This is a genomic window from Deinococcus sedimenti (genome assembly GCF_014648135.1).
Taxonomy (GTDB): domain Bacteria; phylum Deinococcota; class Deinococci; order Deinococcales; family Deinococcaceae; genus Deinococcus; species Deinococcus sedimenti.
In genome coordinates, this window is the sequence record NZ_BMQN01000002.1 from 218,775 (window position 1) to 274,334 (window position 55,560).

The window sequence follows — 55,560 nt, forward strand, 5'->3', positions numbered from 1 at the left end:
ACCACCGCCGCCAGCAGCACCCTGTCCGGCACGGCGGGGGCGAACGTCAGCCTGGGCCTGCTGCCCTGGTCCAGTTCACAGAGCAGCCTGCGGGCGTCCGAACGCAGCCTCGCGCTGGCCCAGGCGACCCTGCGCGACGCGAACCTGAGTACGCAGCTGAACGTCGCGCAGGCGTACTTCTCGGCGGTGCTCGCCACGCAGGACATCACCCTGGCCTCGCGCACGCTGGAGCTGCGGCAGCGGCAGCTGAGCGTCGCGCAGACCCAGCAGGCCGCCGGGAACGCCACCGCCGAGACGGTCCTGAACGCCCAGAGCACCGTGCAGACCGCGACCAGCAGCCTGACGCAGGCGCAGGCCAGCCTGGACAGCGCCCGCCGCACCCTGGACGCCACGCTGGGCACCACCCTGGGCGGCGTGACCTTCAGCACCCGGCCGGACGACACCCTGACCCTCCCGGACCTGAGCGCCCTGGTCGCCCGCGCCCGCACGGTCAGCAGCGACGTGATCAGCGCGCAGAACGCCCTGGCGAGTGCGCAGGAGGCCCTGGAGGACGATCAGCGTGACGCCCGCCTGCCCGACCTGACCGCCAGCGTCGGCTACGGCGGCGGCGCGGCCGGAACGGTCAGCGCCACGCTGAACGTCAAGCAGGGCACCCTGGGCGGCAGTTACAGCCTCCCGCTGGGCGACCGCGCGAGCAGCGGCGGCAACCGCCTGACCGCCAGCGTCAGCGGGTCGTACGTCGTGTACTCACCCGCCCAGCAGGCCGCGCTGAGCGCCGCGCAGGCCAGCGTCACCCAGGCGGGGCTGTCCCTGACCGTCGCGCAGCAGAACGCCGAACTGGACGTCCGCAGCCGGTACGTGACCGTGCAGACCAACCTGAACGCCGCTCAGACCCGCGCCGCGCAGCTCCAGGTGGCAGGCCTGGCCGTGCAGACCGCCCAGGCCCGCCTGGACGCCGGGACCGGCACCGCCGACGACCTCGCCGCCGCCACGCTCAGCCTCGCGCAGGCCGAGCGGGACCTGCTGTCCGCCCGCATCACCGCCCAGCTGAGCCTGACCCAGCTTCTCAACGCCGCCGGAGGCCCCCAATGACCCATACCCGCCGACTGTTCACCCTCAGCCTGGGCCTCGCCCTCGCCGCGCCCGCCGCACACGCCCAGAGCACCCTGAGTGCCGGGAGCGCCGTCAGCGCCGCGCTGACCACCAGCAGCGACGTCAAGACCTCCCAGGCGAACCTCGACAAGGCCCAGGCCGCCAGCCGCGCCGCGCAGGCCGACCCCAGCACCCTGGTTGCCGCGAAACTGAATGCCGCGAACGCCGATAAGCTCGCGCAGGCGCAGGTCCGCGCCGCGAAACTCGGCGCGCTGCAGAGCACCGTCGGCGCGTACACGGCGCTGCTCGAAGCGCAGGAGAACGTCGAACTCCAGACCCTGCAGGTGCAGGTGGACACCAAGGGCGTGCAGGTCACGCAGGTGAAACTCGGCATCGGGAACGCCACCACCCTGGACGTCACGAACGCGCAGAACACCCTGGCCGCCAGCACCCAGACCCTCGCCGACGCCCGCGCGCAGCTGAACCTCGCCGCCGCGAAACTCGGCACCCTGACCGGCCTGGGGGGCAGCGTCCGCGCCGGGAGTGCCATCACCGCGCCCAAACTGAGCGTCACGCTCGCCAGCCTCCAGGGCGGACTGGACCGGCTGACCAGCCTGGTCGGCGCCGCGAACGACGTTGCCAGCGCCGCGCTGAACGTGAAACTCGCCGACAACGACTTCACGCCCGCCCGGACCCTCCAGGACGCGAAAACGGCCCTGGCGAACGCGCAACGCAGCCAGGACAGCGCCGAGAAGACGGCCGGGCAGACCCTCGCCAGCGCGTACCAGGCGGCGCAGAACGCCTACGAACTCCAGCAGGTCGCCATGAACCGCGAGGCCGCCGCGCAGAAGACCTACACGCAGGACAGCGCCCGCCTGAAGAGTGGCACGATCAGCGCCGTCGAACTCCAGAGCACCCAGCTGACCCTGAAGAAAGCCCAGTACAGCCGCCTGCAGGCGCAGAACAACGTCACCGAGGCCCTCGCGGCCCTGTCGGTCGCCGCCGGGCAGAACCTCACCGGCATCGGAGGCGCGCTGTGACCACCACTTCCATTCCCCGGCCCGCCGCGCCGCGCCGCCGCTGGCCGTGGGTGCTGGGCGCCCTCCTGCTGGTCGGCGCCGCCACCGGAGGCGTCCTGTACACCCGCAGCCACAGCGCGCAGACCGCGACCGTCACCGCCACGACCAGCACCAGCCGCGCGCAGCAGGGCGTCGTCCGGGTGTCCGTCAGCGGCCCCGGCACGCTGGAAGCCGCGCAGACCCGCACGGTCGGCGCGGACCTGACCGCCACCGTCGGCGCGGTGCCCGCCGTCGGCGAACGCGTCACCAGGGGGCAGCTGATCACCACCCTGAGCAGCGACACCGTCGAGCAGAACGTCCAGTCGGCGCAGCTGAACCTCGACAAGGCCCGCGCCAGCCTGGACGCGGCGCGCGCCAGTCAGGCCAGCAGCGCCGCGCAGCGCGCCAGCAGCGTCGTCAGCGCGCGGGGCAGCGTGACGCAGGCCGAGCAGACCCTCGCCGACGCGCAGCGCACCCTCAGCGGGCAGCGGCAGCTCGCGGGCATCGGGGCACTCAGCGCCTCCGCGCTGGCCGACGCGCAGTCCGCCGTCACCAAGGCCCAGCAGAGCGTGGACAGCGCCCGCGCTGGCCTGAGCAGCGCCCTGACCCAGCAGCAGACCGGCGCGAGCACCGACGCGCAGAACCTCCGCAGCCAGGCGCTCGCCGTGCAGCAGGCGCAGGACGCCCTGGACGCCGCCGCGCAGGACCGCGCCGACCTGAAGGTGTACGCCCCGATGAGCGGCGTGGTCAGCACCGTCACCGCCACCGAGGGCACCGTCGTGAACAGCGGCGCCAGCATCCTGACCCTGATCGACGACACCACCCTGAACCTCCCCGTGCAGATCGACGAGACCGAGATCGCCGGCGTGAAGGTCGGGCAGCGCGCCGACGTGACCCTCGACGCCTTCGACGGGCAGACCTTCAGCGGGAAGGTCGTGCGCGTCTCGCCCGGCGCGACCCAGAGCAGCGGCATCAGCGTGTTCACCGCCACCGTCCAGCTGAGCAACCCGGACGGGCAGCTGCGCGCCGGGATGACCGCCGAGGCGGAGATCATCCAGAGCGAGGACCGGGGCCTGCTGGTCCCCAGCAAGGCCGTGCAGACCGTACGGAGCCGCAGCTACGTGCAGACGCCCGGTGCGGCGGGCGCCGAGACCGAACGGGTCCGCGTGGAGACCGGCGCGACCGACGGCACGAACACCATCGTCGAAGGGGGCCTGACCCCCGGCCAGGAAGTCGTCGTGCCCGGCGCGCCCCGCAGCACCGGCACGGGCACGCAGGGCAGCGGTCAGACCAACCGCCAGAACAACAGCGGCTTCGGCGGCCCCCCCGGCGGCGGCTTCCCCGGCGGTGCCCCGTGACCGCCGCGCAGGTCACGCCCATCCCGGCCCCCACCCCCACCGCGGCGGTCGTGGACCTGCGCGGCGTGCGCAAGGTGTACGCGCAGGGCGACGTGATCTTCGAGGCCCTGCGGGGCGTGGACGTGCAGATCGCCCCGGGCGAGATGGTCGCCCTGATGGGCCCGTCGGGCAGCGGCAAGACCACCCTGATGCAGATCATCGGCCTGCTCGACCGGCCCAGCGAGGGCGGCTACCGGCTGGGCGGCCGCGACGTCACCACCCTCAGCGAGAACGAACGCGCCGCGGCCCGCAACACCGAGATCGGCTTCGTGTTCCAGGCGTTCCACCTGCTGCCCCGCCTGAACCTCGTCGAGAACGTCGAGGTGCCCCTCACGTACGCCGGAGTGCCCCCCCGCGAGCGGCGCGACCGGGCCATGCAGGTCCTGCACCGCGTCGGGCTGGCCGACAAGGCCCGCAACCTCCCCAGCCAGATCAGCGGCGGGCAGAAGCAGCGCGTCGCCATCGCCCGCGCGCTGGCCGGACGCCCCCGCCTGCTGCTCGCCGACGAACCCACCGGGAACCTCGACACCCGCACCAGCGAGGAAGTCATGGGCCTGTTCAGCGACCTGCACGCCGAGGGCACCACCGTCGTCCTGGTCACGCACGAGGACGACATCGGCGCGTACGCCGGGCGGGTCATCCGCGTCCGCGACGGCCTGATCGAGAGTGACCGCCGCCAGACGCCCCGGCGCGGCCTGGGGGGCCACCCGTGACCACCCGGCCCCTCCCGCAGACCGGCCCGGTCACGCCCGCCCCCACCACCACCCGGCGCGGCGGGATCGGCCTGGGCGGCGCGTTCACCATCGCGTGGCGCGCCATCGTCGGCACGCCCCTGCGCTCGGTCCTGACCGCGCTGGGCGTCATCATCGGCGTGGCCGCCGTCGTCGCGCTGACCGCCATCGGGCAGGGCAGCACCGCCGGCGTCACTAAGAACCTCGAGAGCCTCGGTACGAACCTCCTGACCGTGCAGAGCGCGCGCGGTGGGGGCGGCGGGAGCCTCGTGCGCGCCGGACCCCGCCAGACCATCACCGTCGAGGACGCCGAGGCGCTGGCGGGCGCGTTCCCGGACCGCGTGGCGGGCGTCGCGCCCAGCGTGAACAGCAACCTGCAGGCCAAGGTCGGCACGAACAACGCCCAGGTCAGCGTCGTCGGCACCTGGCCCGCCTACGAGACGGTGCGCAACAGCCCCGTCGAGACCGGCGCGTACTTCACGGGCGCGGACGTCAGCGGGAAGAAACGCGTCGCCGTGATCGGCTACCAGACACTGCTCGACCTGTTCGGCGACGGCACCGAGGGCAGCGCCACCCCGGAGCAGGCCACCGGGCAGAAGATCCGGCTGGGCAGCGTCACCTTCACGGTCACGGGCGTCCTGCCCGACAAGGGCAACAGCGGCTTCGGGAACGCCAACAGCCAGGTCCTCATTCCCCTCAGCACGTACCTGCAACGCTTCGCCCGCACGAACAGCGCCGGAGGGCAACCCACCGTCAGCACCGTCTACCTACAGGCCACCGACGCCAAAGACCTCACGGGGCTCCAGAGCGACGTGACCGACCTGCTCATGACCCGCCACGACCTCACCGACCCGGACAACCTGGACTTCCAGGTGCAGAACCAGGCGGACAGCCTCGCCAGCCTGAACTCCATCACGAACACCCTCACCCTGTTCGTCGGCGCCATCGCGGGCATCAGCCTGCTCGTCGGCGGCATCGGGATCATGAACATCATGCTCGTCTCGGTCACCGAACGCACCCGCGAGATCGGGGTGCGCAAGGCCCTCGGCGCGCGGCCCCGCGACATCCTCACGCAGTTCCTCGTGGAAGCCAGCCTGCTGTCCATCGGCGGCGGCGTGATCGGCATGCTGCTCGGCGTCGCCCTCGCCTCCTTAGGAAAGGCCCTGAACATCACGCCCGTCTTCAGCCTGCCGCCCATGCTGATCGCCTTCGCGTTCAGCGCCCTCGTCGGCGTGTTCTTCGGGTACTACCCCGCCGCCCGCGCCGCCAAGCTCGACCCCGTCGATTCCCTCAGATACGAGTAAAAGGAGCGCCCCCATGACCAAGACCACCCGCACCACCCTGATCCTCACCGCTCTCGCCCTCACCGCTCCCGCCCTCGGCGCCGCCAGCGCCCAGACCGGCACGACCGGCCAGCGCCAGATGACGCCCGAGATGCAGGCCCGCATGAAAGCCATGCAGCCCGTCAACGACCTCGCGCAGACCGTCCGCCTCCTGCCCGACCTGGAACAGAACAAGGCGACCGCCCTGACCAAGGCGCAGGCCAAACTGCTGCTGCCGATCCTGACCACCATCCAGAAAGCCGGCAGCGTGCAGCCCAACGACGCCAGGAAGTACCTCACGCAGATCGAAGACAAGATCCTGACCGCCAAGCAACTCACGGCCCTCGACAGCCTGATGCTGAAAGCCGAACAGGACCGCGAAGCCCGCCGCACCCAGGCGCAGCGCAGCGGCCAGACCCAGGGCCAGCGCGTGCCCGGCCTGCCCGGCGGGCTCGGCACCGTGATGGGCGGCCAGGGTGGGCGCACCGCCGGGCAGACCGGGCAGGGGCAGGGTGCGCAGGGGCAGGGTGGACAGCCCGGCCAGTTCAATCCCTTCAAGCAGGGCCGCATGGCCGACCAGCTGGGCGCGTACATCAAGGTCCTGCAGAAGAAGTAACGGACAGGGGAGGGGCGCGCCGGGGTTCATTCACCCGGCGCGCCCCTGCCGGATCAGGCGTCCAGCAGGCCGTCCCCGCGCAGCACGTCCAGGAATGCGTCCACGACTGCCGGGTCGAACTGCCGTCCCGCCTGCTCCCGCAGCGAGTCGGCGGCCGCCTGCGCCGACCACGCCAGCTTGTACGGCCGCGCGCTGATCAGCGCGTCGAACACGTCCGCGACGCTGAAGATCCGTGCCAGCAGCGGAATGTCCATCCCCGCGAGCCGGTCGGGGTACCCGGAGCCGTCCCACCGTTCATGGTGGTGCCGGACGATCTCACGCACCTCGCGCGGGACGAACACCTCCTCGCGCAGCAGCTGATCACCGACCTCCACGTGCCACTGCATCGCCTCACGCTCGACGGGACTGAGCGGCCCGGCCTTGCGCAGCAGCCGGTCGTCCACGGCGACCTTCCCGATGTCATGCAGGTACGCCCCCCAGCGCAGGTGCTGCAGCGCCTCCTCGCTCAGCCCCAGCCGCTCGCCCAGCCGCCCGGCGAGGGTCGTCACGCGGTCCGTGTGCCCGAACGTGTCCCCGTCCCGGCTCTCGAGCATGCGGCCCAGCGTGCGCAGCGCGGCCTCCCGCGTGGCGTGCAGGTGCTCGACGCTGGAGGCGCGTTCCATGGCCTGACAGATCCGCTGCGCGACCGTGTCCAGCAGCGTCACCAGCGACCCGGGAACGGGCACGCGCCGCTGCAGGTGCAGCAGCATGACCACGCCCACGACCCGCCCGTCCACCCGCAGGGGCGCTGCCAGTCCCGTGAAGATGTTCGGGCTGTCGGTCCGCCGCTGCGCCCACGACTGGTAGTCCGGGGCGACCTGGGTGCGCCCGGTGCGCGCCACCTCCCCGATCAGACCTGTAGAATGGGCCGGACTGGCGCGCAGCACCTCGCGCGTGGCAGCCTGACCGTCCGGGTGCCCGGCCAGGACGGACAGCTGAACCTGTCCCCGGTCGTCCAGCATGACCACTGCTCCCACCGTGAAGCCCGACAGGGACACCAGGGTGTGCAGGGCGCGTTCGCCGATCTCCTCAGGACTGGTCAGGTCCGCCAGTTCACCGGAAAGCTGCGCGAGCTGCTCGAACTGCCGCGCGGCCTGCTGCGCGTCCTCCAGCGCCCGCGTGCGCGCGTAGGCGACGCTGGCCGCCTGCCCCAGCAGCGTCAGCGCCTGCGCCTCGCCGCTGCCGAACTGGGTGCCCTGCGCCAGCCGGTTGACGGACAGCACGCCCAGCAGTTCGCCGTCCGGGCCCAGCAGCGGCACGCCCAGGTACGTGTGGGGCATGGGACGACCGGACACGTACACCGTCTGCGGATTCTGATCCGTGCGCGGAATCAGGGTGGCCTCGCCGGAGTGCACGACCTGCCACGCCAGCCCCTCGCCGCGCTTCAGGTGGCGGCCCAGCGCGTCCAGTCGGTGCTCTCCGGCGGCGGCCACGATCTCCAGGTCGTCGGTGTCCGGACGGTACAGCAGCGTCAGGGCGGTGCTGGCCGCCGTGATGTCCAGGGCCAGCTGCGCGCAGCGCGTGAACATGTCCCCGCTGGACTGCGCCAGCAGCACCAGCGCCTGCGCCTCCAGAGCGGGCCGCAGCGTTTCCGGCAGACCGGACCGGAGCGGGTCGCGGGTCACGCGGCCCGCCGCCTGCGGCAGGGTGCCCGCCGGTCTGCACGCCGGCGACACAGGAAGGGCATGCCCCACGCTAGCGCGCCTGACCTGCCGTGTACCACTCCCCCCGTCAGACGTACCCCCGGCGCGGGGGCCGGGGGCAGAGGGGGGTGTTCAGCGCAGCAGGGTCATTCCCACTCGATGGTGGCCGGCGGCTTGCCCGTGATGTCGTACACCACGCGGTTGATCTCGTGCACCTGGTTCACGATGCGGTTGCTCATGGTCGCCAGGAACTCGTACGGGAGGCGGGCCCACTCGGCGGTCATGAAGTCGTCGGTGGTCACGGCCCGCAGCGCCGCCGTGTACGAGTACGTGCGCTCGTCGCCCATCACGCCGACCGACTGGATGGGCGTGAGGATCGCCAGCGCCTGCGAGCAGCCGTCGTACAGCCCGAACTCGCGCAGGCCGCTGATGAAGATGTCGTCCACGCGGCGCAGGATGTCCAGCTTCTCCTCGCTGATCGCGCCCAGGCAGCGGATCGCCAGGCCCGGGCCGGGGAAGGGGTGACGCATGCGGATGTGGTCCGGCAGGCCCAGCAGGCGCGCGATTTCACGGACCTCGTCCTTGAACAGCGTGCGGAACGGCTCGACCAGCTTGAACGCGAGGTCGTCCGGCAGGCCGCCCACGTTGTGGTGACTCTTGATGTTCGCGGCGCCCTCGCCCCCGGCGGACTCGATCACGTCCGGGTAGAGGGTGCCCTGCGCCAGGAAGTCGAAGGGGCCGTACGCGCGGGCCTCGCGCTCGAAGGCGCGGATGAACTCCCGGCCGATGATCTTGCGCTTCTGCTCGGGGTCGGAGACGCCGTCCAGCGCCGCCATGAATTCCGCGCGGGCGTCCACCGTCACGAGGTTCACGCCCAGCGGTTTCAGGGCCGCCTCGACCTGCTCACGTTCACCGAGGCGCAGCAGGCCGTGGTCGATGAACACCGCCGTCAGCTTCTCGCCGACCGCCTTGGCGAGCAGCAGGCCCAGGGTGCTGGAGTCCACGCCGCCGCTGATCGCCAGCAGCACCCGCCCGTCCCCGACCTGCGCCTGCACATCCGCGATCAGCTCGTCGATGATGTGCTCGGCGGTCCAGTCGCGCGTCACGCCGCAGATGCCCAGGAAGTTCGCCAGCAGCTGCCCACCCTTGGGCGTGTGCACGACCTCCGGGTGGAACTGCACGCCGTAGCGGCGCGTCTCGCGGTTCTCGATCGCGGTGACCGGGGTGTCCTCGGTCTGCGCGACGACCTCGTAGCCCTCGGGCAGCTGCGTGACGGAATCGCTGTGGCTCATCCAGGCGACGAACTCACCCTGGATGCCCTCGAACAGCTGCCCGCCGTACTGCGTCAGGTCCGCCTTGCCGTACTCGCGTTTCCCGGCGCGTTTCACGTCCCCGCCCGCCTGCTGCGCGAGGTACTGCATGCCGTAACACACGCCCAGCACCGGGATGTCCAGGTCCAGCACGCCCGGCGCGGGCTTCGGGGCGGCCTCGTCGTAGACGCTGCTGGGGCCGCCCGACAGCACGATCCCCTGCGGGTTCTCCCGCAGGATGCGGTCCAGGGGCGCGCTGCCGGGCAGGATCACGCTGTACGCCCCGAGTTCACGGAAGCGGCGCGCGATCAGGCGCGTGAACTGACTGCCGAAATCCAGAATGACGACGCTCATCACCGCCGATTGTCTCACGCACCCCACCCGCAGGCGTCCCGCCGGGGCAGACGAGCCGGGCAGACGAGCACCCGGCCTGACCAGGGATCAGCGGTCCAGGTCGATGGTGACCGGCTGCGCGCGCGGCACCGTGACCGTCATGCTGCCCGGCGCGAACCCGTCCACGACCACCCGCAGCCGGTACGTGCCCGGCGCGGGGAACGTCACGCGGCCCGGCGCGGTGCCCAGCGACGCGCCCGGCGCGAGGTTCGCGGCCTTCGGCGCCTGCTCGACCGACAGGCGCGCCGTGGCGCCCGCCACGCCCCGCACCGTGAACGGCACCGTCTGCGGCTGCGGCGCAGCCACCGGCCCGCCCGAACTCTGACGGGCCGGGACCGACGGGTTCACGGTCGCCTGGGGGCTGGCGGCGCGGGCCTGCCGGTCCCGGACCAGCCCGCCCAGCAGGGTCACGACCACCACGAACCCGGCGGCCAGCGCGCCCCAGAACAGCACGCGCCACAGCAGGGGCCGGCGGGGCCGGACGGCGGCGGCCGGGGCCTCGCGGACCACCCGCCAGGAATCGTCCTCGTCCCAGCCGATCCGGATGGGTTCGCCCGTCCGCCGCCGCGCCGGGATCGTCCCGACCGGCTCGGCCTCACGGACGGCGCGGTCGTCAGCGGGCGCGCGGCGCAGCGAGGGGGGCAGGCGCTCCACCTCACGCAGGTTCAGTGCGGGTCGCGGCGCGTCTGCCCCGTCACTGTCGGCCTCCCACGCCGGCAGATCATCGAACCCGATCTGCAGTGGCGGGGGCGGGGTGTGCGGCGCGGCTGGCGCGGCCGTCTGCTGGCGGCGTTCCGCGGCGGCCTGCGCGTCCCGCTCGGTCTGCTCGCGGCGCGCCTCGTGCTCCCGGCGCCGGCGTTCCTGCGGGGAAATCCGGCCCGGGCGGGCGGGCCGCTCCTCAGCTGGCCCGCCCGGAGCCACGGCGGCGGGCCTGGACGGGGCGGGTTCCGACGGGGTGGGCGGCGCCTCGCTCTGCGCTGGCGTGGCGGGGTCCGGTTCGCCCAGCACGATCGGCGTTCCGTCGTGTGCGGGTGGAGGCTCGGTCGGTTCTGGGGCGGCGGGGGCGTCCTGCGGCGCGGGCGTGAGGTCCGGTGTATTCGGGACTGGGGCCGTCTGGTCCGGCGCGGCGCTTCCGGGAGTGACCGTCCCGCCGCCAGACGGGGGCGCTGTGTCCGGGGTGTCGGTGGTGGCCGGCGGGGGACTGGCAGCCCCTGCGGAACTGGCAGCCCCTGCGGAACTGGCAGCCCCTGCAGAACTGGCGGCGGCGTCCCGGCCCGGTTGGCGGGAGCGGCGGCCCCTCTCCCGGCGGCCCCGCGCTCCGGCCTCCGTCTTTTCTCCCGACGCCGGGGCGGAGGGAGCGGGGGGCCGTTCGTTCCGGTCCCGTGGAGCCGGGCCGGGCACTGGGTCGCCCGCTGCGGGGTGGGAGGGGGGCACGGGGACCGGGGTCACCGGCGTGGCTGCCAGCTCGGAAGCGGGCTGCGGGAGAGGGGCGGGTGCCGGGGTGTTGTGGACGCGCAGCGCCGCCAGGGCCGCGCGGGCGTCCAGGCGGCCCGGTTCGTCCAGCAGCGGGCGCAGCGCGCGGGGCACGCCGCCCATCTCATGCAGGATCACGGCCAGCGCGTACAGGTCGTCCTGCGGGCGCGGCTCGCCTCCCCAGGGCAGGCCCGCCCCGGCCAGTCGGACCTCGCCGTCCACGCTCCACAGCTGCGAGGCGCTCAGGCCGCCGTGCACCACGCCGCGCGCGTGCAGGGCTGCCAGGGCCGCCAGGGCGCCCTGCGCGGTCAGGTCCGGGTCCTGCGCAGGCCGCGCCTGCAGGGGCAGCTCGGTCACCATGAACGCCTCTGTGGCGATCTGTACGCAGTCCACCGGCATCAGCACGTTCGGATGCTCGGGCAGGTCGGGGATCGCCAGCGGCGACGGCAGGGCGTGCAGCAGCACCGGCATGCCGGTCAGGCGGTCCGTGGCACGCAGGGTCCGCACCGGACTGGTCATCCGGCCGGGCAGGTCACGCGCGGCCACATAGGGGCCAAGGGGCTTCACGGCCCGCAGTATAGGGCGCCGCCTGTCGTGTGCGGCGCGCACGCGGGCGCCGCAGTGTGAGCGCGTGGCTTGCCGCGCCCCGCGCTTTGCGCTACTAATTGCGGGATATGCGTGACGCCCTGATGAGCGCCCTGAGCACCGTGAACGACCCGGAACTTCACCGGGACCTCGTCTCCCTGGGCATGATCGAGCACGCCAGCGTGGAGGCCGGCGTGGCGCACGTGAAGGTGAACCTGACCACCCCCGCCTGCCCCCTCAAAGGCCAGATCGAGCACGACGTCCGCGCCGCCGCGCTGACTGTCCCCGGCGTGCAGGACGCCGTGATCACGTTCGGCGCGATGGTCCGCGCCGCCGCGCAGCCGGCCCTGCCGGGCGTGAAGCACGTCCTGCTGGTCGGCAGCGGCAAGGGCGGCGTGGGCAAGAGCAGCGTCGCCGTGAACCTCGCCGCGAGCCTCGCGCTGGACGGCGCCCGCGTCGGACTGCTCGACGCGGACGTGTACGGCCCCAGCGTGGCGCACATGCTCGGCCAGAGCGGCGCGAAGGTCACCGCGAACGAGGACCGCAAGATGCGTCCCCTGGACGCGCACGGTGTGCGGTTCATCTCCATGGCGAACCTGTCCCCGGCCGGGCAGGCGCTGGTGTGGCGCGGACCGATGCTGCACTCCGCCATCCAGCAGTTCCTCAAGGACGCCGCGTGGGGCGACCTGGACTACCTGATCGTGGACCTGCCCCCGGGCACCGGCGACGTGCAGCTGTCCCTGACGCAGACCGTGCAGGTCACGGGCGCCGTGATCGTCACCACCCCGCAGGACGTCGCGCTGATCGACGCGACCCGCGCGCTGGACATGTTCCGCAAGGCCAGCGTGCCCGTGCTGGGCGTCATCGAGAACATGAGCTACTTCGTGGCGCCCGACACCGGCATCACGTACGACATCTTCGGGCGGGGCGGCAGCCGCAAACTGGGCGACCACACCCTGCTGGGCGAGATCCCGCTTGAGATCAGTGTCCGTCAGGACGCCGACGCGGGCACGCCCGCCGTGCTGGCCCACCCGGACAGCCCGGCCGCCCTGGCGCTGCGGCAGGCGGCCCGCGCGCTGGCCGGGCAGGTCAGCGTCCGCACCCTCGCGCACCTGCCGGACCAGCTGACCGTCGTATGAGGGGCCGGTCCGCCCGACCACGCCGCCCCGGGGGCCGCCCGTGAGTGCGGCTGTCCTCGCCCCCGCCGGGACGGAACGCACCAAGACCCGGCTGCTGGAACTCGTCAAACGGCACGGCCCGCAGACCGCGCAGGACCTCGCGCAGCGCCTGGACGTCAGCGTGCCTGCCGCGCGGCGTCACCTGTGCGACCTGCAGGAGCAGGGCCTGCTGGAGGCCCGCACCGAACGGCCCGGCGGGCGCGGGCGGCCCCAGCACGTGTTCGCGCTGACCGACCGGGGCGAGGCGGCCTTCCCGAAGACGTACTCCAGCCTGTGCGTGGACGTGCTGCGGCACATCGAGGGCCTGTTCGGGGCGGGCGCGGTGCTGCAGGTCCTGGAGGCCCGCAACGCCGAGATCGCCGCGCGCCTGCGGGACGACCTGCCGGCCGCGCTGCCGCTGGGCGAGCGGGTTCAGGTGCTCGTGCAGCGCCTGAACGAACACGGGTTCGACGCGACCGCCGAGCAGGACGCGCAGGGCCGCTGGATGTTCACGCAGCGCAACTGCCCGAACCTGACGGTCGCGCGGCAGTACGCGCAGCTGTGCAGCGCCGAGGTCACGCTGTACACCGACCTGCTGGGCGTCCCCGTCGCCCGCGATACCCGCATCGCCTGCGGGCAGGCCTGCTGCCACTACCGGGTCGGGTAGGTTCCGTGACCCAGTACCTGACCGCGCTGGACGAGGCGCCCAGCCCGCTGTACTCCATCGTCGCGTGGCCGCCGGAGGCGCTCGACAGCTGGCTGCGCAGGCAGCAGGACCGCCTGAACGTACGCGGCTTCGGACTGCCGCACCTGAACATCCGCGCGCCGTTCCAGACCAGCCTGCGCAGCGCCGAACTGGTCGCCACCTGCCGCGACGTGCTGCGCGGCCAGCCGGCCTTCGATGTGCAGGTGCGCGGATGGAAGCAGCTGCCCGGCGTGATCTTCCTGGAGTGCGAACTCAGCCCGGCCCTGGGCGCGCTGCACCGCCGCACCCTGGCCATCGGGCCGTCCAGTCAGGCGCGCCACGACGGCCCGGACTACCGCCCGCACCTGACGCTGGCGCTGGGCGTCCTGCGGTGGGCCGAACCGATCCTCTGGGAGGAGATCCGCGACCTGAAGCCCCCCCTGACGCACTTCCGGGTGGAGGCGCTGAGCCTCACGAAAGAGCACCGGGGCGAGGTGCAGGAATTGCACACGTACCCGCTGCTGACCCCGGACGACGCGCCCCTGGCCGGCCCCCGCGACGCCGAGGCGGCCCCCAGCTGAACCCCTGACAGTTCCAGTTCCACCCTGGGGCCAACAGCACGCCCTTCATTTCCACTGCCAACCGCTGTCCTCCTCAGGTGCTCGCTTCGCTCGATTCAGAGGGATCGAGGGAGACCCTCAAGACCTGTGAACTCTGCGGTGAGAGCAGCGGCGGCCCCCGGGGATGAACCGGGGGCCGCCGCCATGGGGTGGATCAGACGCCGACGGGCTGGCGCAGCAGGCCACTCAGGGAATCACTGAACTTGTCGTACCCGGCGAAGTCCAGCTGCTGCTCGTTGTCGCTCAGGGCGGTGGCGGGGCTGGGGTGCACCTCCACGTGAATGCCGTCCGCACCGACTGCCAGCGCCGCCTTGGCGAGCGGGATCAGCAGGTCGCGGCGCCCGGCGGCGTGCGTGACGTCCACGATGACCGGCAGGTGCGTCTCCTGCTTGGCGATCGCCACGGCCGACAGGTCCAGGGTGTTGCGGGTCCACTTCTCGTACGTGCGGATGCCGCGCTCGCACAGGATCACCTCGCTGTTCCCCTCCGAGAGGATGTACTCGGCGGCGTACAGCCACTCCTCGATGGTGGCGCTCAGGCCGCGCTTGAGCAGCACCGGGCGGCGCGAGCGGCCCACCTCGCGCAGCAGCGCGAAGTTGTGCATGTTGCGCGCCCCGACCTGCAGGATGTCGGCGTGCTCCGCGACGATCTCCACGTCCCGCGTGTCCATGACTTCCGTCACGAACAGCATGCCGTGCTCCTTCGCCACGCGGCTGCCCAGGATCAGGCCGTCCACGCCCATACCCTGGAAGCCGTACGGGCTGGTGCGGGGCTTGTAAGCGCCGCCCCGCAGGATCTTCACGCCCTTGGCCGCCAGGAACGCGGCCGTCTGCTCCATCTGATCCTCGCTCTCGATCGAGCAGGGCCCGGCCACGATGATGGGCGGCGCGTCCCCACCGATGCGCACCCCGTCGATGTCCAGCACGGTGTCCTCACTTTTGACCTTGCGGGACACCAGCAGCTGCTTCTTGTCGTTGCTCTCCTCGAGGTCCAGGCTGGCCTTGAAGATCTCCTTGAAGATCGCCTTCACGGCCGCGCTGGTGAACGGCCCCGGGTTCAGGGACTCGATCTCCTTGAGCTGCTTGTCCTCGCGGGCCGGGTCGTAGTGGTTCGGGCGGCCCTCCTGGGTCTTGGCGTGCCCGATCTGCGCGACGACCTCGCCGCGTTTGGAGAGCAGGGTCAGCAGGTCACGGTTGATCTGGTCGACCTCGGCGCGGAGGTCCTCGATGCTGCGCTGGTGGGTCATGCTGCGCAGTGTAGGAAAGCCCCGCAACCCCCGCCCCCACCCTGCTAGTCAATTGCCAGGAGTTGTCCAACCCGAGCCCAGCTCACAGTGGAGACCCCGAACCGGATGCCGGATCCGAGTTCACCATGTGCACCGCCACGCGCGACAGGGCCTCGTACAGTTCCCGCGCCTCGTCCGCCCCGATCTGCGGCGTGTCGCGCAGCGCGCCCTGCATGCACGCCAGCCACGCCCGCGCCCGCTCCGGCGTGATCTCGAACGGCAGGTGCCGCGCCCGCAGACGCGGATGCCCGAATCGCTCGTGGTACAGCGGCGGCCCGCCCAGGAAACCGGTCAGGAACGCCAACTGCTTCTCGGCCGTCAGGGTCAGGTCCGCCGGAAAGATCGGGGCGAGCAGCGGGTCCTGCGCCACGCGCCCGTAGAAGCGCGTGACGAGGGCCGACAGCGCGTCCGGACCGATCCGGTCATACAGGCTGCCGCCCGCATTCAGGGAGAGGGGAGCCGTCATGCGCGCAGGCTAGCTCATACAGCGGGTTTCAGGGAGGCGGTTTCCTCAGTCTCCCTGAAACGAGCAGCGCGAGTACCCGCCCAGCGGTTGGCAGTGGAGCCCAGTGGCCTGCCCTTGGCCCCAGGAAGGAACTGAAAACCGCTGTATGCGCCCGAACGAAGGTCCGCCGTCCGGCAGGGGATGGCCGGGCGGCGGACCGGGCAGAGTGGACCCCGGCGTTATTTCTTCAGTGCCGTTCCTGCGGGCAGGATGTAGATGGTCTCCAGCCCCCACGGCTGCGGCTTCGCGGGGAACTGGGCGGCGCGCCACACGACGTAGTGGCCGATCTCCGGCGCGGTCAGGACGGACGTCCTGTACGGTGCGTCCGGCCACTGCACGCCATCCGGCGCGTCGGCGTCCGCCACGGCGATCAGGCCGCCGCGCCCCAGCAGGTCCGAGAGTTTCGCCATGGGCGCGTAGCCGTCGCGGCACCAGAACATCACCTGCGCGCCCTGCGCGGCCAGCGCCTCGATGTCCGGGATGCGGGCCTTCAGGAACGCGTCCAGGTCGTAGGCGCGCACGCGCAGGTCCCGTTTGTACAGGTAATCGGCCGGAATCGTGACCGTCTCGGCGGCCACGCCCGAGGCGAGCAGCGTGGCGGGCGTGACGGTCGCACTGGCCAGCGCGGCGACCTTGAACACCGCCAGCTGCTGCGCTTTGGGCTGCGCGGGCGCGGCGAGTGCGGGAGGAGTGACGGCCATCAGGGCCAGGCTGAGGAGCAGAACAGGGTGACGCATAAGACCTCCTTGGGCCCGCTGGGGGGGCGCGGCGCACTGTAGCGCAGCGTGCATGGTCGCGCAGACAGAATTGACAGCGGTGGCCAGTTCGGTTCAGGAGCCAACAGCGCGCCCCTCAATTCCACTTCCAACCGCAGGTGTGTCAGGTGCTCGCTCCGCTTGATTCCGCGGTGACCACCGCGGGCACGGGCAGAGGGGGCCCGGTGTGAACCGTGACCCCCTCCCCGGCGTGCGCCTTGTGTTACACGTCGCGGCGGTCGAACGCGAAGATGCTCAGCAGCCCGAAGCCCGCGGTGTAGATCAGCAGCAGGATCAGGGACTGCAGGATGTCGCCCTGCTGCACGTACAGGTTCAGGTGACTGGTCAGCAGGATGCTCTGGATGGTGTCGGGCAGCACCACCAGGAGCCGCATGACGATCAGGGTGGCGAAGGTCGCCAGGGCCGCCGCCGCCGTGTTCAGGTACATCACGCCGAACAGCAGGGACAGCGCCGCGACCGGCATCAGGACCACGCCGGCCAGCAGCCCGCCGCGCAGCACCTCCGCGAAGGCCGCGCTGGACGTCAGGGTGCCCACCCCCACGAACAGCCCCGGACCCATGCCGGTCCCGCCGGAGAACGTCCCGAAGCCCATCGGGATGCCCGCGATCAGGGAGCCCAGGATGGTCGTGAAGATCAGGATGAACGGGTAGGTCAGGGACACGATCAGCTTGCTGGCGATGACCTTCACGCGGTTCACGGGGCGGAGCAGCAGCGGCGCCAGCGTGCCCTGCGAGACCTCCGCGCCGATCATCTCGCCGACCGTCACCGCGATGAACAGCGGCAGCAGGTACCCGATGGTCACGCCGATACTCACGGCGGGCAGCTGCCAGCCGCTGACCAGCGAGACCTGAATCAGCTGGCTCAGGCGCGGCGCGAACGCCCACAGCAGCGGCAGCAGCAGCGTGACGAGCAGCGCCAGGTGAACGCTGCGCGCCCCGAACAGTTTGCGGAATTCCAGGGTCAGCAGGGTCAGCATGCGCGGCCCCCGTCGGTCAGGATGATGGTCATCAGGCTTGCTCCACGCGTTCGCGGTAGTACTCGTACAGGTCGAAGTGGTCCGGGCTGGCCTCGAACACGCGGATGCCCTCGCTGTGCAGGTGCGACAGGGCGTCCGGCACACGCGACTCGCCGCCCAGGTGCGCGATCGCGTACGGCGTGCGGGTGCTGACGCGCCGCACGAACGGCAGGCGCTCCAGCACCGCCGCCGCGCCGACCGGGTCGTCCACACGGAAACGGTACGCGGCCTGCCGGGCGCGCAGGTCCACGGTGTCCACCAGTCGCCCGCCGGTCAGGATGCCGACCGTGTGCGCGTACGTGGCGATCTCGCGCAGGTGGTGCGTGCTGAGCACGACCGCGCAGCCGCTCGTGGCGAGACTCGTCACGATCCGGTGGATCAGCCCGATGCCCAGCGGGTCCAGGCCACTGGTGGGTTCGTCGAGGATCAGGACCTTCGGTTCGGCCAGCATGGCGCTCGCCACGCCCAACCGCTGCCGCTGCCCCAGCGAGTACTCGCCGACCCGGCGGTCAGCCATGCGCGTCAATTCCAGCAGCGCCAGCACCTCGCGGATGCGGTCACGGCTGATCTTGCGGCCGCCCGGCGCCATCGCAGACAGGTTCGCGTGAATCTGGAGGTTCTGCGTGCCCGTGAACTGCGGGTAGAACTTCGCGGGGGCCTCCACGACCGCGCCCAGGTACGCGCGGGCGCGCTCACCGTCGGTGTGCACGTCGCGGCCCAGCAGGCGGATCTCGCCCTGACTGGGGAACGCCAGGCCGGTCATGGTGCGGATCAGGGTGGTCTTCCCGGCGCCGTTCGGGCCGGTCAGGGCGTACACCTCTCCGGGTTTCACGGTCAGATGAACGTCCTCCAGGACGGCATTCGAACCGTACGTTTTGTACAGCCCCCTCACCTCGATGGCGGGAACGGCTGGCGCACCTTGCTTCGTCACCCGTACAGCCTACCCCACGAATGAACGCCCGGTCCTTAAAATCCTCACCTCCATCCGCAGTCGGGCTCGTTGGACGCCCACGGCATCACAGTGCGGAGCTTCATGTCCGGTTTAACCTGCCCGGGCTGGCGACCCGTTCAGAGAGTCACGAACAGCGGGAGGTCCGACGGCCGCGTCGCGCCCACCTCCACCGCGCGGCGGTGCAGTTCCCGCACGGCCCGCTCACCTTCGTCGCCCACATCCAGACTGAAGGGATTCACGTACAGGTCGATGTGCGCCTGCATGACCTCGTCGGACATCTCCAGCGCGTGCTCGCGGATGTACGCGCGCGCCGCGTCCGGGTGCGCGTACGCGTACTCCAGGCTGGCCCGCACCGCCGCGTTCAGGCCACGCTGCATTTCCAGCGGCAGGTCGCGGCGTACCAGGATCGCGCCCAGCGGCAGCGGCAGGCCCGTGTCCTGCTCCCACCACGCGCCCAGGTCCAGCAGGCGGGTTAACCCGTACTCGTGGAAGGTGAAGCGCGACTCGTGAATGATCAGCCCAGCGTCGATGGGCTGCCCCGCGCACTCGCCGCTCTGCACGGCAGGCATGACCTCGTCGTAACGCATCCGCACGACGTTCACCTCCGGGAACACCAGCCGCAGCAGCAACTCCGCCGTGGTCAGCGCACCCGGCGACGCCACCGTCCGCCCGTTCAGGTCCTGCACGTCCCCGCGCGTCACGACCAGCGGCCCCACGCCCCGCCCCAGCGCCCCGCCCGCGCGCAGCGCCACGTACCGGTCCATCACCTCGAAGTACGCGCGGTAACTGATCTTCGTCATCGGCAACCGCCCCGACAGCGCCCACTCGTTCAGGGTCTGCACGTCCTCCAGCACCTCGCGCACCGGCAGCGGCCCCTGCACCAGCCCCGCGTGCAGCGCGTGAAAGATGAACGTGTCGTTCGGGCAGAACGAGTACCCCAGGTCCAGCACCGCGGGCAGCTCGGCGGAGGACTCGGGGGACGAAACAGGGGAGAGGGCGTCCGTGCTCATGCCGCCCAGGGTACGCCCCACCCGCCGGGCGCACCGCAACCCTCACCACCCCCACCTCTCAGCCGCCCGTCAGCTTCGGCCCGTACGCTGCCCCCATGACCCTCACCGTCCGCCGCACCGTTCCGCGCCTCCTCCTGACCGGCCTGCTGACCGCCGTGACCGGCGCGGCCCTCGCGGGGGGCGGCAGCGGCTCCCAGACCGGCGCGCCCACCACCGCCCCCTTCGGCTGCCGCGCCGGGTACGTCCGCCCCGACTTCAAGGCCCTGAACGCCCAGCTGACCCAGGCCCGCGCCCTGTGGGCCAGCCAGCGCCCCGCGAACTACACCTACGACGTGAACCAGATCGCCGCGCCCGTCCTGTTCCCCGGCACCCGCGTCACCGTGAGCGGCGGCCGCGTGACCCGCACCGCCCTGGCCCCCGGACAGGACGGCACCGTGAACCCCGCCCTGTCCGCCCGCACCATGGACGCCCGCTTCGACGAGATCGCCGCCACCCTGAAAGCCCAGGTGAAAGCCCCCTGCCCCATCGTCCGGCAGACCTTCGACCCCACCTACGGGTACCCCACCCGCTTCGCGTCCGGCCTCGGCGACGAGGGCATCATGGACGGCTTCGGCGAATGGAACATCAGCAACTTCACCGTGAACTGAGGAAGCCCCCGGGCGGCTGAACCCCTCAGTCGGCTGCGCCGACAGCTCCCCTTAAGGGGAGCCTGACTCGGCGCAGGAGGTGATTACCGGACGTCTTTCAGGGCGTCGCGCGCCGCCTGTGCGTCGCGGGCGATCTGGGCCTTCAGTTCGTCCAGTCCGCTGAATTTCTGCTCGCCGCGCAGGTGCGTGAAGAACTTGATCTGCAATTCCTGGCCGTACAGGTCGCCGCTGTAGTCGAACAGGTGCACCTCGAAGCGGCGGTCGGTGCCGTTCACGGTGGGGCGGAAGCCGACGTTCGCCATGCCGTGCCAGCGCCCGTGATCCCCCACGGCCACCACGGCGAATACGCCCAGCGGCAGGGCCTTGCCGTCCGGCACGCGGATGTTTGCGGTGGGCCAGCCGATCGTGCGGCCCAACTGGTCGCCCTGCACGACCACGCCCTGCGCGTCGTAATGGCGGCCCAGCAGGCGCCGCGCGCCGTCCACGTCCCCGCTCTTGAGGTACTCGCGCACGCGGGTACTCTTGATGTCCTCGCCGCTCAGGCCGTGGATGGGCACCACGACGACCTCCGGCGCGACCTCGCGCAGGTCCGCGGCGCTCCCGGCGCGGCCCCGCCCGAAGTGGAAGTCCTCGCCGACCACGATCGCGCGGGGGCGCAGGAGGCGCAGGTCATCCAGGAACGCCTCCTTCGGGCGGGACGCGAACTCCGGCGTGAACGACGCCGCGATGGTCTCGTCCACGCCGTAGCGGGCCAGCAGGTCCAGTTTCTCCGGGAGGGTGGACAGGAACTCCACGCCCTGCGTCAGCACCCGCGTGGGCGGATCGAAGGTGTACACCACGCTGGGCACCCGGTGCTCGCGCGCCTTGGCCTTCAATTGCGCGATCAGGGCCTGATGCCCCAGGTGCACCCCGTCGAACGACCCGACCGCGACCACCGTGGCGGTGTCCGGGCGCTGTCCGGGCGACACGTACGTCTTCACGCGCCACCCTGGCGGCCCGCGAGCAGGATCACGGCGTGCATGGCGGCCGCCACTGTGGACGCGCTGCCGATCAGCGTCCCGTCCCGCAGCCCCGCCAGGACCTGCGCGGGCGGCAGCCACAGCACCTCGATGCCCTCCTCGTCCTCGTCGTGCGGCAGCTTGCTCTCCCGGAGGTTCGTCGCCTCAAACACGTACAGGAACTCGTCGCAGAACCCAGGGCTGGCGTAGAAGCGCGTGAACAGCGTCACGTCGCCGTCCAGGCCCGCCTCCTCCTGCAACTCGCGCCGCGCCGCCTGCTCGGGCGTCTCGCCCGGATCGATCAGCCCGGCCGGGGCCTCCACCGTGAACGCCCCCACCGCGCGCCTCTCCTGGCGGACCAGCAGCATCTCCCCGCGCGTGTTCAGGGCCAGGATCGCCACCGCGTCCGCGTGCCGCACCACCTCCCACTTGCCGTCCAGGAGTTCCAGGCGCACGATCCGCCCGTCATACACCACCCTCGTCCCACCCGTCGTCTCGCCGGTCATCTTCCGGCAACTGTAATGCACCCGCCCCCGCACCCCCACGCGGTCATAGACTGCGCGCATGTTCACCCGCCCCGACCTGGAAGCGCGCGAGGCCGCCACGCTGGCCCCCACCGCCACCCTCAGCCGCGACCACGGCGGACGCGAACACGCAGAAGGCGAAAGCGAGACCCGCACCGCCTTCCAGAAGGACCGCGACCGGGTGCTGCACACCACCGCCTTCCGCCGCCTGGAAGCCAAGACGCAGGTGTTCCTCTCGGCCGCCGGGGACCACTACCGCACCCGCCTGACCCACACCCTGGAAGTGCAGCAGGTCGCCCGCAGCGTCGCCCTGAGCCTCGGCCTGAACGAGACGCTCGCCGAGACCATCGCCCTCGCCCACGACCTTGGCCACCCCCCGTTCGGGCACGCCGGGGAACGCGTCCTGAACCAGCTCCTGGCCGACGAGGGCGGCTTCAACCACAACCTCCAGGCGCGGCGGATCGTCACGCTGCTCGAACACCCCAAGAGCGAGTACCCCGGCCTGAACCTCACCCGCGACACCCTGGACGGCCTGAACAAACATCACCGCGCGGGCCTGGGTCAGCCCAGCCTGGAAGCGCAGGTCGTGGACGCCGCCGACGCCCTCGCCTACACCGCGCACGACCTCGACGACGGCCTGCGCAGCGGCCTCATCACCCCCCACCAACTGAACGAACTGCCCCTGTGGACCGAACTCACCCGCCGCGCCGGACTGCACGGACACGACCTGAGCGAACAGGGCCGCCGCACCCTGCACCGCCAGCTGCTCGGCTGGCTGATCCGCGACCTCACCCACGCCAGCCACGCCAGCATCACGGCCAGCGGCGTCACCACCCCCGCCCAGGTCCGCGCCTGGCCCACCCGCCTCATCACGTACAGCCCCGACATGCGCGACCTCCTGCGCGACACGGGCACCTTCCTGCGCGAGAACCTCTACCGCCACTGGCGGGTCGAGATGCAGGTCGAACAGGCCACCCAGGTCCTCCACGGCCTGTACCACGCCCTGATGAACCGCCCCAGCATGCTCCCACCCACCTACCGCGCCCTGGCCGCCAGCGAAGGCCAGCCACGCGCCACCTGCGACTACCTCAGCGGCATGACCGACCGCTACGCCCTCGACACCCACGCCACCATCACCCCCGGCGGCACCCCCGCCCTCTGGCCCCGCTGACCCGCCCCACAGGTGTTGACAGTCCGCAGACCCCCTGATACATTTATGCCCGCCTGCCCGAGAGGACAGCGCGAACAACAATAGGTGCGCGGGTGTAGCTCAGCTGGTTAGAGCGCACGCCTGATAAGCGTGAGGTCCCCAGTTCAAGTCTGGGCATCCGCACCAAGAAAGAGAAACCCCGTCACTGACGGGGTTCTTTCGTTTTATCCGAGGTGGGTCTACGCGGTCACGCTGCCGGCGCTCACGCTGTCGCCCAGCACCGTGCGGATCACGTCGCTGATCGTCACGACGCCCAGCAGGTCCCCGTCCTGGGTGATGACCGGCAGGCCGTGCACGTCCAGGTCCAGCATGCGGGTCAGCGCGTCCCGCATGGGGACACTCTCGGTCAGGTACCCGGTGGGGGGACGCATCAGGTCGGCGGCGCTCAGTCCGGTCAGGAAGAACTGGTCGGCCATCACGGTCGGTCCGTGCGTCGCCGCGGCGCGGTCCACGGCGTCCGACAGGTCACTGGCGTGCAGGACGCCGCGCAGCTGGTTGTCCTGCACCACGGGAAGGACGTGCAGGCGCGTGACCTTCAGCGTGGCGGCGGCCTCGCTGGCGGGCGTGGTGGGCGTGACCGTCACGACGTCACGGGTCATGTGCTGCTCGACCGCGCCCCAGTGGAGGCGAGCCGCTCTGGACTCGGCGCGCAGGATGTCGGTCAGGGTCAGCATGCCGCGCAGCTGACCGTCGGTGTCCACGACGGGCAGGCCACCCACGCGCCGGTCCAGCATCAGGCGCAGCGCTGCCGGGACGGTCGTGTCGGGCGTGACGGTCAGGACCGGCTGGCGCATGATGTCCCGCGCCCGCACGCGGCTCACCCGGTCCACGAACGCCCAGGGGGTCAGGCCCTCGGTCAGGGCGGGCAGCGCGCGGCGGATCTCGCCGTCCGTGACGATGCCCACCACCCGGCCCTCCTGCACGACGGGCAGGCGCTTCACGCGCAGTTCCTGCATGGTGACCACGGCCTCCGTGAGGGGGCTGTGCGGCGAGAGGGTGACGGCCTGGGCGTGCAGGGCGTCCTTGACGAGCAGGGGGGTGGTCATGGTGAAACCTCCTGCCCAGAGGGTCCGCCCGGCGCATTACGGGAGCATTACGGGTTCAGCCCGCCGGGGCGCGTGGGGCGTCCGGCGGGCTGAGCTCCGAGGGTCAGATCAGGCTGAGTTCGCTACCCTCGCCGAGGTGCGCGAGGTGTTCGGGGAGGGTGCCAGGGCGGTCCATGACGATCTGCTCGGCCTTGTAGGAGCTGCGCACCAGCGGGCCGCTGACGACTTCCAGGAAGCCGAGGCTCATGGCTTCCTCGCGGATCTCGTCGAATTCGGCGGGGGAGACGTAGCGCTCGACGGGCAGGTGGTGCATGGTGGGGCGCAGGTACTGTCCGAAGGTGAGGACGTCCACGCCGGCGTCGCGGCAGTCGCGCATGGTTTCGCGGAGTTCCTCGCGGGTTTCGCCCAGGCCGAGCATGATGCTGGTCTTGGTGATGACGTCGGGGCGGGCCTGCTTGGCGTGCGCGAGGACTTTCAGGGTCTGGTCGTAGTCGGCGCGGATGTCGCGGACGGGGTGGGTAAGGCGGCGGACCGTTTCGAGGTTCTGCGCGTAGGTGTCCACACCGCTGTCCAGCACTAGGTCCACGCAGTGGGTGTTCCCACCGAAGTCGGGGGTGAGGGCCTCGACGCGCGTCTCGGGGTTGAGTTTCTTGATGGCCTGGACGGTCTTGGCGAAGTGGTACGCGCCGCCGTCCGGGAGGTCGTCGCGGTCCACGCTGGTCAGGACGACGTACTTCAGGCCCATGAGTTTGACGCTCTCGGCGACGCCCTGGGGTTCGTCGAGGTCGAGTTTGCCCATGGGGTTGCCGGTGTCCACGGCGCAGAAGCGGCAGGCGCGGGTGCAGATGTGGCCCATCAGCATGAACGTGGCGGTGCCGCGACTCCAGCATTCGCCGATGTTGGGGCACATGGCTTCCTCGCACACGGTGTGCAGGCGGTGTTCCTTGACGATCTTGCGGACTTCCGTGAACACCTGTCCCGTGGGGATGGTGACTTTCAGCCACTCGGGTTTCTTGTCGCGGACCGGGACGCTGTCCTTGCGGTAGATGCCGTTCTTGATGAACTTGGGTTCCTTGGTCTCGTGGGTCATGGGTTCAGCTCCCGGCTGCCGCGGGGGTGGGCAGCGTCCAGTCGTACTGGGCGAAGGTGGTGTGGAAGGCGCGCGTCAGGGCGTCTCTGGCCTCTGGCATGCTGGCCGCTCTGTTCAGGCCGCGCAGGTCGTACTCGCGCTGCACGCTGGTCATGTGCGTCTGCGTCAGGCCGCACGGCACGATCAGGTCGAAATGCTGGAGGTTCGCGTTCACGTTCAGCGCGAGGCCGTGCAGGGCGACGTGCCGCTGCACCGCGACGCCGAACGACGCGATCTTCTGATCGTACGTCAGGCCGTTCACGTCCCGCGCGGTGACGTACACGCCCGCGTAGCCGGGGTTGGGCCGGGCGTCTTCCAGGCCCAGGTCGTGCAGGGCCGCGATGGTCGCCTGTTCGAGCAGGCGCAGGAAGTCCGCGACCCGGCGGCCGACGGGGAAGATGGCGTACGCGACGAGCTGGCCGGGGCCGTGGTACGTGACGTCCCCGCCGCGTTCGACGTCCAGCACCTCGATGCCCTGCGTGTGCAGGTAGTCGCGGGTGACGATGATGTTGGTGCCCTCGCGCGCCTTGCGGCCCAGCGTGAGGACGGGCGGGTGTTCCACGAGCAGGAGGGTGGGCGGGGCGTCCCCGGCGGCCACCTGCGCGTGCAGGGTTTTCTGGATGTCCCAGGCGTCCCGGTACGGCGTCACGCCGAGGTCCCGGACGGCGAAGGGGGAGGCGGTCATGCGGCGATTGTACGTCCGCGTGGGGGCCTTTTAACGTGCCCTGGGCGGGAGTCTGCGCCGCATTGACCACGCCGCGTGGTGAATGCCGCGCCCCGCGCTGGTCGAGCCCGTCCATACCGCCCGGACGCCCCGCTGGGGCGCTGCGCCATCTGGCTCAGGGCAGACGCCGCGCCGCGCCTTAGGGTGGGGCATGGAACTGGTGCCCCCCGACGAACGGTTCAAGACGAGCTTCCTGGACGCCGTGCGCGAGGCGCAGGCCACCGGCAGCGGTCTGGGCGACACCCTCAGCTTCGACGTGACCGACATGGAACGCGACTTCCCGGCCTTCCTGGCGCACCTGCGCCGCTTCGAGCCGGGCCACACCCTCCCCGAGGGCTTCGTGCACTCCGAGTACCTGTGGCTGGTGGACGGGAGCACGTACCTGGGCCGCGCCAGCATCCGCCACACCCTGAACGCCCGCCTGCGCGAGTTCGGCGGTCACATCGGCTACGAGGTCCGGCCTGGCGCCCGCCGCCAGGGGCACGCCACCCGCATCCTCGCCGGGTCGCTGCGCCGCGCCCGGCAGCTGGGCATCGAGTCGGCCCTCGTGACCTGCGACGCCGACAACACCGGTTCGCGCCGCACCATCGAGAAGAACGGCGGCGTGCTCGAAGGGCAATTCATGGTGCCTGACCACCCGAAGCCCATCCTGCGTTTCTGGGTGCCCACCGCACCGGCCTGACTTGCCGCCTGAATGCCGGAGGGGGACCGCTGCGTGATGGCAGGCGGTCCCCCTCCGGTCGGGTGCGATCAGGGTTCGCGCAGTTCTGCGGCTTTCTGCTCCATCTGCCGCGCCAGATCCTCCAGCGCTTCGGCCTGATCCTCGGGCGCGTCGCCGGTACCACCCAGCTGATCGGCGACCGCTTCGCCAATGCGAGATAAGGCGTCCAGCTGGTGCGGGGAGTTGTCCAGTTCGCCCAGCCGGTGCACGAGGTGCTCACCGGCCTCGCCTAGCACCTGCGCCTCGTTCTCGGCGCTCAGGGCGTGCAGCTGCGCCACCTGCCCATGGAACTCGGTGCTGACACGTTCCAGTTCGCCCAGCTGCTCCAGCGTGTTGGCCTGCGCGCGCGCCGCCTGGATGATCAGGTTCAGCGTCTCGACCTGCTGGCGCACGCGGCGGCTCAGGCGGTCCAGTTGCCCGGCACTCACGTCCGTGACCGGGGTGCGGGTCACGTCGTCGAGCGCCTCGGTGACCAGGGCGTCCAGGGTCTGCGCGGCCGTGAACTGCGCCTCGCCACTTTCCAGGATGCGGCGCAGGGCGTCCACGTGGTCCTGGCGGCCCGGTTCGTCACTGATGGGCAGTTCCCGCAGCTGCGTGGAGGTGAGGTGCAGCACCTCGCGTAGCGCGTCGGTGGCCGCCAGTCCCTCGCGGCCCGTCTGGATGATGATATTCAGTGCGCTCGTCTGCGCCCAGCCGGCCGCGCCGACATGCTGGCGCGCGCGGACCTCGGACACGCGGCGGCGCTGCGCGAGGGACGCCTCCTGCACCTGAGCAAGCTGGCGTGACGTCCCTTCCTGAGTGGTCATAGCGTCCAGCATCACACTCTGCTCCCGTCATGAAGGTGAGGTAAAGACGATTTGGCTGCCCTCGTCCCACTGCGCGCCGCTTGCCGGGGCGGCCGGTGCCTGCGTATACTGTCACGGTTTGGTCGCCCGCACCGGCGATCAGTGCAACAGGAGCATGAACGTCTCTGCCCGCAGACAGCGGGACGGTGGGACGGTCCGCTGCCCGGAGGAGTCAACCATGCAGCACGCAATCAAAGTGAACCGTGGCGCCATTCTGCGCGCCGTCGAGCAGCCCCACCTGAAGGCCGACCTGCCCGAGTTCCGCCCCGGCGACACCGTCCGCGTGGAAACGAAGGTCGTCGAAGGCAACCGCACCCGCAACCAGGCCTTCGAGGGCGTCGTGATCGCCATCAACGGCACCGGCAGCCGCAAGAGCTTCACCGTCCGCAAGATCTCCTTCGGTGAAGGCGTGGAGCGCGTGTTCCCCTTCAACAGCCCCCTGGTCGCCAAGATCGCCGTGCTGGAGCGCGGCAAGGTCCGCCGCGCCAAGCTGTACTACCTGCGCGAACTGCGCGGCAAGGCCGCCCGCATCAAGAGCGACCGCAGCCGCGTGATGAAGGACGCCGCCGCCAAGAACGCCGCCAAAGCCACGAGCGAGGAGTAACCCCCCGCCTCTACACGCGCCGCCCCCCACGTGGGGGGCGGCGCGCGGCCTTTCCCACCCACCCGCGCCCCAGACCCGCTACCGTAGGACCGTGATGCCCACCGCGCTGCTCGCCCTTGACCTGGACGGCACCCTGATCGACGCGGACTCGCAGCCCGCGCCGGACCTGCTGCCGGAACTGCTCTGCTGGGTGGAAGGCGGCGCGCATGTGGCCGTCATCACGGCGCGCGGCGGCAAGACGCCTCTGCTCAGCGGCTGGCCGCTGCACTCCGTGTCCCGCTGCTACGGCGCGTGGCTGCAGACCGGCGACACCGTCCGCTGGAGCCGCACCCTGCCCACACCGGTCCTGCAGGCCGCCATGAGCCGACTGAACCGCTGGGAACTGAATCCCGCGCAGGGCAAGACGGTCATCGTGACCGAGGACCCCCGCCACACCCTGCGCAGCAGCGACCCGGATTTCGCGGACCACTGGCGCGCGCCGCGCGGCGCGCTGAAACTGGTGCACGGCCAGCCGGACGTCAGCCGGCTGGACGAACTGCAGGCGCAGTGGGCGCTGCTGCCGGACGTCACGGTCATCCGGGAGCGCCGCACCCGCCTGGCCCTGGTGCGCGGCGACGGCTGCAAGGGCGCGGCGCTGCGGGACCTCGCGGCGGCCCTGAACGTCCCGGGCGACCGGATCGTGGCGGCCGGCGACGGACCCGCCGACGCGGCGATGCGCCCGCACGCCGGGACGTTCCTGCAGGTCGGGACGCACCCGGCGCTGGACGGCACCCCGCGCCGCGTGAGCAGCCCGGCCGAGATGCCGTGGGCCCTCGCGCGCTGCCGGGCCGAGTTGCTAGGCTGCCCCGCGTGAACCTGCCCGCGCATCTTCCGGCCACGCTGCCGCTGCTGATGGCCTTCGACCTGGACGGCACCCTGATTCCCGACGCGGGACGCGCCGCCACGCCCGACGTGATCGGCGCGCTGGGCCGGTTGCGGGCGCTGGGGGTGCAGCTGGCGATCATCACGGGACGCGACACGCCGCCCGGCGCGGTGCGGGAGGCCATGCAGCCGCACGCGGTCGCCACGAACAATGGCGGTCGGGTCCTGGTCGGGGAGGACCTGCATATCCAGGCGGCCTTCACCGACGCCGACCTGGAGGCGGTGCTGGCGCACGAACTGAGGGGCGCGCGGGTGGTGTTGTTCACCGAGGACGCCCTGTACGTGGACCTGCCGCCCGGCGTGGAGCCCGAGGCGTGGATGCAGGCGCGGTCGTTCCGGCCGTTCGCGGACGCCCCGCGGGGCGGCATCCTGAAGGCCGGGTACTACCACCCGGACGTGGCGGACCTGGCCGGGCGACTGCGGGACTCTCACCCGCATCTGGTGCTGACGGGCGCGCAGGCGCCGTATCCGCATTTTCTGACGGTCACGCCTGAGGGCGCGCACAAGGGCGCCGCGCTGAGCCTGATCGCGGACGCGCTGGGCGTGCCGCATGACCGCACGGTCGCGTTCGGCGACAGTGACAACGACCTGGCGATGCTGGAGGTCGCGGCGTTCGGCGTGCAGGTGGGGACCCTGCCGCTGCTGGCGCCGCACGCGTCGGCGCGGGTGGACCGGCAGTCAGAGCTGGGGGCGTTTCTGGCCGCCTGGGCCGACCGGATTGAGGCGCAGCGGACGAGCTGAACGCACCGGGTGGATCGAAACCGCCCGGAGAAAGCGGTTTCTGGTCAGGGACGCGCGGGTGGAGCGGTGCTGCCGCGCTCGATCAGGCGGGCGTGCAGCACCACGTGCCGCTGACGGATCGGCGCGTGCCCCAGCTGCGCCAGCATCAGCGCGGCCGTCTGCTCGGCCATGGCCTCCACCGGCTGTTCCAGCACCGTGATGGGCGGGTCCACCAGGCCGGTCCAGGGGTAGTTGTCGAACGTCACGAGACTGATGTCCTGCGGGAGACGCAGGTCCCGCTCGCGCAGCGCGCGGTACGCGCCGGACGCCTGCGTGCCGGTCAGGGCGATCAGCGCGGTGGGCGGCTCGGGCAGGTCCAGCAGGTCGTTGGTCAGGGTGTACGCCGTGTCCTCGTTGAGGAGCGTCACGCGCTGGTATTCGGTGGGGACGGTCAGGCCCAGGGCGTTCATGATCTCGGGGAAGGCGCGGCTGCGTTCCTCGGGGTGGATGACCGGGTGGTACGTGCCCAGCGCGGCGATGCGGCGGTGCCCGAGGGCGTGCAGGTGCGTGACGGCCTGCCGCACGGCCCCGGCGTTGTCGAGCATGACGCTGGGCTCGTCGTGGTGGGGGGGGCGGTAGTCGTACTCGGTGATGGCCACGCCCCGTGAGCGCAGCCGCGCGAGGTACTCCTGACTGTCCTGGCCGTAGCCGGGGCGCAGCATGATGCCGGCCACGCGCAGGCCGTACAGGCGCCGGAGTTCCTGGAGTTCGCGCTGGGCGCTGTACTCGTTCTCGCTGATGATCAGGGTGTACCCGGCGTCCGCCAGAACATGCGAGGCGGTGCGGGCGAACTGCGCGAAGAACGGTTCGAGGATTGAGCCGACGACCAGACCGACGGTGGTGCTCTGGCCGCCGCGCAGGCTGCCGGCGCGCTGGTCGGGTTCGTAGTGAAGCTGGGCGATGGCCTGCCGGACCCGGGCGAGGGTGTCCGGGGTGAGCTTGTCGGGTTCTTTCAGGGCGCGTTTGGCGGTGGTGGGGGAGACGCCGGCCAGCCGGGCGACGTCCTGGATGGTGGACACGCCTGCATTGTAGGTCAGTGCGAGGGTGTGGCTCAAGCGATTGGACACGAGACCATTTTCACATGATGTCCCCGGGGGTGGTACCTGTAGACAATTGAAAACAAGTGTGGTTCACTAATGGCCACGAGACCATTCAATCCGAACTCAGGTGAACCCGTCACCTGAACCTGCGCTGACGTCACCGGCGCAGCCCTGCCCAGCACGCCCCTGACCGGGCCCTGTCCCATGGAGGAACCACCCGTGAATCGACTTGCCCTGCTCGCCCTGACCGCCGTCCTCAGCCAGGCCAGCGCCGTGACCATCACCATCGCCACCGTGAACAACCCGGACATGGTCACCATGCAGAAACTCACCCCCGAGTTCAACAAGAAATACCCCGACATCCAGGTCAAATGGGTGACCCTCCCCGAGAACGAACTGCGCCAGAAGATCACCCTCGACGTCGCCTCCGGCGCCGGCAGCTTCGACCTCGCCACCGTCGGCGCCTACGAGGTCCCCATCTGGGCCAAGAACGGCTGGCTCGAACCCCTCAGCCCCCTGTTCGGCAAGTACCCCGACATCGCCAAGAGCTACAACCTCGCCGATGTCCTGCCCGGCGTGCGCGGCGCCCTGACCGTCGGCGGCAACCTGTACGCCGTGCCCTTCTACGCCGAGAGCAGCATGACCTACTACAACAAGGACCTGTTCAAGGCCGCCGGACTGACCATGCCCGCCCAGCCCACCTGGACCCAGGTGCAGAGCTTCGCCAGCAAGATCCACAACCCCAGCAAAGGCATCTACGGCGTGTGCCTGCGCGGCCTGCCCGGCTGGGGCGAGAACATGGCCCTGTTCACCACCATGGTCAACACCTTCGGCGGCCGCTGGTTCGACAATAACTGGCAGGCCCAGGTGAACAGCCCCGCCTGGAAGAACGCCATGACCTTCTACGTGAACCTCGTCAAACGCTACGGCCCTCCCGGCGCCACCGGCAACGGCTTCACCGAGAACCTCACCCTGATGAGTCAGGGCAAGTGCGGCATGTGGGTCGACGCGACCGTCGCTGCCGGGTTCCTCAGCGACCCCAGCAGCAGCAAGATCACCAAATCCGTCGGCTTCGCCAAAGCCCCGGTCGGCACCACCCCCCGCGGCAACAACTGGTACTGGAGCTGGAACCTCGCCATTCCCAAGAGCACCAAGCAGGAAGACGCCGCCTTCAAGTTCCTGACCTGGGCCACCAGCAAGGACTACATCGCGCTGGTCGCCAAGACCAAGGGCACCTGGGCCAGCGTCCCCCCCGGCACCCGCACCAGCACCTACCAGAACGCCAACTACAAGAAAGCCGCCGGGGCCTTCAGCGGCCTGGTCCTGAGCAGCATCAACACGGCCGACGTGAACAAGGCCACCAAGGACCCCGTGCCCTACACCGGCGTGCAGTACGTCGCCATCCCCGAATTCCAGGCGCTCGGCACGCAGGTCGGCCAGTACCTCGCCGGGGCGCTCAGCGGCCAGTACACCGTCGATCAGGCGCTGAAACTCGCGCAGGACGCCGCGAACAAGACCGCCCGCGAAGGCGGCTACCAGAAGTAACCCCACGGGGGGCGCGGCGACCTCCAGTGCCGCGCCCCCACTCCGTCCAGCACAGTCCCAGCGCACCCCAGGGGAGGCCCGAGGCGACCACCTCGCCTCCCCTGCACCGCAGTGCCCACCCCGTCCACACAGGAGGTGAAGTTTCATGACCGCCGCCGCCACCCCGCACGCCAGCGTCGCCCCCGCCCCCAAGCGGGGTTTCCGTCTGACCCCCGCCGCGCTGATCTGGCCCGCCCTGCTGTACCTGATCCTGACCACCCAGGTGCCGTTCTTCATGACGGTGTACTACTCGTTCTTCCGCTACAACCTCGCCATTCCCGGCGCCCGCCCGTTCATCGGGCTGGACAACTACAAGAACCTGCTGACCGACCCGCAGAACCTCACGATCCTGTGGAACACCGTCGTCCTGGCCGGCGGCACCCTGATCCTGACCCTGATCATCGGCGCGGCCCTGGCGCTGCTGCTGAACCGTGACTTCCCGGGCCGGGCGCTGCTGCGCACCCTGCTGATCAGCTCGTTCCTGGTCATGCCGGTCGTGACGGCGGTCGTGTGGAAGAACATGCTCCTGAACCCCGCCTTCGGGTTCTTCTCCTGGGTGCTGACCAGCCTGGGCCTGCCGCCGGTGGACTTCCTGGCGCAGCACCCGATGGCCAGCGTGATCGCCATGATCACCTGGGAATGGACGCCCTTTGCCATGCTGATCCTCCTGACCGGCCTGCAGAGCCTCCCGGACGATCAGCTGGAAGCCGCCCGCCTGGACGGCGCCAGCCCCTGGCAGGAATTCCGCTACGTGGTGCTGCCCCACTGGACGCAGGCCATCCAGGTGGTCGTCCTGATGGAAACCATCGCGCTGCTGCAGGTGTACGGCGAGATCTATGGCAGCACGTCCGGCGGGCCCGGGCTGGCCACCACCAACCTGCCGTACTTCATCTACCAGAAGGCCTTCGCGGAGTACAACATCGGGCTCGCCAGCGCCGCCGGGGTGATCACCGTGGTCCTCACGAACGTGCTCGCCGCGTACATGCTGCGCCTCCTGACCCGCACCAGCAGGAGCGAATGACATGAGGCAGATTCCGTCTGTTTCGTTCACAACCCGGAACATCACCGGGTTGCTCACTCCACGCCCGGAACCCGCTTCGCTCCCTCTCGCATCCGCTCGAACTGAACGGTTGGCGCAAACCGTTCAGTCGGAGTCCGTATGAAAGCCCAGATCCGACTGAGAAACGCCCTGCTGACCCTGGTCACGTACCTGATCGCCGCCGCGTTCCTGTTCCCGCTCGTGTGGATGTTCATGGCCGCCTTCAAGACCGAGGCGCAGGCCTTCGCCACCCCGCCCGTGTTCATCTTCACGCCCACCCTGGAGAACTTCGAAAAGGCCATGGGCACGTACTTCCCGGCGCTGCGCAACTCACTGGCGGCCGCCGTGGGCAGCACCATCCTGGCCTTCATCCTGGGCCTCCCGGCGGCGTTCGCGCTGGCCGTGTACCCCACCCGCCGCGCGCAGGGCGTCCTGACCTGGATGCTGTCCACGAAATTCATGCCCGCCGTGGGCGTCATCGTGCCGCTGTTCCTGATCTACCGCAACCTCGACCTGCTCGACACGCTGCCCGGCCTGATCCTGATGTACACCACCATGAACCTCCCGCTGGTCGTGTGGATGATGCACTCCTACATGACCGAGATCCCCTACGCGATCTACGAGGCCGCCAAGGTGGACGGCGCGACCGTCGCGCAGGAATTCTTCGGGATTGCCCTGCCGCTGAGCACGCCCGGCATGGCCGCCACCGCGCTGCTGTGCCTGATCTTCGCGTGGAACGAGGTGTTCTTCGCCCTGAACCTCACCAGCGCCAACGCCGCGCCGCTGAGCGTGTTCATTGGTGAATTCAAGACCAGCCAGGGTCTGTTCTGGGCGCAGCTGAGCGCCGCCGCCACCCTGGTCGTCCTGCCGGTCCTGATCTTCGGCTGGGTCGCCCAGCGGCAACTCGTGCGCGGCCTGAGCTTCGGAGCGGTGAAGTGACCGTGACCACCCCCAGCTTCCCCCTGCGCGCCGCGAGCCTCCCGGCCCTGGCCGCCCGCGTCGCCGTACCCACGTACGACCCGCGCGGCCTGCGGACCGGCATCGTGCACTTCGGCGTCGGCGCGTTCCACCGCTCGCATCAGGCCATGTACCTCGACCGGCTGCTGAACCTCGGGCAGGCGCACGGCTGGGCGATCTGCGGCGTGGGCGTCCTGCCCGGCGACGCCCACATGCGCGACGTCCTGCGCGACCAGAACCACCTCTACACCCTGCTGACCCGCGCCCCGGACGGCCACAGCGAGGCCCGCGTGATCGGCGCCATTCACGACTACCTGTTCGCCCCCGACGACCCCGAAGCCGTCTGCGAGCGGCTGGCGCACCCCGCCACGCGCGTCGTGTCCCTGACCGTCACCGAGGGCGGCTACAGCCTGAACAACGCCACCGGCGAGTTCGACCCTGCGGGGGACGTCCTGCACGACCTGCAACCCGGCGCCGTGCCCCGCAGCACCCTGGGCTTCCTGACCGAGGGTCTGCGCCGCCGCCGCGAGCGCGGCCACCCGCCCTTCACCGTCATGTCCTGCGACAACATCCAGGGCAACGGGCACGTCACCCGGCGCGTCCTGACCGCCTTCGCCCGCCGCCAGGACCCGGACCTCGCCGACTGGATCGACCGCGAGGTCGCCTTCCCGAACAGCATGGTCGACCGCATCACGCCCGTCACCACCGACACCCTGCGCGCCGACCTGGAACGCGACTACGGCGTGCGCGACGCGTGGCCCGTCGTCGCCGAGCACTTCACGCAGTGGGTGCTGGAAGACCACTTCACCTGCGGCCGCCCCCCCCTGGAACTCGCGGGCGTGCAGCTCGTGCCGGACGTCGAACCGTACGAACTCATGAAGCTGCGCCTGCTGAACGCCGCGCACCAGGCCATGAGCTACCCCGCGCTCCTGGGCGGCCACACGTTCGTGCACGAGGTCTGCCAGCAACCCGACTACGCCCAGTTCCTGCTGGACTACATGGCCCTCGAAGCCCAGCCGACCCTGCACCCCGTGCCCGGCATCGACCTGAGCGCCTACCAGCACGAACTGATCGAACGGTTCTCGAACCCCGCCATTCAGGACACGCTGGCCCGCCTGATCGTGGACGGCAGCGAACGCATTCCCAAATTCCTGCTGCCCGTCGCCCGCGAACAGGCCGCGCAGGGCGGAGACCTGCGCCGCTGCGCGCTGGTCGTCGCCGCCTGGAGCGCGTACGTCGCGCACGCCGCCACGCGCGGCGAGCCCCTGGTGGACGTCCGTGCGCCCACCCTGACCCTGGCTGCGCTGGCCGACCAGACCCGCCCCGGCGCGTTCCTCGATCAGCCCGACGTGTTCGGCGACCTGGCCGGAACTCCCGCCTTCGTGCAGGCCTACCTGGACGCCCGCACCTGCCTCGCCACCCTGGGCCCGGTCGGCGCGCTGCGCGCCCTGCACGTCACCTCCACCCAAGGAGAACACGCATGACCATCCTCGACCTCTTCCGCTTGGACGGCCGCCACGCCCTGGTGACGGGCGGCGCGCAGGGCATCGGCTTCGAGATCGCGCAGGGCCTCGCGCAGGCCGGCGCGCGCGTGACCATCGCCGACCTGAATCCCGACACCGGCCACGCCGCCGCCCGCAGCCTCGGCGGGCAGTTCGAGGTGCTGAACGTCACCGACGCCAGTGCCGTCGCCGCCCTGGCCCGGAAGCTTCCGGACGTCGACGTTCTCGTGAACAACGCCGGGATCGTCCGCAACACCCCCGCCGAGGACACCCCCGACGACGACTGGCGCGCCGTGATCGACGTGAACCTCAGCGGCGTGTACTGGTGCTGCCGTGAATTCGGCCGCAGCATGCTGGAACGCGGCCGGGGCAGCATCGTCTCCACGGCAAGCATGAGCGGCCTGATCAGCAACCATCCGCAACCGCAGGCGGCGTACAACGCCAGCAAGGCCGCCGTGATCCACCTCACCCGCTCCCTGGCGGGCGAGTGGGCGCCGCGCGGCGTGCGCGTGAACTGCGTCGCGCCCGGCTACACCGCCACGCCCCTCACGAAACGCGGCCTGGACACCCCCGAGTGGCGCGAGACGTGGCTCAAGGAAACCCCGATGGGCCGCCTCGCGGAACCCGCCGAGATCGCCCCGGCCGTGCTGTACCTCGCGTCCGACGCCGCCAGTTTCGTCACCGGGCACGCCCTGGTCGTCGACGGCGGCTACACCTGCTGGTAGGAGCCCACCGGCATGTTTCAAGGAGTGACATGACCCTGAGTTCGAGAACGTCCGTCCTGACCGGCCCGCGGCAGCTGGACTGGACGGCCCGCGAGGTCCCCGAGCCCGGCGCGCGGGAGGTGCGGGTGCGCGTCACGCGGATCGGCGTGTGCGGCAGCGACGTGCACTACTACACGCATGGGAGGATCGGGCCGTTTGTGGTGGACGGCCCGCTGGTGCTGGGGCACGAGGTGAGTGGCGTGGTGGAGGCCGTGGGCGCGGGCGTGACCCGCGTGCAGCCGGGGGACCGCGTGGCGCTGGAACCCGGCGTGCCGTGCCGCCGCTGCGCGTCCTGCCGCAGCGGGGCGTACAACCTCTGCCCGGACATGCGGTTCATGGCGACGCCCCCGGTGGACGGCGCCCTGGCCGAGTATGTGCTGTGGCCCGACGACTTCGTGTACCGGGTGTCAGGCAGCGTCAGTGACGACGCGGCGGCGCTGCTGGAACCCCTGGCGGTGGGCCTGTGGGCCGCCCGCAAGGGCGAGGTGCGCCCCGGTCACGCGGTGGCGGTGCTGGGCGCCGGGCCGGTGGGCTGCACGACCGTCATGGCGGCCCGCGCGGCGGGCGCGACCACGGTCATCGCGGTGGATCTGGAGGACTTCCGGCTGGATCTGGCCCGCGAGGTCGGCGCGACCCACACCATCAACGCCCGGCACGCGGATGCCCTGGCGGCCATCCGGGAGCTGTGCGCCGCGCGCGACGGCCTGCCGCTCTCGCACGCGGGCGTGGACGTCGCCTTCGAAACCGCCGGGAGTCTCCCCACCACGCGCCTGACCCTGGCCGCGCCGAAACCGGGCGGCGTGGCCGTGCTGGTGGGCCTCCCGCCCGACCCGGAGGTCAGCCTGGACATCGTCAGCGCCGCGAGCCGCGAGGTGACGCTGCGGGGCGTGTTCCGCTACGCGAACTGCTACCCGGCCGCTGTAGAGCTCGCCGCGACGGGCCGCGTGAATCTGGACGCGCTCGTCACGCACCGCTTCCCGTTCGACCGGACGCCCGAGGCGTTCGCGTTCGCCGACCGCGAGAAACGCACGTCCATGAAGGTGATGATCGATGTCAGCTGAACCGGCGCAGGACCTCCTGATCGGGGTGGATGTCGGCACGTACTCCAGCAAGGGCGTCCTGACCACGCTGGACGGGCAGATCGTAACGCAGCACGTCGTGCCGCACGGGATCTCGGTGCCCCAGCACGGACACGTGGAGCAGGACGCGGACGCGGTGTGGTGGGCGGACGTGGTGACGATCCTGCGCGCGCTGCTGCGCGAACCCGGCATGGCCGGGCGGGTGGCGGGGGTGGCGTGCAGCGCGATCGGCCCCACGCTGCTGCCGCTGGACGCGGCGGGGCGGCCGCTGCGGCCCGGCATCCTGTACGGCGTGGACACCCGCGCGCAGGCGCAGATCGACGCACTGAACGCCGAACTGGGCGAGGCGGTGATCCTCGCGCACAGCGACATGGCCCTGACGAGTCAGGCGATCGGCCCGAAGATCCGCTGGCTGCGTGAACACGAACCCGAGGTGTGGGCGCAGGCACGCACGCTGACGAGTGCGGGCAGTTACCTCGTGTTCCGCCTGACCGGCGAGCACGTCATCGACCACCATACGGGCGCGCACTTCATGCCGCTGTACGACCCGCGCGCCCGCACCTGGACCGCGCAGTTCGCCGCGTCCGTGCTGGGCGACCGCGGACCGCAGGTGCTGCCCCGCCTCGCCTGGAGTAACGAGCGGGCCGGTCAGGTCACCGCAGAGGCCGCCGCCGCCACCGGCCTGCGTCCCGGCACGCCCGTCGCGGTGGGCACCGTGGACGCCTTGGCCGAGGGCCTCAGTGTCGGCGCGGCGCGGCCCGGCGACCTGATGATCATGTACGGCTCGTCCACCTTCTTCATCCTCACGCAGCAGCACCCCACCCCCGACGCGCGCGTGTGGTCGGTGGGCGGCGCGTTCGAGGGGCAGGTGAACCTCGCGGCGGGCATGAGCACCACCGGCAGCCTCACCCGCTGGATCGTGGACGAGTTCGCGCGCGAACAGGACACCGCAGCCGCCTACGACACGCTGTTCACGCAGGCGGCCGCGCTGCCACCCGGCGCGGACGGCCTGCTGATGCTCCCGTACTTCAGCGGCGAGCGCACGCCCATCAACGACCCGCAGGCGCGCGGCGTGGTGGCGGGCCTGACCCTCTCGCACACCCGCGCGCACCTGTTCCGCGCGGCGCTGGAGGGCGTGGGTTACGGCATCCGCCACAATCTGGACGCGCTGCGCGACCTGGGCGCGGACGTGCGGCGCGTCATCGCGGTGGGCGGCGGCACGAAGGGCGGCACGTGGCTGCAGATCGTCTCGGACATCACCGGGCAGGTGCAGGAGGTGCCGCAGGTGACCGTCGGCGCCAGCTACGGCGACGCGTTCCTCGCGGGACTGGCCGCCGGGGTGCTGAGCCACGCCGACCTGGACCGCTGGGTGCAACCGGGCCCGCCCGTCACGCCCGACCCGGCCACCCGCGCCGAGTATGACCGCCTGTACCGCCTGTACCGCGCGCTGTACCCGGCCACCCGCGACATCGTCCACGCCCTGTGACCGCAACGACGAACCGCGGCCGCCCTGGATTGAGCGGCCGCGGTTCGTCGGAGATTACTTCAGGGTCAGGCTGGTCAGGATCGAGCGGCCTTCCTCGATCTGTTCGGTGGTCGTGCCGCTGGGCTGCACCAGCGTCGCGGTGAACAGGCGGTTGTTCTTCAGGGTCAGCACCTGCGTCCACCGGACCATGCCGTCGTCCCCGTCGCCCAGGTACGTCCAGAGGATCGCGGGCGTGCTGCCCAGCTTGATGGTCTTCTCGCCCAGCATCTTGAACTTGGGCACGTCCCTGCTCAGCTGCGACGCGAACAGGTCGCGGAAGTCCGCCAGGGTCGCCTTCAGCTTGGGGTCCACGTCCTGTACCTGCACGGTGACGGTGGGGCGCACGTTCCCCGCGTCACGGTTGATGAACGCCACGTCCGCGCCGGGCACGTTCTTCAGGGGAATCCACCCGGCAGGGACGCGGATCGAGTAGCCCTTGGAACTGGTGGCGGTGACGGCCTCCACGGTGCGCGTCCCCTCCGCCGCGGGGGGGGTGGCCGTGGTGGCCGCGCCCTGCGCGAGGGCCGGGGTGAGACTCAGGGCCGCGAGGAGCAGCGGGGGCAGCAGATGGGCGCGCTTCATGAGCGTCAGGGTAGAGCCTGAAGGTGAGCCGAGTCTGACTGGAGCGGGCGCGTGAACGCGACCCGGCCGCCGTCCAGGTGCAGGTGGTGCGTGAGGCCCGCCGGGGCGTCCGTGTCGCGGTGCGCGATCACCATGACGTGCGTGCCCGCGCGGGCCAGACCGGGCAGCAATGCCAGGAACGCGGCGCGCGAATGGGCGTCCAGGAAGTCCAGGCCCTCGTCGAGGATCAGCAGGCGCGGGCGGTGCGCGACCGCGCGGGCCAGCAGCAGCCGCCGCAACTGTCCCTGCGACAGCGACTCCGCCGTGCGGTCCAGCAGGTCCGTCAGGGAGAGGTGCGCCGCCAGTTCCTCCACCACGCGCGCCTGCTCCGGCGTGAGGTCGGGGCTGAAGCCCTCCGCGCCGCTCCAGGCACTGCCGATCACCTCGCGGCCCGACCAGTCCCGCCGCTGCCGGATGCCCAGCTCCGCGCTGACCAGTCCCATCTGCGCGCGGCGCTCGGTCAGCAGGTCGCGCCCCAGGAACGCCCGCCGGACGCTCCCGCCCAGCGCGGGATGCAGCTCCCCGGCGATCAACCGCGCCAGCGTGCTCTTGCCGCTGCCGTTCTCGCCGGTCACCAGCCAGTGCTCCCCCGTGCGCCACGACCAGCTGACCGGCCCCAGCGCGCGGTGCCCGTCCCGGAATACCACGGCGTCCCGCACGTCCACCAGCACCTCCCCACCACCCGACGAGCCCGGCAGCGTCAGGGCAGGGGAGGGCGCGTCTCCGACCGGCGTGGCCTCGGTCACCACGCCCCCCTCCACCCGCAGCGTCCGCCACGGTAGGTCCGGGGCCTCCTCCGGGCGGTGCATGGCGAGCACCACCCCCACCCCCGACGCGTGCACCCGCGCGATCAGCGCGCCCAGTTCCGCGCGGGCCTGCGGGCTCAGGCCGTCCGTGAACTCGTCCAGCAGCAGCAGTTCCGGCGCGGGCATCAGCGCCGCGCCCAGCATCACCCGCCGCCGCTGCCCATGGCTCAGCGTCCGCACGTCCCGCCCCAGCAGCGTCCCCAGTCCCGTCAGGGCCGCGACCTCCGCCACACGCGCCCGCGCCCCCGGCGTCGCCTCCCACAGGTTCAACCGCTCGCCGGACAGCGCCGCCAGCAGCACGTCCTGCACGGTCTGCACCCACTCGCGCGTCAGGTAGAACGCCTCGGCATCCGGCCCGACCAGCCGCAGCGACCGCCGCGCCCACACCGCCGAGCGCTGCACCCCGCCCCCCAGGCCGTACACCCGCTCGCCACGCACCGGGGCGACCTCACCCGCCAGGAGGCGCAGCAGCGTCGTCTTCCCACCCCCGTTCGGCCCCCACAGCCGCAGCGCCGCGCGGCGCGGCACGTCCAGCGTCACGCCGCGCAGGCGCGTGTCCCCACCCGCGATCACGTCCACGTCCCTCAGGGCCACCAGCGGCGCACTCATCCCCGCGAGTCTAACGGCGCGTCGCCCTGCGGGCCGGGGAGGCGTCTACGCGATCCGGCAGACGCCAGCGCGCCCAGGGGCGTGCTCTGCTGCGCTCATGCCCCGCATCCTGCACCTGATCAAACACGGCAGACCGCAGTTCCGGACGGGCGTCCCGGCGCACGAGTGGCCGCTGGCCCCGGACGCCCTGACCGATCTGCCCGCGCTGACGGCGCGCCTGGACCCGCGTCCGGACGTGATCGTGTGCTCGCTGGAACCCAAGGCGCACGCGACCGCGCAGGCGCTGGCCGATCACCTGGGGGTGCCGCTGCGGCCCATGCACGGCCTGCACGAGCAGCTGCGGTACACGGCCCGCTTTCACGCCGACCCGACGGATTTCCAGGCGGAGTACCGCGCGTTCTTCGCGCAGCCGGACCGGCTGGTGGTCGGCGAGGAGACCGCACGGGATGCCCGTACCCGCTTCTCGAACGCCGTGAACGCCGTCATGGCCGCCAACCCGCAGTCGACCGTTGCGGTCGTGGCGCACGGGACGGTCATCAGCCTGTTCGTCGCGGCGCTGCGCGGCGTGGACCCGTACCCGCTGTGGCGGGACCTGCCACTGCTGGGGGTCGTCACGGTGCCCTGGGAACCCGGCGCAGCGGGGGCGCGTACTGCCCCGTAAAGGGAGGCAATTTCATGGGATTCACCATTTTTGTGATCGTGCTGCTCGTGCTGGTGCTGGTCACGCTGTTCGCCGGAGTCAAGAGCGTGCCGCAGGGCAGCGAGTGGACGCAGGAACGCTTCGGGAAGTTCCAGCGGACGCTGAAGCCCGGGCTGAACATCATCATTCCGTACATCGACCGCATCGGGCGCAGAGTGAACATGATGGAACAGGTGCTCGACGTCCCCAGTCAGGAGGTCATCACCAAGGACAACGCCCTGGTCACCGTGGACGGCGTGGTGTTCTACCAGGTGCTCGACGCCGCCAAGGCCAGCTACGAGGTCAGCAACCTGAACCAGGCGATCCTGAACCTCACCATGACGAACATCCGCACCGTGATGGGCAGCATGGACCTCGACGAACTGCTGTCGAACCGCGACCAGATCAACGCCCGCCTGCTGACCGTCGTGGACGAGGCCACCGAGCCGTGGGGCGTCAAGGCCACGCGAATCGAGGTCAAGGACATCAAACCTCCGGCCGATCTGGTCGCCAGCATGGCCCGCCAGATGAAGGCCGAACGCGAGAAACGCGCCAACATCCTCGATGCCGAGGGGTTCCGGCAGGCCGCGATCCTGAAGGCCGAGGGCGAGAAGCAGGCCGAGATCCTCTCCGCCGAGGGACGCCGTCAGGCGGCGTTCATGGAGGCCGAGGCCCGCGAACGCGCCGCGCAGGCCGAAGCCGAGGCGACCCGGCTGGTCAGTGACGCGATTGCTGCGGGGAACGTGCAGGCCATCAACTACTTCGTCGCGCAGCGCTACGTGGACGCCCTGAAGGACATCGCCAGCGCCCCCAACCAGAAGACCCTGATCCTGCCGCTGGAGGCCACGAGCATCCTGGGCAGCCTGCAGGGCGTCGCGGAGATCGCGCGCGACGCCTTCGGACGCAAGGGCTGACCGTGGACTGGCTGCCCACCCTGGAACGCGTGCAGTCCTGGCACTGGTGGGTGCTGGGCGCCCTGCTGCTGATCCTGGAAGTCGCCGCGCCCGGCATCTTCTTCGTGTGGCTGGCCCTCGCCGCGTTCGCGCTGGGCCTCTTGGTGTTCGTCCTGCCCATCCTGCCGGTCGCCGTGCAGCTGCTGCTGTTCGCCGCGCTGAGCGTCGTGGCGGTCACGCTGGGCCGCCGCTACGTGACGCGCCTCCTGCCGGACTCGCCGGAGGCGGGCCGCGTGAACCGGGGTTCGCACCGGCTGGTGGGGCAGACGGTCACGGTCGTCACGCCCATCGTGAACGGCATGGGCCGGGTGCGGGTGGGGGACAGCGAGTGGCGCGCCACCGGCCCGGACACCCCGCAGGGCGCGCGGGTCGTGATCGTCGCGGCGGACGGCCCGACCCTGCACGTCCGCGAGGTCAACGGCACCTGGACGTAATCCAGACGTAGGAAGAGGCGGCCCCGGATATACCTCGGGGCCGCCTCCCGTTCAGGGTTCAGGTGCGCCGGGTGGGGTACAGCCAGGGGCGCAGCAGGCGCGACAGCCATGGCAGCACCGGCCAGTTCAGGAACAGCGTGGAGACCGACGCGGTCGCCAGCGTGGACGCCCACGCGGGCCACTCCCCGGTGAGGGGCCGCAGCAGCCACGCGAACAGCATGATCAGCGGGTACACGCCCACGATGCCCACGATCACGTTCTTCCACAGCGGCGGGGCGGGCAGGCGCGCCGGGCGGTCGAACCACGCCTCCAGGCCCTGCGCCTCGCGGTACTCGACCTCGTCGGCGGTGAACTCGTCCAGTTCCGCCAGCGCCGAACGGTACGCGGGCGTGGCGCGCCACGCTTCCAGCGCCTGCGGGGACGCGAACCGAACCAGCGTCACGTACTCCGCGACCGGGCCGCCCGCGTCCCGCAGGACGTGCAGCCCCACGAAGCCCGGCTGGGTCGCCTGGAGGGCGTGCAGGCGCCGCGCCCACGCCTCATAGGCGTCGAGTTTCGACAGGCGGACGCGTTCGGTGACGACCAGGGTGATGCCCGTGGCCTGGGGCGGAACAGTGGTGGGGGAGGGTGTGGCAGCGTCGGACATCAGCCCCGCAGTCTACCCGACGCGGGGCGTGCGCGGTGCCGGGCGCGCGGTTCATACTGGACGTCCCCCCGGTCCGCGCCCCCCTGTCTGGAGGTTCACCGCATGCGCATCCGCCCCGCCCACCTGCTCCTGCTGGCCCTGAGCACCCTGAGCGCCGCGCACGCCGCGACGTTCGACGTGTACACCTACACGCCCCCGAGCGGCTGGACGCAGACGACCGCGAAGGGCGTCACGCGCGTCAGCCGCAACGCGGGCGGCCAGTACTGCCTCTTCGACCTGTACCCCGCCACGAAGGGCAGCGGAAACGTGAAACAGGACTTCCGCAGCGAATGGAACACCCTGGTCGTGAAACCCTTCGGTCCCGACGACGCCCCCGAGGAGGAGAGCGGCGAGCCGGTCAGCGGCTGGCAGACCCACCTGGGCGGCGCCTCATTCGAGTTCGAGGGCGGGACCAGTCTGGCCGTCCTGGCGACCTTCAGTGCGGCCGGGCAGGCGGCGAGCGTCCTGATGCTCGGCAACGACGAGAAGTGCCTGGAGCAGTTCGACGCGTTCCTGACCACCCTGCGCCTGAAAACCCCCACCGCCCAGACCGCGCCCACCCCACCGAAACCCGCCCCGGCCCCCGCAGCGGGCGGCCTGAACACCGCGCCGCTGAAGAGCACCTTCAAGTTCGACACGACCACCTTCGACGACGGGTGGGTGTCCGTCGTGCAGAAGGACTGGGTGCTCGCCCGGCGCGGCACCACCACCATCCGCCTGCACTACCCCACGGGCCCCACGTACAACCCGGACTCCGACGCTGCGCTCCGCGACGCGTGGAATACCCTCGTCGCGCCCCGCTACCGCGACCTGCAGGACTACCGTCAGGCCTTCGACACCCTGAACTTCGAACGGCCCTACCTCGCCAGCGGGACCGCCACCAGCCTGGAGACCGGGGCGCGGGTGTACGTCGCGCTGTTCCGGCAGGCCGAGAGCGGCTGGATCGAGATCGTCACCCCCGACCGCGACACGTTCCTGAAGACCTACCGCCTGGACCCCGCGCAGTTCTACGGCGTGGACGACGCCCTCCTGCGGCCCCTGCGGAACCTGCGCGGCCTGAACCGCTTCGCCGTCGCCGCCAGCGACCTCACCGGCACCTGGAGCAGCAACGCCAGCGGGTATACGCAGTGGGTGAACGCCTTCACCGGCCTCAGCGCCGGCGCCACCGGATTCTCCAGCAACGAGACGTTCGAGTTCGTCGGGAACGGCACGTACCGCTGGAGCCTCGCCATGGCCAGCGGCGTCGTCGGCGCGCAGACCTTCAGCGGCGCCAAATCCAGCGGCAAACACGCCATGAAGGGCAACTGGCAGGTCAGCTTCAGCGACATCGAAGGCAAACCCAAGGTGTACAACGCCTACTTCGAAGCCGGACGCGGCGGGCAGCGCATCCTCTGGATGCAGTCCGTCGGCACATACAGCGCCTACGTCAATGTGAAGTAATACGAACTCGGATTGAATGGCTTACAAAGCCGCTGGGTCCGAGCGGATGCGACTCGTAGAGCTGCCCCGCAGAGGAGGAGCACAACGGGTTCCGGACGTGGAGCTGACAACCCGGTGGCGTTCCGGGTTGTCAGCGAAACAAACGGAATCCGTAGAACCGTTCAGTCCAGCATCCGGCGGTGGTAATCCACCTGTCCCAGGTGCCAGTTCAGGTGCCCGTACAGGTGAATCAGGAAGTACCGGACCGTCATGCCCTCCGGGAAGCCCGGCAGGTGCCGCGCACTCACCTCATCCAGTCTCGACTCGTCGAGGCCGTCCAGGGTCGCCACCACCCGCGCCGACACCTCCCGCAGGCCCGCGATCAGTTCCGCGCGGGGCACGTCCCGCCGGGCGAACTCCGCCTCCCGGTCCCGCGTGAACGGCACGCCGCCCAGGTCCGCGCCGACGAACTGCGACAGGTTCCCGATCAGGTGCAGCGCCAGCGTCCCCGCCGGATTCACGATGTCCCCCCGCACCCGCCACACGGAGGCGTCGTCCGGGTACGCTTCCAGTTCCGTGATCAGCTTCTGGATGTCCCGCACGAACAGCTCCCGCAGTTCAGGCCACATGAGGGCAGCTTACCCGCCCTGCCCCTCCCGGAGGGCGCGGAGGATCAGGTTCTTCACCTGCGTGCGGCTGTCCGGAGTCCAGGTGGTCAGGGCGTACGCGGTTGGCCACATTACCCCGTCGTCCAGCCGGGCCGCGTCGCTGAACCCCAGCGTGCCGTAGCGGGTCTTGAATTTCGCGGCCGCCTGATAGAAGCACACGACCTTGCCGTTCAGTGCGTACGCGGGCATGCCGTACCACAGGCGCGGGGTCAGGTCGGGGGCCACCTCGCGGATCAGGCAGGTGGCGGGCCAGGGTCCGCTCGGGTTCGGGCAGTTCGGTGATGCGGGCCAGGACCTCCGCGTCACCGTCGGTGGCGGGGCTGGCCTTGCGGGAGGCGCGCACCTCCCGGGCGCGGTCCTTCATGGCAGCGCGTTCCTCGGCGCTGAAGGCGGCGTCCGGCTGGGCCTTACGGGCGGATCTGGAGGTCATGCTGAACTGTACCCGCTCTGCTCCGGCTCACCTGGGCGGGAGGAGCAGTTTGCCTTCCAGGGGGGTGCTGAGGACGATGCTGGTGTCGCAGGTGAAGCCCATGTTGATCAGTTCGGTCAGCATGTGTTCCAGCGCGCCGACGTCCGGCACAGCGACTTTCAGGATGCATGAGTTGTCCCCGGTGACGCTGTGGCATTCCAGCACGCCGTCGTGTCTGGTGGCCCAGCGGACCAGGGTGGGGTCGTTGCGGCCACTGTCCTGCACGCCGATGAACGCAGTGATGGTGCGCCCCAGGGGTTTGCTGGCGACGCGGATGCCGTAGCCGAGGATCACGCCGGCGTCCTCGAGGCGGCGGACGCGTTCGGTGACGGCGGGAGCGCTCAGGCCGACGCGGCGGCCGAGTTCTCGCATGCTTAGGCGGGAGTCCGTCTGGAGTTCCTGCAGGATGCGGTGGTCGAGGGGGTCGAGGTGGCCGCCGGACTGTCTCATACGCCCCCACCTTAGCATTTGGAAGGTGGGGGGTGGCGTTTGAGAGGCTGGTGTGCGGCGACCCCCGCGCACCTGACAGGCGACGCGCATTCCAATCAGCCCGGCACGGCGCGGAAAATAAGGAAGCACTCAAGTCGAGTCTCATCCCCAAGCAGTCGCTTCTGGAGGTTCCCCCATGCCCATTCACCCGCAGGCCACCCTTCGCAGCCAGATGATGCTGCCCCGCAACCACCGCGCCGACAAGTGGGCCGACGTGCCCGACGAGCAGTGGTACGACTGGAAATGGCAGCTGAAAAACCGCATCAACAGCGTCGCCGAACTCGAGGAAGTCCTCACCCTCACCGACAGCGAGCGCAAGGGCGCGTCAGCGGAGGGCATCTTCCGCCTGGACATCACCCCGTACTTCGCCAGCCTCATGGACCGCGACGACCCCACCTGCCCCGTCAGGCGCCAGGTCATCCCCACCGAGGAAGAACTCCAGCCGTTCACGAGCATGATGGAAGACTCCCTGGCGGAGGACAAGCACAGCCCCGTCCCCGGCCTCGTGCACCGCTACCCGGACCGCGTGCTGATGCTCGTCACCACGCAGTGCGCCAGCTACTGCCGCTACTGCACCCGCAGCCGCATCGTCGGCGACCCCACCGAGACCTTCAACCCCGCCGAGTACGAACAGCAGCTGAACTACCTGCGCAACACCCCCCAGGTCCGCGACGTGCTGCTCAGCGGCGGTGACCCCCTCACCCTCGCGCCGAAAGTCCTGGGTCGCCTGCTGGCCGAACTGCGCAAGATCGAGCACATCGAGATCATCCGCATCGGCACCCGCGTCCCCGTGTTCATGCCCATGCGCGTCACGCAGGAACTCTGCGACGTCCTCGCGGAGAACCACCCGGTGTGGATGAACATTCACGTCAACCACCCCAAGGAAATCACCCCGGAAGTCGCCGACGCCTGCGACCGCCTCACCCGCGCTGGAGTGCCCCTCGGCAACCAGAGCGTGCTGCTGCGCGGCGTGAACGACCACCCCGTCATCATGCAGAAACTCGTACGCGAACTCGTCAAGATCCGCGTGCGCCCCTACTACATCTACCAGTGCGACCTCGTCCACGGCGCCGGGCACCTGCGCACCACCGTCAGCAAGGGCCTGGAAATCATGGAAAGCCTCCGCGGCCACACCAGCGGCTACAGCGTCCCCACCTACGTCGTGGACGCCCCCGGCGGCGGCGGCAAGATCCCCGTCGCGCCCAACTACGTCCTCTCGCACAGCCCCGAGAAGCTCATCCTGCGCAACTTCGAAGGCTACATCGCCGCGTACAGCGAACCCACCGACTACACCGGCCCCGACATGCTCGTCCCCACCGACTGGCAACGCAAGGAACCCGGCCAGAGCGGCATCTTTGGCCTCATGGAAGGCGAACGCATTTCCATTGAACCCAAGGAATTCGCCGAATCCCGCCACCGCCCCGGCGCCACCCAGCACCGCCTCAACAGCCGCGAAGACAAATGGGCCGCCCACGGCATCGGCGCGCAGGCCACCGACACCGCCCCCGACGGCATGATCGAAACGCCCCAGCCCGTCCAGAGCGAACCCCAGACCATCAGCGGCGACTGACGCGATAGCTGATTGCTCGGTCGTCTGCGCGGCCCGCTCCGCCTGAGCGGTGCCAGAATCACCCGCCTCCCCTTGAGGGGAGGTGCCCCGAAGGGGCGGAGGGGTCGCCCGCGACCCTGCCGCCTCTCCCCAGGAGAACTTCCATGACCACTCTTGCCAAACCCCGTCAGCCTGAACTGAAGACTGCTCTGCCCGGCCCGAAGACCGCTTCGATCATGGAGCGGGACAGCCAGCACCTCTCGACGTCGTACATGCGTCCTTACCCCTTCGTGCCGGATCACGGTGAGGGCGTGTGGCTGACGGACGTGGATGGGAACACCATGCTGGATTTCTTCGCGGGGATCGCGGTGAGCACGACCGGGCACGCGCATCCGCATGTGGTGCAGGCGGTGCAGGAGCAGATCACGAAGTTCACGCACGTGTGCCTGACGGATTACCCGCAGGAGATCACGACCAGCCTCGCTGAGCGTCTCGTGAAGCACGTGGAGAAGCCGGGTGAGAAGTGGCGCGTGTTCTTCAGCAACAGCGGCGCCGAGGCGGTCGAGGCGGCCGTGAAGCTGGCGCGCAACCACACGGGGCGGCAGCACATCATCTCGACGATGGGCAGCTTCCACGGGCGGACGTACGGCGCGATCACGCTGACGGGCAGCAAGACGAAGTACAAGCGTGGCTTCGGTCCGCTGCTGCCTGCCGTGTCGCACGTGCCGTACCCGAACCCGTTCCGTCCGCCGCTGGGCAGCACGGCCGAGACGTGCGGTCAGGCGGTGCTGGATCACATCGAGGGGCTGTTCGTGGGCATCCTGCCCGTCGATGAGGTCGCGGCGATCATCGTGGAACCCATGCAGGGCGAGGGCGGGTACATCGTGCCCCCGGCGGACTTCCTGCCGGGCCTGCGGGCGCTGTGCGACAAGTACGGCATCATGCTGATCTTCGACGAGGTGCAGGCCGGGATGGGCCGCACCGGGAAGATGTTCAGCTTCCAGCACTTCGACGTGCAGCCGGACATCATCACGTCCGCGAAGGGCATCGCGTCGGGCATGCCGCTGGGCGCGCTGCTGGCCAAGGAGAGTGTCATGACGTGGCCGGTCGGGTCGCACGGCAGCACGTACGGCGGGAACCCGGTGGCGGCGGCGGCGGCGCACTCGACGCTGGACCTGCTGGAAGGCAAGGTGCAGCACCTGGGTTGCGGCGCGAACCTCATGGACAATGCCGCGCAGGTGGGCGAGTTCATCATGGCCGAGCTGAAGGGCATGCAGGCGGAATTCCCGTTCCTGGGCGACGTGCGTGGGCGCGGCCTGTTCATCGGACTGGAGTTCGTGAAGCCCGACGGCAGCCCGGACGGCGCGCTGCGGGACCGGGCGAGCATGGCGATGTTCGAGCGGGGCCTGCTGAACCTCGACTGCGGTGAGGCCGTGATCCGTATTTCCCCGCCGCTGATCCTGACCCGCGAGGAGGCCGCGACGGGCCTGGAGATCATGCGCGAGACGCTGCGCACCCTGCTGTAAGGGAGGGGCAGGCGGGCCGTCCGGGTGACCTCCGGCGGCCCGCCTGCCCTGCGGATCAATGAGAAAGGGGAGGCCGGAATGGGCCTCCCTCTCTCATGCTGTGCGGATGGATTACTGCAGGCGCTTCATGATGGCCTGGAGGCTGGCGCTGTCGGCCCACGCCATGCCCTTCTCGACGTACATGCGGGCCATGGTCTGGTCGCCACGCTGCAGGGCCAGGAAGGCGAGCTTGGCGGCGCTCAGGGATGCCCACTGCTTCTCCTGGTCAGTCAGGTCGCCCAGGCGGGTCCAGGCGTTGTACGCGTTGATCCACCACTGGGTCTTGGTGTACAGCTGCGCCAGGTACGCGTTGTAGTCGCGGTTGGCGGCTTCCATGCTGGCAGCGTAGTAGGCGTGGTCCACGGCGGCCTTCCACAGCGTGCGGTCGTAGAAGGGGACGGGGTAGGCCACGTCCGCCTGCACGGCGTACTCCTGAGCCTTGGCGAAGTTCTCGCTGGCGCTCATCATGGCCGGGGCATTCACGGGTTCCGCGACGGTGGTCGTGGTCGTGGTGGTCTCGGTGGTGGTCGTGGTGGTGTCCTGCGCAGCGGCGAGGCCGGTCAGCGCGAACGCGGTCAGCATGAGAATCTTCTTCATAACAGTTCGCATCTTAGGCTCTACCCTGAGGCTCGTCCACGCCACGATCAGCACCGTAAAGGGTGTGTAAAGGAGCCCAATCGAACATGAGAAATACCCACGTTTTGCCAGCTGCCCTCCTGATGACATTGACTGGTTTTCACGCTGCCAGCGCTCAGAGTGTCCCCTCACCCACGCCTCAGTTCACCGCGCCCAAGGTCGACGTGTTCAAGGAACTGCGCGTCATTTCCGGCGTGACCGTCTCCCCGAACGGCGACCTCACCTTCGTGGGATCCGACGCGAAGATCCACCGCACCGACGCCACAGGCAGTGAAAAGTGGGTCTACACGGTCGGTGACATCGGCCGCGCGTACCCGGTCGTGACGCCGCAGGGCGTGACGATCGCCGCGTCCTACGACGACACCGTGTACGCCCTCGATCCGGCCGGCAAACTCCTGTGGAAGCAGAAACTGGACGGGGACATCTACGCCACGCCCGCGCTGCGCATCGACGGCAGCGTGATCGTCGCCACGGCCGGCGGCAGCGTGCACGCCCTGAGCGCCGCCGGGAAACTCCTCTGGTCGTACAAGGTGGGCTCGCCGGTGTTCAGCAGCCCCGCCATCGGTCCGGACGGCACCATCTACTTCGGGTCGCAGAACAACCGCATGAACGCCCTGACCGCAGACGGGAAACCGAAGTGGACGTACTCGGCCGGTTCGCTGGTGTTCAGCTCCCCGGCGGTCGGTCCGGACGGCAGCGTGTACTTCGGCAGCAGCGACCGCCGCATTCACGCCGTCACGCCCGACGGGCAGCCCAGGTGGACGGTCCTGACCGGCCTGTTCGTGAACGCCAGCCCGATCATCACGAGCGGCGGGCTGGTCGTGGTGGGCAGCTACGACGGCAGCGTGTACGCCGTGAACACCACCGGCGAGACCGAATGGACGTACCGGGCCGGGGCGGGCATCGCGGGCAGTGCCGTGGAACTCAGCGACGGCAGCGTCCTCGTTGCGGACCTGAGCGGCACCGTGCACGCCATCGGGAAGGCCGGGCAGGCCCTGTGGCAGCTGAAGACCGGCAAGAAGATCGACACGGGCATCAGCGTCAGTGACCAGGGCAGTCTGTACTTCGTGACGGACGGCGGCGGCCTGAACATCCTGCAGAAGCAGCGGCCCCTGGCGGTCGGCCCCTGGACGACCTTCCACGGCGCGCCGAATCCCGTGGGTCGCGTCCCGACGCCGGTGGAACTTCAGGCGCAGACGCAGGCGCGCCGCGCCGCCGCGAGTGCCGTGATCGCGGCCCTGAAGCCCAGTACCACCGCGACGACTGCCCCGGCTCAGCCCGCGCGTCCCCCGCAACCCACTCAACCGGCTGCGCAGCCCACGCGGCCCGCTCAATCCACGCAGCCCACCCAACCGACCCAGCCCAGTCAGCCGGTGCGTCCGGCGCAGCCCGCCCAGCCCGCCGCACCGGCCCTGACGCCCGCTCAGTTCGCCGCGGCGGCGGGACAGAAGGCACGTGTAGCCGACGGTCAGCTGTTCCTGCCGCTGACCGAGGTGGCCGGCGCGCTGGGCCTGGACGTGCGGAACGTGACCGTCCGCACCGCAACCCTGCGCGTGAAGGGACAGAACCTGCCCGTCACCGTGCGCATGCTGGACCGCGCGGCCTTCGTGCCACTGGCGGCCCTGGCTGACCTGCCGGACGCTCAGGCCCGCCTGACCCGCACCCCCACCGCCGGCATCACGCTGACCGTGGACGGTCGCTCGGCGGTGTTCCCGGTCGCCGTGGCAGGCCTGCTGAGCCTGCAGTCCCCGCCGGAATTCGCCAGCCCCCGCTGAACGGAACCCTCCGGGCGCCCCTGGAACCGGCAGCGAGAAGGCTGGTTCCAGGGGTGCTCTCTGACAGCGGTGTCCAGTTCCATTGAAGGGCCAAAGGCACGCCCCTCAATTCCACCTCCAACCGCTGATGGCGGCGGGTCCTCGCGCTGCTCGTTTTAGAGAGACTGAGGGGTTTTCTCAGTCTCTCTGAAAACCGCTGTGAGTGCAGGTCGCCGGGTGCAACCGGGCACGTCACCCGCCGCACGGGTGGGCCGCGTCAGGGCATGAAAAAACCCGCCGGATTCCGGCGGGCTGTCCTGTGGTGGAGTCGAGGGGGATCGAACCCCTGACCTCGTCATTGCGAACGACGCGCTCTCCCAGCTGAGCTACGACCCCATGAGGCGAGAGGGAATGTAGCACGCGCCCGACAGGCGTGCAAGAGGTCCGGTGCGCGTGCGGGCGGTCAGGTGGCATGGACACGGTCACCTTACGCCCCGGCGTGAAGGTTTACACTCGCCAACATGAGTGCGCCCGCCACGCCCGCCCCCGCAGACACGCAGGACCGTTTCAGCTACAAGTTCGGCCAGGACGGCATCACCTTCGACGACGTGCTGCTGCAGCCCCGCCACTCGCAGGTGCTGCCGCACGAGGTGGACCTGGGCGCGCAGCTCACGAGGCGCGTCCGCCTGAACATCCCGTTCGTGTCCGCCGCGATGGACACCGTCACCGAGACGAACATGGCCGTCGCCATGGCCCGCGAGGGCGGCATCGGCGTGATCCACAAGAACATGCCGATCGACGCGCAGGCCGAGATGGTCCGCAAGGTCAAGCGCAGCGAGAGCGGCATGATCGTCGACCCGATCACCCTCCCGCCGCACGCCACCGTCGGCGAGGCCGACCGCATGATGGGCGAGTACCGCATCAGCGGCGTGCCCATCACCGACCCGCAGGGCAAACTGCTGGGCATCATCACCAACCGCGACATGCGCTTCGTGGACGACCTGAGCACCCCCGTGCGGGACGTCATGACCAGCCAGAACCTCGTGACCGTCCCGGTGGGCACCACGCTGGAGGAAGCGCAGGAGATCTTCAAACGCCACCGCATCGAGAAACTGCTGGTCGTCGAGGGCGAGGCGCTGCGCGGCCTGATCACCATCAAGGACCTCACCAAACGCGTGAAGTACCCCCGCGCCGCCAAGGACAGCATGGGTCGCCTGCGGGTGGCGGCCGCGATCGGCGTGGGCGCCGACCTGATGGACCGCGCGGGCGCGTTGGTGCAGGCGGGCGTGGACGTCCTCGTGCTGGACAGCGCGCACGGGCACAGCCAGGGCATCCTGAACGCCCTGAGCCGCGTCAAGGAGACCTTCGACGTGGACGTCATCGCCGGGAACGTCGCCACCCGCGCCGGGGCGCGCGACCTGATCCTCGCCGGGGCGGACGCCGTGAAGGTCGGCATCGGGCCGGGCAGCATCTGCACCACCCGCGTCGTGACCGGCGTGGGCGTCCCGCAGATCACCGCGATCTTCGAGGCGAGCAGCGCCGCGCTGGAAGCTGGGATTCCCATCATCGCGGACGGCGGCATCAAGCAGACCGGCGACGTGCCCAAGGCCATCGCGGCGGGCGCGAGCGTCGTCATGATGGGCAGCATGCTCGCCGGGACCGACGAGGCCCCTGGCGAGAGCATCCTGCGCGACGGCCGCCGCTACAAGAGCTACCGCGGCATGGGGTCCCTGGGCGCCATGGATCAGGGCAGCGCCGACCGCTACTTCCAGAGCGGCAGCCGCAAATTCGTCCCCGAAGGCATCGAGGGCATCGTCGCGTACAAGGGCACCGCCGGGGAGGTCATCTACCAGTTCGTGGGCGGCCTGCGCTCCTCCATGGGGTACTGCGGCGCGCCCGACCTGGGCACCCTGCGCGACACGGCGCAGTTCGTGCGCATCACCGGTGCCAGCCTGGTGGAAAGCCACCCGCACGGCGTGACCATCACCAAGGAAGCCCCCAACTACGGCGGGCGTTAACGCAGAGGAGTGAGCGGGCTGGGACGGGGCGCACCTGCACTCCGTCCCAGCTGACAGACTGTCATCATGTCCGGGGGGTAAGGTGGACGGTATGAAGCGCCTGCTCACCGCACCCCGCGAACCCGTGAACGCCCTGACCCACTGGGGCGGCGCGCTCGCCGCGCTGATCGTTCTGGGGCCGCTGCTGACCTGGGCGCACTCCCGCGGTCTGACCCTGTGGCCGTTCGTGGTGTTCAGCGTCAGCATGGTCGCCCTGTACGCCGCCAGCGCCAGCTACCACTCCTTCCGCCCCACCGAGCGGGGGCTGCTGTGGCTGCGCAAACTCGACCACGCGGGTATCTTCCTGCTCATCGCGGGCAGCTACACCCCGGTGGCGTACTACGGCCTGGACGGCGTGTGGCGCGACGCCGTGCTGTGGCTGGTGTGGGGCATCGCCCTGAGCGGCATCGTCCTGAAACTCGTCACCATGCGCCTCCCACGCTGGATCAGCACCGCGCTGTACCTGGGGATGGGCTGGCTGGCCCTGCTGTTCATGCCCAAGTTCGTCCACACCCTCAGCCCCGGCGCGCTGTTCTGGCTCGCGGCGGGCGGCGTGCTGTACTCCATCGGGGCCGTCATCTACGGCACGAAACGCTGGAATCCGCGCCCCGGCGTGTTCGGCTTCCACGAGATCTGGCACCTGTTCGTCCTCGCCGGGACCGGCGCGCACGTCGCCATGATGTTCCACCTGGGCTGAAACAGCACAACAAGAAGCGGGCCGGAGGTGACAGTGCACCCTCCGGCCCGCTCCCTGTCCGGCGGGGTTACAGCACGACGCTCAGCAGTCCGTTGCGGATCGTGGCGATCAGCTGGCCCAGCTGGTCACTGAACAGGAAGATGAACACCATGACGATCACGAAGCTG

Annotated in this window: 55 protein-coding genes and 2 tRNA genes (2 of these 57 running past the window's edge); 32 read left to right on the forward strand and 25 right to left on the reverse strand. The window is 70.5% G+C overall.

Features of this window, described 5'->3' with window-relative positions; translation table 11 throughout:
- The 6 genes in view from IEY69_RS07800 to IEY69_RS07825 are tightly spaced (at most 13 nt apart) and all read left to right on the forward strand, a layout consistent with a single transcriptional unit that may run on beyond the window.
- On the forward strand, positions 1-1,092 hold the 3' portion of the coding sequence (locus tag IEY69_RS07800; protein WP_189072582.1) for a TolC family protein. It extends 279 nt beyond the left edge of the window; 1,092 of the gene's 1,371 nt are visible here — the last part of the coding sequence; the start codon falls outside the window, past its left edge; it ends in the stop codon at positions 1,090-1,092.
- A complete protein-coding gene (locus IEY69_RS07805; RefSeq protein ID WP_189072583.1) occupies positions 1,089-2,132 on the forward strand; it encodes a TolC family protein in 1,044 nt (347 codons plus the stop codon). Before IEY69_RS07800 ends, IEY69_RS07805 begins: the two co-directional genes overlap by 4 nt.
- Entirely contained in the window at positions 2,129-3,508 is a 1,380-nt protein-coding gene (locus IEY69_RS07810) for an efflux RND transporter periplasmic adaptor subunit (RefSeq protein WP_189072584.1), read from the forward strand. Before IEY69_RS07805 ends, IEY69_RS07810 begins: the two co-directional genes overlap by 4 nt.
- Positions 3,505-4,260, forward strand: a complete 756-nt coding sequence (locus tag IEY69_RS07815) for an ABC transporter ATP-binding protein (RefSeq protein ID WP_308425449.1) — start codon at positions 3,505-3,507, stop codon at positions 4,258-4,260. Before IEY69_RS07810 ends, IEY69_RS07815 begins: the two co-directional genes overlap by 4 nt.
- Positions 4,257-5,582 (forward strand): ABC transporter permease, encoded by a 1,326-nt coding sequence (locus IEY69_RS07820; RefSeq protein ID WP_189072585.1) that lies wholly within the window; start codon positions 4,257-4,259, stop codon positions 5,580-5,582. The genes IEY69_RS07815 and IEY69_RS07820 overlap by 4 nt, the downstream gene beginning before the upstream one ends.
- A gap of 13 nt (positions 5,583-5,595) precedes the next feature.
- On the forward strand, positions 5,596-6,216 hold the full coding sequence (locus IEY69_RS07825) for a hypothetical protein (RefSeq protein WP_229783740.1): 621 nt from the start codon (positions 5,596-5,598) through the stop codon (positions 6,214-6,216).
- A 53-nt stretch (positions 6,217-6,269) separates the two neighbouring features.
- Here IEY69_RS07825 and IEY69_RS07830 read toward each other — a convergent pair whose 3' ends face one another.
- The 3 genes from IEY69_RS07830 to IEY69_RS21935 all read right to left on the reverse strand — a co-directional run bounded on the left by IEY69_RS07830 (position 6,270) and on the right by IEY69_RS21935 (position 11,641).
- Complete coding sequence (locus tag IEY69_RS07830) at positions 6,270-7,880, reverse strand: HD domain-containing phosphohydrolase (RefSeq protein ID WP_189072586.1); 1,611 nt, start codon at positions 7,878-7,880, stop codon at positions 6,270-6,272.
- A gap of 164 nt (positions 7,881-8,044) precedes the next feature.
- Complete coding sequence (gene guaA, locus IEY69_RS07835; protein WP_189072587.1) at positions 8,045-9,562, reverse strand: glutamine-hydrolyzing GMP synthase; 1,518 nt, start codon at positions 9,560-9,562, stop codon at positions 8,045-8,047.
- An 87-nt stretch (positions 9,563-9,649) separates the two neighbouring features.
- On the reverse strand, positions 9,650-11,641 hold the full coding sequence (locus tag IEY69_RS21935) for a PEGA domain-containing protein (RefSeq protein ID WP_189072588.1): 1,992 nt from the start codon (positions 11,639-11,641) through the stop codon (positions 9,650-9,652).
- A 107-nt stretch (positions 11,642-11,748) separates the two neighbouring features.
- Between IEY69_RS21935 and IEY69_RS07845 the strand changes: the two genes are divergently transcribed.
- Genes IEY69_RS07845 through IEY69_RS07855 form a run of 3 tightly spaced genes read left to right on the forward strand, consistent with a single transcriptional unit; the run spans position 11,749 to position 14,082 of the window.
- Entirely contained in the window at positions 11,749-12,798 is a 1,050-nt protein-coding gene (locus IEY69_RS07845) for an Mrp/NBP35 family ATP-binding protein (RefSeq protein WP_189072589.1), read from the forward strand.
- A gap of 40 nt (positions 12,799-12,838) precedes the next feature.
- The gene (locus IEY69_RS07850) at positions 12,839-13,483 is read left to right on the forward strand and encodes a helix-turn-helix transcriptional regulator (RefSeq protein WP_189072590.1); all 645 of its coding nucleotides are present in this window, start codon (positions 12,839-12,841) and stop codon (positions 13,481-13,483) included.
- A gap of 5 nt (positions 13,484-13,488) precedes the next feature.
- On the forward strand, positions 13,489-14,082 hold the full coding sequence (locus tag IEY69_RS07855) for a 2'-5' RNA ligase family protein (protein ID WP_229783741.1): 594 nt from the start codon (positions 13,489-13,491) through the stop codon (positions 14,080-14,082).
- A 193-nt stretch (positions 14,083-14,275) separates the two neighbouring features.
- Here IEY69_RS07855 and IEY69_RS07860 read toward each other — a convergent pair whose 3' ends face one another.
- From IEY69_RS07860 to IEY69_RS07885, 6 genes are all read right to left on the reverse strand, one after another.
- Entirely contained in the window at positions 14,276-15,367 is a 1,092-nt protein-coding gene (locus tag IEY69_RS07860) for a bifunctional 3-deoxy-7-phosphoheptulonate synthase/chorismate mutase (protein ID WP_189072591.1), read from the reverse strand.
- An 82-nt stretch (positions 15,368-15,449) separates the two neighbouring features.
- A complete protein-coding gene (locus IEY69_RS07865) occupies positions 15,450-15,872 on the reverse strand; it encodes a globin domain-containing protein (RefSeq protein WP_189072592.1) in 423 nt (140 codons plus the stop codon).
- Between the two features lie 218 nt (positions 15,873-16,090).
- Positions 16,091-16,648 (reverse strand): hypothetical protein, encoded by a 558-nt coding sequence (locus IEY69_RS07870; protein ID WP_189072593.1) that lies wholly within the window; start codon positions 16,646-16,648, stop codon positions 16,091-16,093.
- Between the two features lie 241 nt (positions 16,649-16,889).
- Positions 16,890-17,663 carry a DUF2705 family protein gene (locus tag IEY69_RS07875; protein ID WP_189072594.1) on the reverse strand — a complete coding sequence of 258 codons (774 nt, stop codon included), beginning with the start codon at positions 17,661-17,663 and terminating at the stop codon, positions 16,890-16,892.
- Between the two features lie 31 nt (positions 17,664-17,694).
- Positions 17,695-18,633, reverse strand: coding sequence for an ABC transporter ATP-binding protein (locus IEY69_RS07880; RefSeq protein WP_189072595.1), 939 nt, complete (start codon positions 18,631-18,633; stop codon positions 17,695-17,697).
- A gap of 137 nt (positions 18,634-18,770) precedes the next feature.
- On the reverse strand, positions 18,771-19,664 hold the full coding sequence (locus IEY69_RS07885) for a 1,4-dihydroxy-6-naphtoate synthase (protein WP_189072596.1): 894 nt from the start codon (positions 19,662-19,664) through the stop codon (positions 18,771-18,773).
- A gap of 95 nt (positions 19,665-19,759) precedes the next feature.
- On the opposite strand from IEY69_RS07885, the gene IEY69_RS07890 reads away from it, so the two are divergent.
- A complete protein-coding gene (locus IEY69_RS07890; protein ID WP_189072597.1) occupies positions 19,760-20,311 on the forward strand; it encodes a DUF6174 domain-containing protein in 552 nt (183 codons plus the stop codon).
- Between the two features lie 83 nt (positions 20,312-20,394).
- Here the strand turns inward: IEY69_RS07890 and ribF are convergent, their stop codons facing one another.
- Positions 20,395-21,291, reverse strand: a complete 897-nt coding sequence (gene ribF, locus IEY69_RS07895; protein WP_174368120.1) for a riboflavin biosynthesis protein RibF — start codon at positions 21,289-21,291, stop codon at positions 20,395-20,397.
- A complete protein-coding gene (locus tag IEY69_RS07900; protein WP_189072598.1) occupies positions 21,288-21,815 on the reverse strand; it encodes an NUDIX domain-containing protein in 528 nt (175 codons plus the stop codon). Before IEY69_RS07900 ends, ribF begins: the two co-directional genes overlap by 4 nt.
- A 58-nt stretch (positions 21,816-21,873) precedes the next feature.
- On the opposite strand from IEY69_RS07900, the gene dgt reads away from it, so the two are divergent.
- Entirely contained in the window at positions 21,874-23,004 is a 1,131-nt protein-coding gene (gene dgt / locus IEY69_RS07905) for a dGTP triphosphohydrolase (protein WP_189072599.1), read from the forward strand.
- Between the two features lie 88 nt (positions 23,005-23,092).
- Positions 23,093-23,169 (forward strand) — tRNA-Ile (locus IEY69_RS07910).
- A gap of 53 nt (positions 23,170-23,222) precedes the next feature.
- Here the strand turns inward: IEY69_RS07910 and IEY69_RS07915 are convergent.
- From IEY69_RS07915 to lipB, 3 genes are all read right to left on the reverse strand, one after another.
- The gene (locus IEY69_RS07915; protein WP_189072600.1) at positions 23,223-24,089 is read right to left on the reverse strand and encodes a CBS domain-containing protein; all 867 of its coding nucleotides are present in this window, start codon (positions 24,087-24,089) and stop codon (positions 23,223-23,225) included.
- Positions 24,090-24,192: 103 nt separating this feature from the next.
- Positions 24,193-25,179, reverse strand: a complete 987-nt coding sequence (gene lipA / locus IEY69_RS07920) for a lipoyl synthase (protein ID WP_189072601.1) — start codon at positions 25,177-25,179, stop codon at positions 24,193-24,195.
- A 4-nt stretch (positions 25,180-25,183) separates the two neighbouring features.
- Positions 25,184-25,903, reverse strand: coding sequence for a lipoyl(octanoyl) transferase LipB (gene lipB / locus IEY69_RS07925; RefSeq protein ID WP_189072602.1), 720 nt, complete (start codon positions 25,901-25,903; stop codon positions 25,184-25,186).
- A 190-nt stretch (positions 25,904-26,093) separates the two neighbouring features.
- Between lipB and IEY69_RS07930 the strand changes: the two genes are divergently transcribed.
- On the forward strand, positions 26,094-26,624 hold the full coding sequence (locus IEY69_RS07930; protein WP_189072603.1) for a GNAT family N-acetyltransferase: 531 nt from the start codon (positions 26,094-26,096) through the stop codon (positions 26,622-26,624).
- A 68-nt stretch (positions 26,625-26,692) separates the two neighbouring features.
- On the opposite strand, the gene IEY69_RS07935 is transcribed toward IEY69_RS07930, so the two are convergent.
- Positions 26,693-27,469 (reverse strand): hypothetical protein, encoded by a 777-nt coding sequence (locus IEY69_RS07935; RefSeq protein ID WP_229783743.1) that lies wholly within the window; start codon positions 27,467-27,469, stop codon positions 26,693-26,695.
- Positions 27,470-27,686: 217 nt separating this feature from the next.
- Here IEY69_RS07935 and rplS point away from each other — a divergent pair, with 217 nt between their 5' ends.
- The 3 genes from rplS to IEY69_RS07950 all read left to right on the forward strand — a co-directional run bounded on the left by rplS (position 27,687) and on the right by IEY69_RS07950 (position 29,774).
- Entirely contained in the window at positions 27,687-28,112 is a 426-nt protein-coding gene (rplS, locus tag IEY69_RS07940; RefSeq protein ID WP_189072605.1) for a 50S ribosomal protein L19, read from the forward strand.
- A 94-nt stretch (positions 28,113-28,206) separates the two neighbouring features.
- Positions 28,207-28,965: an HAD hydrolase family protein gene (locus IEY69_RS07945; protein ID WP_229783795.1), complete on the forward strand. Its 759-nt coding sequence runs from the start codon at positions 28,207-28,209 to the stop codon at positions 28,963-28,965.
- The gene (locus tag IEY69_RS07950) at positions 28,962-29,774 is read left to right on the forward strand and encodes an HAD-IIB family hydrolase (RefSeq protein WP_308425450.1); all 813 of its coding nucleotides are present in this window, start codon (positions 28,962-28,964) and stop codon (positions 29,772-29,774) included. The genes IEY69_RS07945 and IEY69_RS07950 overlap by 4 nt, the downstream gene beginning before the upstream one ends.
- Before the next feature lie 44 nt (positions 29,775-29,818).
- Here the strand turns inward: IEY69_RS07950 and IEY69_RS07955 are convergent, their stop codons facing one another.
- A complete protein-coding gene (locus IEY69_RS07955; protein ID WP_189072607.1) occupies positions 29,819-30,832 on the reverse strand; it encodes a LacI family DNA-binding transcriptional regulator in 1,014 nt (337 codons plus the stop codon).
- 240 nt (positions 30,833-31,072) lie between these two features.
- Here IEY69_RS07955 and IEY69_RS07960 point away from each other — a divergent pair, with 240 nt between their 5' ends.
- From IEY69_RS07960 to IEY69_RS07990, 7 genes are all read left to right on the forward strand, one after another.
- Positions 31,073-32,398 carry an ABC transporter substrate-binding protein gene (locus tag IEY69_RS07960; RefSeq protein WP_229783744.1) on the forward strand — a complete coding sequence of 442 codons (1,326 nt, stop codon included), beginning with the start codon at positions 31,073-31,075 and terminating at the stop codon, positions 32,396-32,398.
- A 145-nt stretch (positions 32,399-32,543) separates the two neighbouring features.
- Positions 32,544-33,458, forward strand: a complete 915-nt coding sequence (locus IEY69_RS07965) for a carbohydrate ABC transporter permease (protein WP_189072609.1) — start codon at positions 32,544-32,546, stop codon at positions 33,456-33,458.
- Positions 33,459-33,596: 138 nt separating this feature from the next.
- Positions 33,597-34,415: a carbohydrate ABC transporter permease gene (locus IEY69_RS07970; RefSeq protein ID WP_189072610.1), complete on the forward strand. Its 819-nt coding sequence runs from the start codon at positions 33,597-33,599 to the stop codon at positions 34,413-34,415.
- Positions 34,412-35,917: a mannitol dehydrogenase family protein gene (locus IEY69_RS07975; protein ID WP_229783745.1), complete on the forward strand. Its 1,506-nt coding sequence runs from the start codon at positions 34,412-34,414 to the stop codon at positions 35,915-35,917. Before IEY69_RS07970 ends, IEY69_RS07975 begins: the two co-directional genes overlap by 4 nt.
- Positions 35,914-36,660: an SDR family NAD(P)-dependent oxidoreductase gene (locus IEY69_RS07980; RefSeq protein WP_189072611.1), complete on the forward strand. Its 747-nt coding sequence runs from the start codon at positions 35,914-35,916 to the stop codon at positions 36,658-36,660. The genes IEY69_RS07975 and IEY69_RS07980 overlap by 4 nt, the downstream gene beginning before the upstream one ends.
- Before the next feature lie 29 nt (positions 36,661-36,689).
- Complete coding sequence (locus tag IEY69_RS07985; protein ID WP_189072612.1) at positions 36,690-37,760, forward strand: NAD(P)-dependent alcohol dehydrogenase; 1,071 nt, start codon at positions 36,690-36,692, stop codon at positions 37,758-37,760.
- Complete coding sequence (locus IEY69_RS07990; RefSeq protein WP_189072613.1) at positions 37,750-39,264, forward strand: FGGY-family carbohydrate kinase; 1,515 nt, start codon at positions 37,750-37,752, stop codon at positions 39,262-39,264. The genes IEY69_RS07985 and IEY69_RS07990 overlap by 11 nt, the downstream gene beginning before the upstream one ends.
- Positions 39,265-39,318: 54 nt before the next feature.
- Here IEY69_RS07990 and IEY69_RS07995 read toward each other — a convergent pair whose 3' ends face one another.
- The gene (locus IEY69_RS07995; RefSeq protein ID WP_189072614.1) at positions 39,319-39,885 is read right to left on the reverse strand and encodes a PsbP-related protein; all 567 of its coding nucleotides are present in this window, start codon (positions 39,883-39,885) and stop codon (positions 39,319-39,321) included.
- A 5-nt stretch (positions 39,886-39,890) separates the two neighbouring features.
- Positions 39,891-41,339, reverse strand: coding sequence for an ATP-binding cassette domain-containing protein (locus tag IEY69_RS08000; RefSeq protein WP_189072615.1), 1,449 nt, complete (start codon positions 41,337-41,339; stop codon positions 39,891-39,893).
- Between the two features lie 97 nt (positions 41,340-41,436).
- Between IEY69_RS08000 and IEY69_RS08005 the strand changes: the two genes are divergently transcribed.
- Genes IEY69_RS08005 through IEY69_RS08015 form a run of 3 tightly spaced genes read left to right on the forward strand, consistent with a single transcriptional unit; the run spans position 41,437 to position 43,405 of the window.
- Positions 41,437-42,000 carry a histidine phosphatase family protein gene (locus IEY69_RS08005; protein ID WP_189072616.1) on the forward strand — a complete coding sequence of 188 codons (564 nt, stop codon included), beginning with the start codon at positions 41,437-41,439 and terminating at the stop codon, positions 41,998-42,000.
- A 14-nt stretch (positions 42,001-42,014) separates the two neighbouring features.
- Positions 42,015-42,932: an SPFH domain-containing protein gene (locus tag IEY69_RS08010; RefSeq protein WP_189072617.1), complete on the forward strand. Its 918-nt coding sequence runs from the start codon at positions 42,015-42,017 to the stop codon at positions 42,930-42,932.
- Positions 42,933-42,934: 2 nt separating this feature from the next.
- Entirely contained in the window at positions 42,935-43,405 is a 471-nt protein-coding gene (locus IEY69_RS08015; RefSeq protein ID WP_189072618.1) for an NfeD family protein, read from the forward strand.
- Positions 43,406-43,463: 58 nt separating this feature from the next.
- Here the strand turns inward: IEY69_RS08015 and IEY69_RS08020 are convergent, their stop codons facing one another.
- Positions 43,464-44,051, reverse strand: coding sequence for an antibiotic biosynthesis monooxygenase (locus tag IEY69_RS08020; RefSeq protein WP_189072619.1), 588 nt, complete (start codon positions 44,049-44,051; stop codon positions 43,464-43,466).
- Between the two features lie 102 nt (positions 44,052-44,153).
- Here IEY69_RS08020 and IEY69_RS08025 point away from each other — a divergent pair, with 102 nt between their 5' ends.
- Positions 44,154-45,530, forward strand: a complete 1,377-nt coding sequence (locus IEY69_RS08025) for a hypothetical protein (RefSeq protein ID WP_189072620.1) — start codon at positions 44,154-44,156, stop codon at positions 45,528-45,530.
- A gap of 161 nt (positions 45,531-45,691) precedes the next feature.
- Here IEY69_RS08025 and IEY69_RS08030 read toward each other — a convergent pair whose 3' ends face one another.
- The 3 genes from IEY69_RS08030 to IEY69_RS08040 form a co-directional block, all read right to left on the reverse strand.
- The gene (locus IEY69_RS08030; RefSeq protein ID WP_189072621.1) at positions 45,692-46,138 is read right to left on the reverse strand and encodes a DinB family protein; all 447 of its coding nucleotides are present in this window, start codon (positions 46,136-46,138) and stop codon (positions 45,692-45,694) included.
- Positions 46,139-46,147: 9 nt separating this feature from the next.
- Positions 46,148-46,402 carry a hypothetical protein gene (locus IEY69_RS21695; protein WP_229783746.1) on the reverse strand — a complete coding sequence of 85 codons (255 nt, stop codon included), beginning with the start codon at positions 46,400-46,402 and terminating at the stop codon, positions 46,148-46,150.
- Positions 46,403-46,634: 232 nt separating this feature from the next.
- On the reverse strand, positions 46,635-47,096 hold the full coding sequence (locus tag IEY69_RS08040; RefSeq protein WP_174366804.1) for an Lrp/AsnC family transcriptional regulator: 462 nt from the start codon (positions 47,094-47,096) through the stop codon (positions 46,635-46,637).
- Between the two features lie 175 nt (positions 47,097-47,271).
- Between IEY69_RS08040 and kamA the strand changes: the two genes are divergently transcribed.
- Together kamA and IEY69_RS08050 are read left to right on the forward strand one after the other, a co-directional pair.
- Positions 47,272-48,705 (forward strand): lysine 2,3-aminomutase, encoded by a 1,434-nt coding sequence (kamA, locus tag IEY69_RS08045; protein WP_189072622.1) that lies wholly within the window; start codon positions 47,272-47,274, stop codon positions 48,703-48,705.
- Positions 48,706-48,848: 143 nt separating this feature from the next.
- Complete coding sequence (locus tag IEY69_RS08050) at positions 48,849-50,210, forward strand: acetyl ornithine aminotransferase family protein (RefSeq protein ID WP_189072623.1); 1,362 nt, start codon at positions 48,849-48,851, stop codon at positions 50,208-50,210.
- A gap of 111 nt (positions 50,211-50,321) precedes the next feature.
- Here IEY69_RS08050 and IEY69_RS08055 read toward each other — a convergent pair whose 3' ends face one another.
- Positions 50,322-50,846 carry a hypothetical protein gene (locus IEY69_RS08055; RefSeq protein WP_229783747.1) on the reverse strand — a complete coding sequence of 175 codons (525 nt, stop codon included), beginning with the start codon at positions 50,844-50,846 and terminating at the stop codon, positions 50,322-50,324.
- Between the two features lie 122 nt (positions 50,847-50,968).
- Between IEY69_RS08055 and IEY69_RS08060 the strand changes: the two genes are divergently transcribed.
- Positions 50,969-52,660 carry an outer membrane protein assembly factor BamB family protein gene (locus IEY69_RS08060; protein ID WP_308425451.1) on the forward strand — a complete coding sequence of 564 codons (1,692 nt, stop codon included), beginning with the start codon at positions 50,969-50,971 and terminating at the stop codon, positions 52,658-52,660.
- Positions 52,661-52,959: 299 nt separating this feature from the next.
- Here IEY69_RS08060 and IEY69_RS08065 read toward each other — a convergent pair.
- A tRNA-Ala gene (locus IEY69_RS08065) sits at positions 52,960-53,035 on the reverse strand.
- Between the two features lie 125 nt (positions 53,036-53,160).
- On the opposite strand from IEY69_RS08065, the gene guaB reads away from it, so the two are divergent.
- A complete protein-coding gene (gene guaB, locus IEY69_RS08070; protein WP_189072626.1) occupies positions 53,161-54,657 on the forward strand; it encodes an IMP dehydrogenase in 1,497 nt (498 codons plus the stop codon).
- Between the two features lie 91 nt (positions 54,658-54,748).
- The gene (gene trhA / locus IEY69_RS08075; RefSeq protein WP_189072627.1) at positions 54,749-55,393 is read left to right on the forward strand and encodes a PAQR family membrane homeostasis protein TrhA; all 645 of its coding nucleotides are present in this window, start codon (positions 54,749-54,751) and stop codon (positions 55,391-55,393) included.
- 67 nt (positions 55,394-55,460) lie between these two features.
- On the opposite strand, the gene IEY69_RS08080 is transcribed toward trhA, so the two are convergent.
- On the reverse strand, positions 55,461-55,560 hold the final stretch of the coding sequence (locus IEY69_RS08080; RefSeq protein WP_046843007.1) for a site-2 protease family protein. The gene runs 524 nt beyond the window's last position; only the last 100 of its 624 coding nucleotides appear in the window; its start codon lies off the right edge, out of view — the gene reads right to left on this strand; it ends in the stop codon at positions 55,461-55,463.

Coding starts and splice junctions, on each gene's coding strand:
- guaA (WP_189072587.1), bottom strand. CDS start 9,562: ATGAGCGTCGTCATTCTGGATTTCGGCAGTCAGTTCACGCGCCTGATC.
- IEY69_RS08060 (WP_308425451.1), top strand. CDS start 50,969: ATGACATTGACTGGTTTTCACGCTGCCAGCGCTCAGAGTGTCCCCTCA.
- IEY69_RS07965 (WP_189072609.1), top strand. CDS start 32,544: ATGACCGCCGCCGCCACCCCGCACGCCAGCGTCGCCCCCGCCCCCAAG.
- IEY69_RS08005 (WP_189072616.1), top strand. CDS start 41,437: ATGCCCCGCATCCTGCACCTGATCAAACACGGCAGACCGCAGTTCCGG.
- guaB (WP_189072626.1), top strand. CDS start 53,161: ATGAGTGCGCCCGCCACGCCCGCCCCCGCAGACACGCAGGACCGTTTC.
- IEY69_RS07805 (WP_189072583.1), top strand. CDS start 1,089: ATGACCCATACCCGCCGACTGTTCACCCTCAGCCTGGGCCTCGCCCTC.
- IEY69_RS07935 (WP_229783743.1), bottom strand. CDS start 27,469: ATGACCACTCAGGAAGGGACGTCACGCCAGCTTGCTCAGGTGCAGGAG.
- IEY69_RS07990 (WP_189072613.1), top strand. CDS start 37,750: ATGTCAGCTGAACCGGCGCAGGACCTCCTGATCGGGGTGGATGTCGGC.
- IEY69_RS07865 (WP_189072592.1), bottom strand. CDS start 15,872: ATGACGGCTCCCCTCTCCCTGAATGCGGGCGGCAGCCTGTATGACCGG.
- IEY69_RS07860 (WP_189072591.1), bottom strand. CDS start 15,367: ATGACCCACCAGCGCAGCATCGAGGACCTCCGCGCCGAGGTCGACCAG.
- IEY69_RS07970 (WP_189072610.1), top strand. CDS start 33,597: ATGAAAGCCCAGATCCGACTGAGAAACGCCCTGCTGACCCTGGTCACG.
- lipB (WP_189072602.1), bottom strand. CDS start 25,903: ATGACCGCCTCCCCCTTCGCCGTCCGGGACCTCGGCGTGACGCCGTAC.
- IEY69_RS08040 (WP_174366804.1), bottom strand. CDS start 47,096: ATGAGACAGTCCGGCGGCCACCTCGACCCCCTCGACCACCGCATCCTG.
- IEY69_RS07885 (WP_189072596.1), bottom strand. CDS start 19,664: ATGAGCACGGACGCCCTCTCCCCTGTTTCGTCCCCCGAGTCCTCCGCC.
- IEY69_RS08025 (WP_189072620.1), top strand. CDS start 44,154: ATGCGCATCCGCCCCGCCCACCTGCTCCTGCTGGCCCTGAGCACCCTG.
- IEY69_RS07870 (WP_189072593.1), bottom strand. CDS start 16,648: ATGCGTCACCCTGTTCTGCTCCTCAGCCTGGCCCTGATGGCCGTCACT.
- IEY69_RS07825 (WP_229783740.1), top strand. CDS start 5,596: ATGACCAAGACCACCCGCACCACCCTGATCCTCACCGCTCTCGCCCTC.
- IEY69_RS07845 (WP_189072589.1), top strand. CDS start 11,749: ATGCGTGACGCCCTGATGAGCGCCCTGAGCACCGTGAACGACCCGGAA.
- IEY69_RS08055 (WP_229783747.1), bottom strand. CDS start 50,846: ATGAAGAAGATTCTCATGCTGACCGCGTTCGCGCTGACCGGCCTCGCC.
- IEY69_RS07930 (WP_189072603.1), top strand. CDS start 26,094: ATGGAACTGGTGCCCCCCGACGAACGGTTCAAGACGAGCTTCCTGGAC.
- IEY69_RS07945 (WP_229783795.1), top strand. CDS start 28,207: ATGCCCACCGCGCTGCTCGCCCTTGACCTGGACGGCACCCTGATCGAC.
- IEY69_RS07900 (WP_189072598.1), bottom strand. CDS start 21,815: ATGACCGGCGAGACGACGGGTGGGACGAGGGTGGTGTATGACGGGCGG.
- IEY69_RS07980 (WP_189072611.1), top strand. CDS start 35,914: ATGACCATCCTCGACCTCTTCCGCTTGGACGGCCGCCACGCCCTGGTG.
- trhA (WP_189072627.1), top strand. CDS start 54,749: ATGAAGCGCCTGCTCACCGCACCCCGCGAACCCGTGAACGCCCTGACC.
- IEY69_RS08050 (WP_189072623.1), top strand. CDS start 48,849: ATGACCACTCTTGCCAAACCCCGTCAGCCTGAACTGAAGACTGCTCTG.
- kamA (WP_189072622.1), top strand. CDS start 47,272: ATGCCCATTCACCCGCAGGCCACCCTTCGCAGCCAGATGATGCTGCCC.
- IEY69_RS08000 (WP_189072615.1), bottom strand. CDS start 41,339: ATGAGTGCGCCGCTGGTGGCCCTGAGGGACGTGGACGTGATCGCGGGT.
- IEY69_RS07875 (WP_189072594.1), bottom strand. CDS start 17,663: ATGCTGACCCTGCTGACCCTGGAATTCCGCAAACTGTTCGGGGCGCGC.
- IEY69_RS07915 (WP_189072600.1), bottom strand. CDS start 24,089: ATGACCACCCCCCTGCTCGTCAAGGACGCCCTGCACGCCCAGGCCGTC.
- IEY69_RS07890 (WP_189072597.1), top strand. CDS start 19,760: ATGACCCTCACCGTCCGCCGCACCGTTCCGCGCCTCCTCCTGACCGGC.
- IEY69_RS07985 (WP_189072612.1), top strand. CDS start 36,690: ATGACCCTGAGTTCGAGAACGTCCGTCCTGACCGGCCCGCGGCAGCTG.
- IEY69_RS08010 (WP_189072617.1), top strand. CDS start 42,015: ATGGGATTCACCATTTTTGTGATCGTGCTGCTCGTGCTGGTGCTGGTC.
- dgt (WP_189072599.1), top strand. CDS start 21,874: ATGTTCACCCGCCCCGACCTGGAAGCGCGCGAGGCCGCCACGCTGGCC.
- IEY69_RS07995 (WP_189072614.1), bottom strand. CDS start 39,885: ATGAAGCGCGCCCATCTGCTGCCCCCGCTGCTCCTCGCGGCCCTGAGT.
- lipA (WP_189072601.1), bottom strand. CDS start 25,179: ATGACCCACGAGACCAAGGAACCCAAGTTCATCAAGAACGGCATCTAC.
- rplS (WP_189072605.1), top strand. CDS start 27,687: ATGCAGCACGCAATCAAAGTGAACCGTGGCGCCATTCTGCGCGCCGTC.
- IEY69_RS08030 (WP_189072621.1), bottom strand. CDS start 46,138: ATGTGGCCTGAACTGCGGGAGCTGTTCGTGCGGGACATCCAGAAGCTG.
- IEY69_RS08020 (WP_189072619.1), bottom strand. CDS start 44,051: ATGTCCGACGCTGCCACACCCTCCCCCACCACTGTTCCGCCCCAGGCC.